This is a genomic window from Plantibacter sp. PA-3-X8 (assembly GCF_003856975.1).
GTDB lineage: Bacteria > Actinomycetota > Actinomycetes > Actinomycetales > Microbacteriaceae > Plantibacter > Plantibacter auratus.
The window spans coordinates 2,426,762-2,483,401 of the sequence record NZ_CP033107.1 but is presented as its reverse complement, the minus strand read 5'-3'; the positions used below and the strand labels follow the sequence as shown (position 1 = coordinate 2,483,401).

General features: G+C 69.1%; 52 protein-coding genes and 2 tRNA genes (1 of these 54 running past the window's edge). 16 read left to right on the top strand and 38 right to left on the bottom strand.

All coding sequences use genetic code 11. From position 1 onward, the window contains the following. Position 1: 1 nt before the first annotated feature. The gene (locus EAO79_RS11785; protein ID WP_124769090.1) at positions 2-2,170 is read right to left on the bottom strand and encodes an ATP-dependent DNA helicase RecG; all 2,169 of its coding nucleotides are present in this window, start codon (positions 2,168-2,170) and stop codon (positions 2-4) included. Positions 2,171-2,241: 71 nt separating this feature from the next. On the opposite strand from EAO79_RS11785, the gene EAO79_RS11780 reads away from it, so the two are divergent. Next, positions 2,242-2,814 (top strand): RsmD family RNA methyltransferase, encoded by a 573-nt coding sequence (locus EAO79_RS11780; RefSeq protein WP_124769089.1) that lies wholly within the window; start codon positions 2,242-2,244, stop codon positions 2,812-2,814. Positions 2,815-2,886: 72 nt separating this feature from the next. On the opposite strand, the gene thiL is transcribed toward EAO79_RS11780, so the two are convergent. Next, positions 2,887-3,903: a thiamine-phosphate kinase gene (thiL, locus tag EAO79_RS11775; RefSeq protein WP_124769088.1), complete on the bottom strand. Its 1,017-nt coding sequence runs from the start codon at positions 3,901-3,903 to the stop codon at positions 2,887-2,889. A 25-nt stretch (positions 3,904-3,928) separates the two neighbouring features. On the opposite strand from thiL, the gene EAO79_RS11770 reads away from it, so the two are divergent. After that, positions 3,929-4,420: a DUF3515 family protein gene (locus EAO79_RS11770; protein ID WP_124769087.1), complete on the top strand. Its 492-nt coding sequence runs from the start codon at positions 3,929-3,931 to the stop codon at positions 4,418-4,420. A gap of 20 nt (positions 4,421-4,440) precedes the next feature. On the opposite strand, the gene EAO79_RS11765 is transcribed toward EAO79_RS11770, so the two are convergent. From EAO79_RS11765 to EAO79_RS11715, 11 genes are all read right to left on the bottom strand, one after another. Next, the gene (locus tag EAO79_RS11765) at positions 4,441-5,532 is read right to left on the bottom strand and encodes a D-alanine--D-alanine ligase family protein (protein ID WP_124769086.1); all 1,092 of its coding nucleotides are present in this window, start codon (positions 5,530-5,532) and stop codon (positions 4,441-4,443) included. Further along, entirely contained in the window at positions 5,435-6,526 is a 1,092-nt protein-coding gene (locus EAO79_RS11760) for an NAD(P)H-dependent glycerol-3-phosphate dehydrogenase (protein WP_229938610.1), read from the bottom strand. Before EAO79_RS11760 ends, EAO79_RS11765 begins: the two co-directional genes overlap by 98 nt. A 37-nt stretch (positions 6,527-6,563) precedes the next feature. Next, a complete protein-coding gene (locus tag EAO79_RS11755; protein ID WP_124769085.1) occupies positions 6,564-7,304 on the bottom strand; it encodes a 1-acyl-sn-glycerol-3-phosphate acyltransferase in 741 nt (246 codons plus the stop codon). Positions 7,305-7,310: 6 nt separating this feature from the next. After that, a complete protein-coding gene (gene murA / locus EAO79_RS11750; RefSeq protein WP_124769084.1) occupies positions 7,311-8,681 on the bottom strand; it encodes a UDP-N-acetylglucosamine 1-carboxyvinyltransferase in 1,371 nt (456 codons plus the stop codon). Positions 8,682-8,700: 19 nt separating this feature from the next. After that, on the bottom strand, positions 8,701-9,297 hold the full coding sequence (gene leuD / locus EAO79_RS11745; RefSeq protein WP_124769083.1) for a 3-isopropylmalate dehydratase small subunit: 597 nt from the start codon (positions 9,295-9,297) through the stop codon (positions 8,701-8,703). After that, positions 9,297-10,793 (bottom strand): 3-isopropylmalate dehydratase large subunit, encoded by a 1,497-nt coding sequence (leuC, locus tag EAO79_RS11740; RefSeq protein WP_124769082.1) that lies wholly within the window; start codon positions 10,791-10,793, stop codon positions 9,297-9,299. Before leuC ends, leuD begins: the two co-directional genes overlap by 1 nt. 192 nt (positions 10,794-10,985) lie before the next feature. After that, complete coding sequence (locus tag EAO79_RS19095; RefSeq protein ID WP_164486932.1) at positions 10,986-11,285, bottom strand: DUF4333 domain-containing protein; 300 nt, start codon at positions 11,283-11,285, stop codon at positions 10,986-10,988. 818 nt (positions 11,286-12,103) lie between these two features. Next, on the bottom strand, positions 12,104-13,030 hold the full coding sequence (locus tag EAO79_RS11730; RefSeq protein WP_124769080.1) for a hypothetical protein: 927 nt from the start codon (positions 13,028-13,030) through the stop codon (positions 12,104-12,106). Beyond that, the gene (locus tag EAO79_RS11725) at positions 13,027-14,082 is read right to left on the bottom strand and encodes a serine protease (RefSeq protein ID WP_071260909.1); all 1,056 of its coding nucleotides are present in this window, start codon (positions 14,080-14,082) and stop codon (positions 13,027-13,029) included. Before EAO79_RS11725 ends, EAO79_RS11730 begins: the two co-directional genes overlap by 4 nt. Positions 14,083-14,246: 164 nt before the next feature. Next, a tRNA-Glu gene (locus EAO79_RS11720) sits at positions 14,247-14,319 on the bottom strand. A 108-nt stretch (positions 14,320-14,427) separates the two neighbouring features. Continuing rightward, positions 14,428-15,324: a diacylglycerol kinase family protein gene (locus EAO79_RS11715; protein ID WP_241161051.1), complete on the bottom strand. Its 897-nt coding sequence runs from the start codon at positions 15,322-15,324 to the stop codon at positions 14,428-14,430. An 89-nt stretch (positions 15,325-15,413) separates the two neighbouring features. Here EAO79_RS11715 and EAO79_RS11710 point away from each other — a divergent pair, with 89 nt between their 5' ends. Next, positions 15,414-16,052, top strand: a complete 639-nt coding sequence (locus EAO79_RS11710; RefSeq protein ID WP_124769078.1) for an MBL fold metallo-hydrolase — start codon at positions 15,414-15,416, stop codon at positions 16,050-16,052. Positions 16,053-16,062: 10 nt separating this feature from the next. On the opposite strand, the gene EAO79_RS11705 is transcribed toward EAO79_RS11710, so the two are convergent. Next, positions 16,063-17,157 carry an acyl-CoA desaturase gene (locus EAO79_RS11705; RefSeq protein WP_085510601.1) on the bottom strand — a complete coding sequence of 365 codons (1,095 nt, stop codon included), beginning with the start codon at positions 17,155-17,157 and terminating at the stop codon, positions 16,063-16,065. 374 nt (positions 17,158-17,531) lie between these two features. Here EAO79_RS11705 and EAO79_RS11700 point away from each other — a divergent pair, with 374 nt between their 5' ends. Next, positions 17,532-17,735, top strand: a complete 204-nt coding sequence (locus EAO79_RS11700; protein WP_056006986.1) for a cold-shock protein — start codon at positions 17,532-17,534, stop codon at positions 17,733-17,735. Positions 17,736-17,902: 167 nt separating this feature from the next. Here the strand turns inward: EAO79_RS11700 and EAO79_RS11695 are convergent, their stop codons facing one another. Continuing rightward, entirely contained in the window at positions 17,903-18,604 is a 702-nt protein-coding gene (locus EAO79_RS11695; RefSeq protein WP_124769077.1) for an SOS response-associated peptidase, read from the bottom strand. Between the two features lie 141 nt (positions 18,605-18,745). Here EAO79_RS11695 and EAO79_RS11690 point away from each other — a divergent pair, with 141 nt between their 5' ends. The 6 genes from EAO79_RS11690 (at position 18,746) to EAO79_RS11665 (ending at position 27,295) form a co-directional block, all read left to right on the top strand. Then, positions 18,746-19,483, top strand: a complete 738-nt coding sequence (locus EAO79_RS11690) for a hypothetical protein (RefSeq protein WP_193555816.1) — start codon at positions 18,746-18,748, stop codon at positions 19,481-19,483. Continuing rightward, on the top strand, positions 19,480-21,075 hold the full coding sequence (locus EAO79_RS11685; RefSeq protein ID WP_124769076.1) for a DNA polymerase Y family protein: 1,596 nt from the start codon (positions 19,480-19,482) through the stop codon (positions 21,073-21,075). The genes EAO79_RS11690 and EAO79_RS11685 overlap by 4 nt, the downstream gene beginning before the upstream one ends. A 44-nt stretch (positions 21,076-21,119) precedes the next feature. Then, positions 21,120-24,542 carry an error-prone DNA polymerase gene (locus tag EAO79_RS11680; RefSeq protein ID WP_124769075.1) on the top strand — a complete coding sequence of 1,141 codons (3,423 nt, stop codon included), beginning with the start codon at positions 21,120-21,122 and terminating at the stop codon, positions 24,540-24,542. Positions 24,543-24,696: 154 nt separating this feature from the next. Beyond that, entirely contained in the window at positions 24,697-25,173 is a 477-nt protein-coding gene (locus EAO79_RS11675; protein WP_079002213.1) for a DapH/DapD/GlmU-related protein, read from the top strand. A gap of 107 nt (positions 25,174-25,280) precedes the next feature. Then, complete coding sequence (locus tag EAO79_RS11670; RefSeq protein ID WP_124769074.1) at positions 25,281-26,687, top strand: polysaccharide biosynthesis tyrosine autokinase; 1,407 nt, start codon at positions 25,281-25,283, stop codon at positions 26,685-26,687. Beyond that, positions 26,684-27,295, top strand: a complete 612-nt coding sequence (locus tag EAO79_RS11665) for a low molecular weight phosphatase family protein (RefSeq protein ID WP_124769073.1) — start codon at positions 26,684-26,686, stop codon at positions 27,293-27,295. Before EAO79_RS11670 ends, EAO79_RS11665 begins: the two co-directional genes overlap by 4 nt. Positions 27,296-27,402: 107 nt before the next feature. Here EAO79_RS11665 and EAO79_RS11660 read toward each other — a convergent pair. The 4 genes from EAO79_RS11660 to EAO79_RS11645 form a co-directional block, all read right to left on the bottom strand. Continuing rightward, positions 27,403-27,477 (bottom strand) — tRNA-Gln (locus EAO79_RS11660). Between the two features lie 90 nt (positions 27,478-27,567). Then, entirely contained in the window at positions 27,568-28,488 is a 921-nt protein-coding gene (locus EAO79_RS11655) for an NAD(P)/FAD-dependent oxidoreductase (protein ID WP_124769072.1), read from the bottom strand. After that, positions 28,485-30,005, bottom strand: coding sequence for a glutamate--tRNA ligase (gene gltX, locus EAO79_RS11650; RefSeq protein WP_124769071.1), 1,521 nt, complete (start codon positions 30,003-30,005; stop codon positions 28,485-28,487). The genes EAO79_RS11655 and gltX overlap by 4 nt, the downstream gene beginning before the upstream one ends. Then, the gene (locus tag EAO79_RS11645; protein ID WP_241160863.1) at positions 29,998-30,960 is read right to left on the bottom strand and encodes a LysR family transcriptional regulator; all 963 of its coding nucleotides are present in this window, start codon (positions 30,958-30,960) and stop codon (positions 29,998-30,000) included. The genes gltX and EAO79_RS11645 overlap by 8 nt, the downstream gene beginning before the upstream one ends. A gap of 81 nt (positions 30,961-31,041) precedes the next feature. Here EAO79_RS11645 and EAO79_RS11640 point away from each other — a divergent pair, with 81 nt between their 5' ends. Beyond that, entirely contained in the window at positions 31,042-32,115 is a 1,074-nt protein-coding gene (locus EAO79_RS11640) for an aminotransferase class V-fold PLP-dependent enzyme (protein WP_124769069.1), read from the top strand. Positions 32,116-32,121: 6 nt separating this feature from the next. On the opposite strand, the gene EAO79_RS11635 is transcribed toward EAO79_RS11640, so the two are convergent. The 4 genes from EAO79_RS11635 to EAO79_RS11620 form a co-directional block, all read right to left on the bottom strand. Then, positions 32,122-32,886, bottom strand: a complete 765-nt coding sequence (locus EAO79_RS11635) for a fumarylacetoacetate hydrolase family protein (protein ID WP_064296260.1) — start codon at positions 32,884-32,886, stop codon at positions 32,122-32,124. 78 nt (positions 32,887-32,964) lie between these two features. Next, positions 32,965-34,080 (bottom strand): branched-chain amino acid aminotransferase, encoded by a 1,116-nt coding sequence (locus EAO79_RS11630; protein WP_085510591.1) that lies wholly within the window; start codon positions 34,078-34,080, stop codon positions 32,965-32,967. Between the two features lie 40 nt (positions 34,081-34,120). Then, positions 34,121-35,176 (bottom strand): 3-isopropylmalate dehydrogenase, encoded by a 1,056-nt coding sequence (locus tag EAO79_RS11625; protein WP_124769068.1) that lies wholly within the window; start codon positions 35,174-35,176, stop codon positions 34,121-34,123. A 100-nt stretch (positions 35,177-35,276) separates the two neighbouring features. Further along, positions 35,277-36,800: an MFS transporter gene (locus EAO79_RS11620; RefSeq protein ID WP_240773582.1), complete on the bottom strand. Its 1,524-nt coding sequence runs from the start codon at positions 36,798-36,800 to the stop codon at positions 35,277-35,279. Positions 36,801-36,914: 114 nt separating this feature from the next. Here EAO79_RS11620 and EAO79_RS19475 point away from each other — a divergent pair, with 114 nt between their 5' ends. Further along, the gene (locus EAO79_RS19475; RefSeq protein WP_079705616.1) at positions 36,915-37,472 is read left to right on the top strand and encodes a TetR/AcrR family transcriptional regulator; all 558 of its coding nucleotides are present in this window, start codon (positions 36,915-36,917) and stop codon (positions 37,470-37,472) included. 107 nt (positions 37,473-37,579) lie between these two features. Here EAO79_RS19475 and serA read toward each other — a convergent pair whose 3' ends face one another. The 3 genes from serA to EAO79_RS19090 all read right to left on the bottom strand — a co-directional run bounded on the left by serA (position 37,580) and on the right by EAO79_RS19090 (position 40,213). After that, a complete protein-coding gene (serA, locus tag EAO79_RS11610) occupies positions 37,580-39,172 on the bottom strand; it encodes a phosphoglycerate dehydrogenase (RefSeq protein WP_071260923.1) in 1,593 nt (530 codons plus the stop codon). A gap of 115 nt (positions 39,173-39,287) precedes the next feature. Further along, on the bottom strand, positions 39,288-39,659 hold the full coding sequence (locus EAO79_RS11605; RefSeq protein ID WP_124769067.1) for a bacitracin resistance protein: 372 nt from the start codon (positions 39,657-39,659) through the stop codon (positions 39,288-39,290). A gap of 5 nt (positions 39,660-39,664) precedes the next feature. Further along, the gene (locus EAO79_RS19090) at positions 39,665-40,213 is read right to left on the bottom strand and encodes a hypothetical protein (RefSeq protein ID WP_164486833.1); all 549 of its coding nucleotides are present in this window, start codon (positions 40,211-40,213) and stop codon (positions 39,665-39,667) included. 71 nt (positions 40,214-40,284) lie between these two features. Between EAO79_RS19090 and EAO79_RS11595 the strand changes: the two genes are divergently transcribed. Further along, positions 40,285-40,671, top strand: coding sequence for a DoxX family protein (locus EAO79_RS11595; RefSeq protein ID WP_236555406.1), 387 nt, complete (start codon positions 40,285-40,287; stop codon positions 40,669-40,671). Positions 40,672-40,716: 45 nt separating this feature from the next. On the opposite strand, the gene EAO79_RS11590 is transcribed toward EAO79_RS11595, so the two are convergent. From EAO79_RS11590 to EAO79_RS11565, 6 genes are all read right to left on the bottom strand, one after another. Then, on the bottom strand, positions 40,717-41,472 hold the full coding sequence (locus tag EAO79_RS11590) for a copper homeostasis protein CutC (RefSeq protein WP_124769064.1): 756 nt from the start codon (positions 41,470-41,472) through the stop codon (positions 40,717-40,719). Positions 41,473-41,525: 53 nt separating this feature from the next. Continuing rightward, positions 41,526-42,437, bottom strand: a complete 912-nt coding sequence (locus EAO79_RS11585) for a carbohydrate ABC transporter permease (protein ID WP_079705611.1) — start codon at positions 42,435-42,437, stop codon at positions 41,526-41,528. Continuing rightward, entirely contained in the window at positions 42,434-43,438 is a 1,005-nt protein-coding gene (locus EAO79_RS11580; protein WP_124769063.1) for a carbohydrate ABC transporter permease, read from the bottom strand. The genes EAO79_RS11585 and EAO79_RS11580 overlap by 4 nt, the downstream gene beginning before the upstream one ends. Next, a complete protein-coding gene (gene ngcE / locus EAO79_RS11575; RefSeq protein WP_124769062.1) occupies positions 43,435-44,841 on the bottom strand; it encodes an N-acetylglucosamine/diacetylchitobiose ABC transporter substrate-binding protein in 1,407 nt (468 codons plus the stop codon). The genes EAO79_RS11580 and ngcE overlap by 4 nt, the downstream gene beginning before the upstream one ends. Before the next feature lie 95 nt (positions 44,842-44,936). Beyond that, positions 44,937-45,716 (bottom strand): sugar isomerase domain-containing protein, encoded by a 780-nt coding sequence (locus EAO79_RS11570; RefSeq protein ID WP_124769061.1) that lies wholly within the window; start codon positions 45,714-45,716, stop codon positions 44,937-44,939. A 10-nt stretch (positions 45,717-45,726) separates the two neighbouring features. Next, complete coding sequence (locus EAO79_RS11565) at positions 45,727-46,674, bottom strand: MurR/RpiR family transcriptional regulator (protein ID WP_124769060.1); 948 nt, start codon at positions 46,672-46,674, stop codon at positions 45,727-45,729. A 93-nt stretch (positions 46,675-46,767) separates the two neighbouring features. Here EAO79_RS11565 and EAO79_RS11560 point away from each other — a divergent pair, with 93 nt between their 5' ends. The 3 genes from EAO79_RS11560 (at position 46,768) to EAO79_RS11550 (ending at position 50,246) form a co-directional block, all read left to right on the top strand. Then, on the top strand, positions 46,768-47,793 hold the full coding sequence (locus EAO79_RS11560; protein WP_164486931.1) for an N-acetylglucosamine kinase: 1,026 nt from the start codon (positions 46,768-46,770) through the stop codon (positions 47,791-47,793). 7 nt (positions 47,794-47,800) lie between these two features. Next, positions 47,801-48,799, top strand: a complete 999-nt coding sequence (locus tag EAO79_RS11555) for a Gfo/Idh/MocA family protein (protein WP_124769058.1) — start codon at positions 47,801-47,803, stop codon at positions 48,797-48,799. A 124-nt stretch (positions 48,800-48,923) separates the two neighbouring features. Then, positions 48,924-50,246 (top strand): alpha-L-fucosidase, encoded by a 1,323-nt coding sequence (locus EAO79_RS11550; protein ID WP_241160862.1) that lies wholly within the window; start codon positions 48,924-48,926, stop codon positions 50,244-50,246. 87 nt (positions 50,247-50,333) lie between these two features. Here the strand turns inward: EAO79_RS11550 and ilvC are convergent, their stop codons facing one another. The 6 genes in view from ilvC to otsA are tightly spaced (at most 48 nt apart) and all read right to left on the bottom strand, a layout consistent with a single transcriptional unit that may run on beyond the window. Then, the gene (ilvC, locus tag EAO79_RS11545) at positions 50,334-51,362 is read right to left on the bottom strand and encodes a ketol-acid reductoisomerase (protein WP_064296249.1); all 1,029 of its coding nucleotides are present in this window, start codon (positions 51,360-51,362) and stop codon (positions 50,334-50,336) included. A gap of 48 nt (positions 51,363-51,410) precedes the next feature. Continuing rightward, a complete protein-coding gene (ilvN, locus tag EAO79_RS11540) occupies positions 51,411-51,920 on the bottom strand; it encodes an acetolactate synthase small subunit (RefSeq protein ID WP_064296248.1) in 510 nt (169 codons plus the stop codon). A gap of 2 nt (positions 51,921-51,922) precedes the next feature. After that, positions 51,923-53,728: an acetolactate synthase large subunit gene (locus EAO79_RS11535; protein WP_085510581.1), complete on the bottom strand. Its 1,806-nt coding sequence runs from the start codon at positions 53,726-53,728 to the stop codon at positions 51,923-51,925. Between the two features lie 42 nt (positions 53,729-53,770). Beyond that, complete coding sequence (ilvD, locus tag EAO79_RS11530; RefSeq protein ID WP_064296246.1) at positions 53,771-55,465, bottom strand: dihydroxy-acid dehydratase; 1,695 nt, start codon at positions 55,463-55,465, stop codon at positions 53,771-53,773. A gap of 1 nt (position 55,466) precedes the next feature. Further along, positions 55,467-56,288 (bottom strand): trehalose-phosphatase, encoded by an 822-nt coding sequence (gene otsB, locus EAO79_RS11525; RefSeq protein WP_124769057.1) that lies wholly within the window; start codon positions 56,286-56,288, stop codon positions 55,467-55,469. Further along, positions 56,285-56,640 carry the 3' end of an alpha,alpha-trehalose-phosphate synthase (UDP-forming) gene (gene otsA, locus EAO79_RS11520; protein WP_079705604.1) on the bottom strand. Its footprint extends 1,228 nt past the window's final position, so only the last 356 of its 1,584 coding nucleotides appear in the window; the start codon falls outside the window, past its right edge; it ends in the stop codon at positions 56,285-56,287. The genes otsB and otsA overlap by 4 nt, the downstream gene beginning before the upstream one ends.

The window sequence follows — 56,640 nt, the reverse complement described above, 5'->3', positions numbered from 1 at the left end:
CTCAGTTCTTGGCGAGCGCGGCGCGGTCGGATTCGTCGAGGCGTCGGCGGAGCGCTTCGGCCAGCACCGGGTGATCGGCGAGGTCGGGGTCGGTGCCGAGGAGCTCGGCGGCATCCGCCCGCGCCTCGATGATGACCTCGCTGTCGTGCACGACCCGAAGCAGTTTGAGCGAGGACCGCCCGCCCGACTGCATGCTGCCGAGGACGTCACCCTCGCGCCGCAGCTCGAGGTCGACCTGCGCCAGGTCGAAGCCGTCGAGCGTCGCGGCAACCGCGTCGACGCGCTCGCGTGCGGTGCTCTCCGTCTCCGCCGCGGTGACGAGCAGACACAGCCCGGGGACGCCGCCTCGACCGACGCGTCCGCGGAGCTGGTGGAGCTGCGACACCCCGAAACGCTCCGCGTCGAGCACGACCATCGTCGAGGCGTTGGGGACGTCGACGCCCACCTCGATGACCGTCGTCGCCACGAGCACGTCGATCTCACCGGCCGCGAAGGCCCGCATCGTCCGGTCCTTCTCCTCCGCGCTCATCCGGCCGTGGAGGACGTCGATGCGTCGGGACGCCAGCAGTGGGTGGGTACGCAGCTGCTCCACCGTGGTGAGCACGGACGCGATCGGGCGCGCCGGGTCGGCGTCCTCCTCGAGTTCCTCACCGGGCTCGACCTCCTTGGCGTCGATCGCCGGGCACACCACGAACCCCTGCCGCCCCTGCGCGAGTTCCTCGGCGAGGCGCTCCCAGACGCGGGAGATCCACCGTGGGTGATCGGCCAGGGCGACCACGAAGCTCTCGATCCCCTGCCGGCCGCGTGGCAGCTCCTTGATGATGCTGACGTCGAGGTCGCCGAAGACGGTCATGGCCACGGTCCGTGGGATCGGCGTCGCGGTCAGCACGAGGACATGCGGCGGTGTGCGTCCCTTCTGACGGAGCTGGTCGCGCTGCTCCACGCCGAAGCGGTGCTGTTCGTCGACGACGACCATCCCCAGATCGGCGAAGGTCACGGCGTCACCCAGCAGCGCGTGCGTCCCGATCACGATCCGGGCCTGGCCGGCGACGATCCGCAGCAGCGCCCGTTTGCGATCGGACGTCGGCAGCTGGCCGGTGAGCAGCGTCGGCATGAGCTCGGCCGAGAGGTCGGGGCCGAGCGAACGGACGATCGACCGCAGATGCTGCGCCGCGAGGACCTCGGTGGGCGCCAGCAGCACCGACTGTCCCCCGCTGTCGGCAACGGCCGCCATGGCCCGGAGGGCGACGAGCGTCTTGCCCGAGCCGACCTCGCCCTGGACGAGCCGGTTCATCGGATTGGGCTGCGCGAGGTCGGCCGCGATCTCCGTGCCGACCGTCTGCTGGTCGCCGGTCAGCTCGAACGGGAGCGCGGCATCGAGGCGCTCGAGGTAGCCGCCGGCTTTCGGCACGCGGGGTTCGGCCGCCAGCGCACGAGTGGCCGCACGCTGCTGGAGCAGGGCCGTCTGGAGGAGGTACGCCTCCTGGTACCGCAGGCTGCGGCGACCGCGCTGCCAGTCGCGGTCGACCGTCGGGCGGTGGACGGCACGGATGGCGGCGTCGAAGGAGAGTTCACCCCTCGCCGCCCGGACCGACCGCGGGACGGGGTCCTCCTGCGGCGGCAGGGCGTCCAGAACCAGCTCGACGGATTGTCTGAGGTTCCAGCTCGTGATCGTGCTCGTCGCCGGGTAGATCGGGATGGGGGCCTCCGACCACGCCTTCGCCTGGGCGTCGGCGAGCGCCGGGGCTTCAGCGTCGTCGGGGAAGATCTGGTACTGCGGGTGGGCGAGCTGATAACTGCCGCGGTAGTCGCCGACCTTGCCTGCGAAGATGCCGCGGAGTCCCGGCCGGAGTTCGTTCGCGCGCCAGGGCTGGTTGAAGAAGGTGAGGTTGAGCCGACCCTGACCGTCGGAGATGACGACCTCGAGGATGGAACCCTTGCGTTGCTTCATCTGGCGGTCGCGGACCTCGAGGACGTCGGCGACGATCGTCACGTCCTCGCCGAGCGGCAGCAGGCCGATGACCGTCAGCTCGCCGCGCTTCGCGTAGCGACGCGGGTAGTGCTCGAGGAGGTCGCCGACGGTCTCGACGCCGAACGCCTTCTGGAGTGCCGTCGCGGTCCGTCCGCCGAGGACACCGCCGAGCTTCGTGCCCAGCTCGATCCCCGTCATGCCGTCGATTCTATTCCGGACCTCGGACACCGCGGTTCGCTCGGCTTCGCGCAGCCTGCGAGGATGGGACTATGGCCGGCATCAGGATCATCTCGGGTTTCGCCGGATCACGCACGATCCGGGTCCCGGGCAGCGGTACACGACCGACGAGCGATCGCGTCCGCGAGGCGCTCTTCTCCGCGCTGGAGGCCCGCGACGTGCTCGCCGGAGCCGAAGTGCTCGACCTGTACGCCGGGTCGGGGTCGCTGGGGCTCGAGTGCGCCAGCCGGGGTGCAGCAGTGGTCACCCTCGTCGACCGCGGGTCTGAGGCCGCGAAGCTGTGTCGGGACAACGCGAGGATCGTGACCTCGGCAGCGCCTCGCGGCGCGGCACCACGCATCACAGTGCATGCCAAATCGGTCGGCGCCTACCTGTCCGGGGCGACGGTCCCGTCCGACCTCGTCTTCATCGATCCCCCGTACGACCTCCCCGAGGCGGAGCTCACGGCCAACCTCGCCGCGCTCGTCGGTCTGGTCACCGACGACGGGCTCGTGCTCGTCGAGCGGAGCTCCCGCTCGCCCGAACCGACCCTTCCCCCAGCGCTCGAGGTCCTGCGGAAGAGCACCTACGGCGAGACCGTCGTCTGGTGGATCACGCCGGTCTGAGCCACCGCTTCACCGTCACCGCGTCACCGCGTCACCGCACGGTCCTCGCGCCATAACGGCCGGGAACACCGCTCAACCGGACGCATCGTCCCAGTCCCGGTAGGGGTCCCAGCCGGCGCGGCCGTCGTAGGCCAGACCGTCGACGAGGACTCCGGCACCGGCCCGGGCCGAGCCGATGGTCCGGAAGCCGGCGGGGATCGTGGTGGCGGCCGGGAACGTCGCCAGAAGGGAGTGGTCCTCGCCGCCGGCGAGGGCGAGCGCCACGTCGGCACCCAGGTCCTCGGCCCGGAGGTCGATCGCGACCCCACTCGCCCGCGCGAGGCGACCGGCGTCGAGCGCGAGCCCGTCCGACAGGTCGAGCATCGCCGTGGCACCGGCGACGGCGGCGACGACACCGGCGGCGATCGGTGGCCGTGGTGCGAGTTGTGCCTCCACCTCGACCCGGTGATCGCGTCGCAGGCCGGCCGCTGCCTCGGCCGAAGGCACGCCGTCGGTGTCGACCCCACGCGAGAAGAGGAGTCGCAGACCTGCCGCAGCCGAACCCAACTCCCCCGCGACCGCGACCACGTCGCCGGGTCGCGCTCCGTCACGCCGGACGGGGGCACGACCCTCCAGGTCGCCGAACGCCGTCACCGCGATCATGAAGACGTCGGACACGGCCAGATCGCCGCCGACGACACCGCAGCCGGGCGCGAGCTCGGCACAGGCGTCGCGCAAGCCGTCTGCGAACCCGTCGAGCACGGCGACCGGCAGGTGCTTGGGCATGGCGAGTGCGACGACGAGCGCCGTCGGACGCGCCCCCATCGCCGCGACGTCCGCCAGGTTGCTGGCCGCAGCCTTCCACCCCAGGTCGTGGGCGCTCGACCACGCCAGTCGGAAGTCCGGCCCGTGGATCATCGTGTCCGTCGTGACGACGAACCGACCGTCCGGCGCCAGGACGACCGCGGCATCGTCACCCGGCCCGAGGAGTTCGGCGTCGGCGTGCGGCAGGCGAGGGAAGATGCGCTCGAGCAGCTCCCCCTCGGCGAGGTCCCCGACACAGGGCCCGACCGTTCCGTGATCGTCGGACGCGCTCCCAGACTCGTTCATGGGATCAACGGTAGCCTGGTGGGCGATGTCCCCGATTCGTGTGCTCCTCGCCACCGCCCTCGCCGCAGCCGCAACCCTGGCCCTCGCCGGCTGCGCGCCCGCCGTCGCGCTCGAACCCGCCGCCGATGCGAACAACCCGCAGTGCGCTGAGGTCACGGTGCGTCTGCCCGACGTCGTCGCCGAACTGCCCGAGCGAGGGACCGACGCCCAGGCCACCGGCGCCTGGGGCGATCCCGCGACGGTCCTCCTGCACTGCGGGGTCGCGATCCCCGGCCCGACCACGCAGCAGTGCCAGTCGGTGAACGGCGTCGACTGGATCATCGACGACGCCGACGCGCCGAACTACCGGTTCACCACCTTCGGGCGCGCGCCCGCGGTCGAGATCGTGCTCGACGGCGACGCCGTCGCCAGCAGCACCGTCCTGGCTGATCTGGCTCCTGCCGTGTCCGTGCTCCCCGTCACCGGGAAGTGCACCGCCCTCGGCGACGCCGAGCTCCCGATCCCCACCGACGGCTGACCGTTCCGGCAGCGCTGCGTTCAGGAGCGGGCGCGCGCGACCTCGATCAGCTCGGTGATGAGCTCGGGGTAGCTGAGTCCCGAGGCCAACCAGCAGCTTGGGAACATCGAGATCGGGGTGAACCCCGGCATGGTGTTGACCTCGTTGACGACGAAGCCGTCCGCGGTCAGGAAGAAGTCGACCCGGGCGAGCCCCGCGCAGCCCAACGCCTCGAACGCCCGACGCGAGAGGTCCTGCATCTCCGACAACTGCTCGGGACGAAGGTCGGCGGGGCAGACGAGCTCGATACCGGGTGCGTCGAGGTATTTCGCCTCGAAATCGTAGAAGTCGCGTCCGGTCACGACGACCTCGCCGGCCACCGAGACCCGAGGTGTCTCGCCGGGGAGGGACTCGAGGACCGCGCACTCGACCTCTCGGCCCACCAGACCGGTCTCGACGAGGACGGTCGAGTCCTCGGCGAGGGCCAGTTCGATCGCTGCACGGAACGCGTCCGGCGTCGACACCTTGGACACGCCGACGCTCGACCCGGCTCGCGCCGGCTTCACGAACGCCGGTGACCCGAGCGATCCGAGCGATGCGAGCACCTCCTCGGGTGCCGTGGCCCACTCGTGGGCGGTGAACCGCACCCACGGCGCGACGGCGATCCCGGCGGCCTGGAGCACCGTCTTCGTGAAGTGCTTGTCCATGCCGAGGGAGGACGCGAGGACGCCGGAGCCGACGTACGGGAGGTCGACGAGCTCGAGCATGCCCTGCACGGTGCCGTCCTCGCCGAACCGACCGTGGAGGATCGGGAAGACGATGTCGATGGGACCGAGGGTGAACGGGACGCCGTCCTCCCCGACCACGGTCAGCTCACGGCTGCCGACGCGCTCAGGCCAGCGCATGGCCGGCCGCGAGGGGTCGACCTCCGGCAAGTGCGCGGGGTCGAGCGCGTACCGGCTCGGGTCGTCGACCTCGAGGACGTACGAGCCGTCGCGGGCGATCCCGACCGGGTAGACGTCGTACCGTTCGCGGTCAATCGCGGCGAGGACGCCGCCCGCCGTTGCGCAGCTGATCGAGTGCTCGCTTGAACGGCCTCCAAAGAGCACCACCACTCCGGTCTTGTGCGTCATCGTTGCTTCTCTCCCCCTGGGGTTCGTCGTCGTCGGTCGTGAGGTGCGGTGCGATGTCCTTCGGATCGAGCGTGCCGTCGAGCACCTGCTTGACCTGTTCGACGATGGGCATCGCGACCCCCTTCGCCTTGGCCAGCTCGAGCACCGGTGCAACGGACGCGAGCCCCTCCGCGGTCTGCTGCATCTGTTTGACGACGTCGTCGAACTGATACCCCTGGCCGAGCAGACGCCCCGCCGTGTTGTTCCGCGACAGCGGCGACTGGCACGTCGCGATGAGGTCGCCGAGCCCGGCCAGGCCTGAGAGGGTCTCCGGCTGCGCGCCGTGGGCCACGGCGAAGTCGGTCATCTCGACCAGCCCGCGGGTGATGATTGAGGCCTTCGTGTTCTCGCCGTAACCGACGCCGTCGACGATGCCGATCGCGACGGCGATGAGGTTCTTGAGCACACCGCCGAACTCGGTACCGATGACGTCGGTGTTCACGAAGCTGCGGAAGTACCGGTTCCGCGCGAGGAGCGCGACCGTCTGCGCCGTCTCGAGGCTCTCCGAGGAGATCACGGCGGCCGTCGGCTGCTCGCGGGCGATCTCGAGCGCGAGGTTGGGGCCCGAGGCGACGGCGATGCGGGACGGGTCGATGTCGAGGGTCTCGCGGATGACCTCGCTCATCCGGGATCCGCTGCGACGCTCGACACCCTTCATGAGCGAGACGACGATGGTGCCGTCCTCGAGGTGCGGGCGGAGCGCGATGAGGTTGTCGCGCAGGGACTGGCTCGGGACGGACAGGAACACGACCGAGGCACCACGCACGGCGTCGACCATGCTCGCGGTCGCCGTCATCCGCATCGGCAGATTGATGCCGGGCAGGTAGTCGCTGTTGCGCTTGGCCTCGGTGATCTCGCGCGCGAGCTCGGGCCGTCTGGCCCACATGACCACGTCGGAGCCACCGTCCGCGAGGATCTTGCCGAACGTCGTGCCCCAGCTGCCCGCTCCGAGCACGGCGACCCTCGTGGCGGCCGGTGGTTGCGGAACGTTCCTAGGACTCAAAGCGGCCTGTCTCCTTCTGCTGGTGTTTCGAGGGATCCCAACGCTCCGTGGGAGCTTGGGCACCGCGGAGTTCCTCGCAGAGGGCGGTGATGGCCTGCATGACGACTTCGGTCGCCTCGTTCAGCGTCTTCGAGTCTAGCTGCCGCCCGACGAAGGCCGAGAGGTCCACCGGCTCGCCGATGGCGACCTCGACGCGCTTCCGCAACGGGAACACCCGCAGTTTGCCATACCGCGGCATGACCTCCTGCGTGCCCCAGTGCGCGGCGGGGATGATCGGCAGGCCGTGCGTGAGCGCGATCCGGACCGCGCCGGTTCGCCCGCGCATCGGCCACAGGCCCGGGTCACGGGTGAGTGAACCCTCGGGGTATACGACGACGCCCTGACCGCGTTCGGTCAGGTGTGCTGCAGCGCTGACCGGGTCCATCCCGCGGGCTGAACCCTCGCGCTCGACGGGGATCTGTCCGGACTTCCGCAACAACCACCCGACCACCGGGACCGTGAACAGACTGCCCTTCGCCATGAAGCGGGGCTGTCGCCCGAGCCGCCAGACGGCCACGCCCATGATCAGCGGGTCGAACTCGCTGTCGTGGTTGGGCGACAGGATGAACGGCCCCTCCTGCGGCAGGCGTTCGCCGTGCCGGACGCGGAGCTTGACGAGAGCACTGAACGGCGGGATCGCGATCGACGACAGCAACCAGTAGATCGACGGCCTCGACCGTTCCACCCCCACGGCGGACTACTTCGTTTCGAGGACGAAGTCAGCACCGAGCTGCTGGAGCTTCACGATGAAGTTCTCGTACCCACGGCTGATGATGCCGACGTTGCTGACCGTCGACCTGCCCTCGGCGGTGAGCGCCGCGATGAGGTGGCTGAAGCCACCGCGGAGGTCGGGGACCTCGATGTCGGCACCGTGCAACGGCGTCGGGCCGTTGATCACGGCGGCCTGCTCGAGGTTGCGCCGCGGCACGCGACGAGGCGTACCCGACAGCCCATTGGGGTGCACGACGATGTTCGCGCCCATGGTGTTGAGCGCGTCCGTGAAGCCGAACCGGTTCTCGTAGACGGTCTCGTGGACGATCGACTCGCCCGTCGCCTGCGTCAGCGCGACGATGAGGGGCTGCTGCCAGTCCGTCATGAAGCCGGGGTGCACGTCGGTCTCGATGACCACGGGCTTCAGCTCCTCCTTGCGGTAGAACCGGATGCCGTCGTCGGTGATGTCGAACCCGCCACCGGCCTTGCGGAAGATGTTGAGGAACGTCATCATGTCCTGCTGCTTCGCGCCGCCGACGAAGACGTCGCCGTCGGTCGCGAGCGCGGCCGACGCCCAGCTCGCTGCCTCGTTGCGGTCGCCGATGGCCGTGTGGTCGTACCCCTCGAGCTTGTCCACGCCCTCGATGAGGATCACGCGGTTGGGCTCGTAGGAGATGATCGCGCCCATCTTCTGGAGGACGGCGATGAGATCCATGATCTCCGGCTCGATCGCCGCACCCTTGAGCTCCGTGGTGCCCTTGGCACGGACCGCCGTGAGCAGGACCTGCTCCGTGGCGCCGACGCTCGGGTACGGAAGGTGCACCGTCGTCCCGTGGAGACCGTTCGGGGCCGAGAGACGGATGCCCTGCGGGAGCTTCTCCACGACCGCGCCGAACTTGCGGAGCGCGTCGAGGTGGAAGTCGATGGGGCGGTCGCCGATGCGGCAGCCTCCGAGGTCGGGGATGAACGCCGCCCCGAGGCGGTGGAGCAGCGGCCCGCAGAACAGGATCGGGATCCGGGAGAAGCCGGCGTGTGCGTCGATCTCCTCCATGTGGGCGGACTCGACGTTGGTCGGGTCGAGGCGGAGCTCGTTCGGGTTCTCGCCCTCCGTCACGTCCACGCCGTGGATCTCGAGTAGGGAACGGACGACCCGGACGTCGCTGATGTTCGGCACGTTGCGCAGGACGCTGACGTTCTCGCCGAGCAGCGACGCGACCATCGCCTTGGTCACGAGGTTCTTGGCACCCTTGACCTCGATGCGGCCTCTGAGCGGGATACCGCCGTTGATCGTGATGCGGTCGACATCGAGTCCGACCGACGAGCCTGCCGCCTGTGACGCCTGGACGAGTGAATTCAAACCGGTACCTACTGCCTTGCTACTTGACGGGAATGGTGCGGGGCAGCCAGTTCGGCCGCCGGGCCTCGAACGCGGTGATCTGCTCTTCGCTACGGAGCGTCAGCCCGATGTCATCGAGTCCTTCGATGAGCCGCCACCGAGTGTAATCGTCGACCTGGAACGAAACCGTGAGATCGCCGACCGTGATGGTGCGGGCGATGAGGTCGACGACGGAATCGGACCCGGGAGCGGTCTCGATCGCAGCCCAGAGCTGCTCGAGCTCCTCCTCGCTGACCTGGGCGGCGAGGAGACCCTGCTTCCCGGAGTTCCCGCGGAAGATGTCGCCGAAGCGGGACGACACGACGACCTTGAACCCGAAGTCGCGCAAGGCCCACACGGCGTGCTCACGCGACGAGCCGGTGCCGAAGTCGTGCCCCGCGACGAGGATGCTGGCACCCTGGTAGACGGGCTGGTTCAGGACGAAATCGGGGTCCTGACGCCACCCCGCGAAGAGCGCGTCCTCGAAGCCGGTCTTCGTGACCCGCTTCAGGTAGACGGCGGGGATGATCTGGTCGGTGTCGACGTTGGAACGCCGCATCGGAGCGGCGACGCCGGTGACGGTCGTGAACTTGTCCATCAGGCGTGCACGCCTTCCTGCTCGGTGGCGGCGTGTCTGCCGGGCTCGACCTCGAGATCGGCAGGGCTGGAGAGTGTTCCGCGGATGGCGGTCGCCGCGGCGACGAGCGGCGAGACGAGGTGCGTGCGGCCGCCCTTGCCCTGGCGACCCTCGAAGTTGCGGTTCGACGTCGAGGCGCAGCGCTCGCCCGGAGCGAGCTGATCGGGGTTCATCCCGAGGCACATGGAGCATCCGGCGAACCGCCACTCCGCACCGAAGTCGGTGATGATCTTGTCGAGCCCCTCGGCCTCAGCCTCGATCCGAACCCGGGCGGAACCCGGGACGACCATGACCCGCACACCCTCGGCCTTCGCGCGGCCCTCGATGACGGATGCGAACGCCCGCAGGTCTTCGATGCGGCTGTTCGTGCAAGAGCCCATGAAGACCGCGTCCACCGGGATCTCCTTCATCGGGGTGCCGGCTTCGAGCGCCATGTACTCCAGGGCGCGCTCGGCGGCGGACCGCTCGTTCGGGTCGGCGATGGCCGCGGGGTCGGGCACGTTCTCGCTCAACGAGACGCCTTGGCCGGGGTTGGTGCCCCAGGTGACGAACGGTTCCAGCGTGTCGGCGTCGAGGAAGACCTCGGCGTCGAAGGCGGCCCCTTCATCGGTCGCGAGGGTGTCCCAGTAGGCGACGGCCTCGTCCCAGTCGGCTCCGGTCGGAGCGTGCGGGCGGCCCTGCAGGTAGTCGTAGGTGATCTGGTCCGGGGCGACCATGCCGGCCCGGGCCCCGGCCTCGATCGACATGTTGCAGATCGTCATGCGGCCCTCCATGGAGAGCGCACGGATCGCCGAGCCGCGGTATTCGAGGACGTAGCCCTGCCCGCCGCCGGTGCCGATCTTCGCGATGACGGCGAGGATGATGTCCTTGGCGGTCACGCCCGGCCGCAGCGTGCCTTCGACGGTGATCGCCATGGTCTTGAACGGCTTCAACGGCAGCGTCTGCGTGGCCATGACGTGCTCGACCTCGCTGGTGCCGATACCGAAGGCCATGGCCCCGAAGGCGCCGTGGGTCGAGGTGTGCGAGTCGCCGCAGACGACCGTGATCCCGGGCATCGTGAGGCCGAGCTGCGGACCGACGACGTGGACGATCCCCTGGTCGAGGTCGCCGAGGGAGTGGATCCGCACCCCGAACTCCGCGGCGTTGCGACGGAGGGTCTCGATCTGTGTGCGGCTTGTGAGGTCGGCGATCGGCTTGTCGATCGCGAGCGTCGGGGTGTTGTGGTCCTCGGTCGCGATCGTGAGGTCGACGCGACGCAGCGGCCGGTCGGCCAGGCGCAGACCGTCGAAGGCCTGCGGGCTCGTCACCTCGTGGACGAGGTGCAGGTCGATGTAGATGAGGTCGGGCGTGCCGTCCTCACCCTTGACGACGAGGTGGTCGTCCCAGACCTTCTCGGCGAGCGTGCGCGGGTGCTCGGGAATGCTCGGGACGGACGGATCGGCGTTCAGCTGCGACATGTCGTGGAATTCCTTCAAACGATGAGTGGTCAGGCGTCAGCGACCTCCGCGACGAGGGAGCCTGGAACTAGGCCTCGTCGCGGCTGGGAAGGAGGAGCAGCCCGGACAACATTCGCCCAGCGTACCACCCGGTCCGTGGCGAAGCCGTCGGCACCGTCGTCGCTCGCGGGGACGCCGGTGCCGACACCCCGGCTACTTCGGCGCGTCGATCCCGACGCGGTACTGCCCCTGGTCGTTGATGACCTCGACGGCCACCGGGTAGCTCTTCGCGTTATACGAGAACGTGCACTCGAACTGCGTCCCGGTCCTCGCCGGCTGGTCACTCGGGCACTCGACCTTCTCGACGTCTGCGAGGCCGAAGTCCTGCTTGAGCACCTCGGCCACACCGGTCTGCACCGAGCCGCGGTCGAGCATCGGTGTGAACAGGCGACCGACCGAGAGGAGGGTGAGCGGAACGGCGATGAGCGATGCGGCGACCGCACCGATGAGCACGCCGATCCAGAGCTTGCGCCCGAGCGGCTTGCGCGCAGGTTTCCGGCTCGGAGCAGGCTGCTGGCCCGCGACGCCGTACTCGGGGCCGGGACGGAACGGACCGGTCTGCTGTGGACCGGACTGCGATCCGTGCTGTTGCGGACCTGGCTGGAACGGGCCGGTCGGGTGCTGCGCCTGTCCCGGACCGAAGGGCTGTGGCCCGGTCGGACGTGCCTGACCGTAGGGAGGCTGACCCTGCGACCCCTGAGGCTGGTTCTGAGGCTGGCCCTGCGGCGCGCCGAGTGGACGTCCCTGTGGAGCGTGGCCGGGGGCCCGACCCTGCTGAGGACCCCCGGGCGTGTGACCGGGCTGACCAGTCGATGTCGGGGGCCGGAACCCATCCGGACCGCCTGGCCGCCCCTGCTGCTGCGGCTGCTGGTTCGGGCCTGCGTTCGAGGGCCGCTGCTGCTGCACCCACGGCTGCCCACCGGGCGCGCCGGCGAACGGCGCTCCGGGCTGGGCGGACGGTTGCGGCGCAGGACCGTTGGGCTGCTGCCCTGGGGCGCCTCCCTGCGGACGGGGCCCTCCGCCGGTCTGACCAGGTGCGGACGGCTGAGACGGGCCGTTCTGCGACGGGACGCCCTGCGGCGGTCCGTTCTGACCCTGCGGCGCACCGTTCTGGGGTGCACCGTTCTGCGGCGGCGTCTGACGCTGCGGGCTTCCCGGTCCGAACTCCAGGCGGGGTGCGTTCGGGTCGGGGAATCCCGGCGGCTGCTGGTCGGGGCGCAGGGGGCCGCCGACCGGGGGCTTTCCGAGGTCCTCGGGTTTCTGGTCGTCGGTCATTTCCTCAACTCCTCGATCCGATCCCAGAACGCAGCCTGATCGGCCGCCGGGATCACCGTCACGTCGAATCCTGATGGTGCGGTCGGCAGGTCTTCGAGCGTCGACGTGCCCGACACCTCGAAACCTGCCTGCAGCTGCAGCTTCGTCTCGCTCTCGACCGTCCCGCTCAACTCCATCTTCACGAGGCCACCCTCAGCGTTCTGGAAGATCGTCACCGGCAGGAGGGTCGCCAGGTCGTCCTCGCTGAACGACGACACGAGGTCGTCCGGGAGGTCGAAGAGCGTCCCGACGGCCAGCACGCTCTCGAGGCTCGCGCTCGTCGAGATCTGTGATGAGCCGTCGTTCCGCATCGAGACCACGACGCTGCTGAGCGCGCCGTCTCCCGAGCTACGGGTCGTTTCGACCGCGGAGTAGATGTCGCAGGCGATGGAGATGCCCGGGTAGACACAGGCGGGTCCGAGTGAGCCCTCTGCGTCCTCCTCGGCCACGTACTGCGTCTGGACGGCCACCCACTCCGTCGGCGCGAGCTCCTTGAGTTCACCTCCGAGCAGCAGGAGGTCGTAGTCGACTCCCGCCTGGTGGTAGATGTCGACGGTGTCGCCGTCGGCGGAGCCCTTGTCCTGGCTGAACGAGGCGGTCGGGTCGCCGAAGAGGACCACCGAGTCGTTCTCGTGCGACTCGAGGTCTCCCGAGACGGCGTGGACGTAGGCCGACCCGATCACGTCCGGCGCCTGGCCGATCTGGGCCGACAGCAGCTCGAACCTCGCCTCGGCGAGATCCTGCATGTAGCTCTGCTGGGCGGCGGCGTCGGGGAACGCCGATCCGGGCGTCGTGCAGGCGCTCAAGGCGAGTGCGGCGCTCCCGGCCAGAGCCAGGACACCGATCTGCCGTCGGTGTCGCGTCATGCTCGTGCGGGCGGTCATGACCCCTCCGCCAGAGCGTCGTTGTACAGGGTGAGCGCCCGCTGTCCGAGGACGGGGCCCTCGAGCCAGGAACCGTCGCCGCGCGAGGTGACCGAGGTGACGTACCCGGCGCCGGTGGCTGGATCCAATCGGGTGAGCCAGCCGCCACCCGAGCACCCCGGGGTCATGAGGCAGTCGACCCGGTAGCCGGCATAGCCCTTGGTGGCGGCCTGGCTCGCGCAGTAGCGCTGCGACTGTCCGTCGAACGGGGCGGCCGACGGGTAACCGATCACGGTGATGCCCTCTGGCGGGGTACCGAAGGAGATGCCCTGACCGCCGGTCACCTCCTGGATCTTCTGGCCTGCAGCGTTCGGAGCGAGTCGGATGAAGGCGAAGTCGTAGGCCCAGCCGTTGCCGCTCGTCGCACCACTGGCGTCCGAGGTCGCCTCACTCGTGAACTCGTCGGGGACGTAGGTGCTGACCCCGGCCCACTGCCCGTAGGGCTGGGTCTGGCCGTTGGCCGCGTCGGCCGGGATGAAGATGATGTTCTCGGCGAGCTGTTTGCCGTACGTGTCCCAGACGCAGTGGCCCGCCGTCAGGACGAGGTCCATGGTCGGGGCGTTGACGACGCTCGCGGAACAGACGTAGGTGGCGCCACCGATGGAGAAGTAGAGACGTCCCTGCGTGGCCGCCGCCAGTCCGGTCGCCGGGTACGGGTCGCCGGCTGCTGTCGGGGCGATGGCCTTGACGTCGACGTCGGGACCGACACCGGTACTCGGGTGCACGACCACGCCGGTGGCCTGGTCACCCGTGAGCGTGTCCTCCCCCGGCTTCAGGTCCGGTGCCGTCGCTCCCCCGAACTTGTCGTCGGTCCAGTAGTCGTTGACCTCCTGGGGACTCGCGTCGAAGTCCTTGCGCAGGGTGTCGTCGGTGCCGCCGGCGACGTCGACGACGGGGCCTGCACCGCCGGCTACGGGCTCCCCCGTCACCGGGATGGAGCACCCCGTCAGCAGGGCGGCGAGGATCAGGACTGCGGCTGTCGCCGGAGCGCGGCGCTTCTGCTTCACGGTCACCCGGCCAAGCTAGCACGCAGCGGCACTCGGCGAGATCGGTGCGGGCCCTGCCTTCCGCTCACCCCGGAGGGCCTGCGTGGACATCCCGGGGCACGCTCGAGCCGCTAAATGAACGAAGCCCCGCTCCCTGATGACTCAGGAAAGCGAGGCTTCGTTCGGTGTTGTGACCCCAACGGGATTTGAACCCGTGCTGCCGCCGTGAGAGGGCGGTGTCCTAGGCCGCTAAACGATGGGGCCGTAAGCAACGGATATGAGTATGCCATACGATTTCGAGCCGTACAAATCGAGGCCACCAGCGGCATCCGACGGGCGTGTCGCGCCGTGGTCACGGTCGGCCGGACAGGCTCAGGCGAGCACGCGGAGTGCACCGGGGACCACATCGATCGTGACCGGCAGCGGACCGATGCGCTCCCCGTCGGCATAGGCCGTGACGCCGTCCGCGGCGATCGAGACCGAACGGACCCGCGACAGTCGCACGATGTCGAGATCCGTGTGGGCACCCGAGAAGACCTTGGGGAACAGCCGGAGGAACCGGAACCGTGACACGGGTGCGACGACGAAGAGGTCGAATCGGCCGTCGGCAAGGTCCGCCTGTGGCGCGATGAGCATGCCGCCACCGATCGAGGTGTTGTTCGCGACGGCGAGGAGGACGGCGTCGACCGTCTCCGGCGCCCCGTCCACGGTCAGCTCGTATCGACGCGCGCGGAGGGCAAGGAGCTCACGGAGGATCGCGATCGTGTACCGACTGCGCCCGCGCGGCCGTCGCATGCGGTTCGCCCGTTCGTTGACGAGGGCGTCGAAGCCTGCGGACACCGCACCGACGAACCAGGTCGTCCGCTCGCCGTCGGTCACCGTGCCGGCGTCGATCACGCGCGGCTCGCCCTCGAGCGCACGGAGCAGGGACGCGATCGCGGCTGTGGGATCCCCCAGCGGGATCCCGAGTCCCCTGGCGATGTCGTTGCCCGTACCGGACGGGACCACGCCGAACGGCAGGCCCGAGTCACGTACCGCCTCGACGGCCAGACTCACCATGCCGTCGCCACCGACGACGACGAGCGCGTCCAACCCGGCCTCGATCGCAGTCTGCACCGCACTCCGGAGCTGTCCGACGGTCTGCTCCTGCAGGCGGACGGCGCGATGCCCGGCTTGCTCGAGGGCGTCGAGCACCATCGGGCCCACGGCGCGGGTCGAGCCGAACGACGCGGTCGGGTTGATGGCGACGCCGATGCGTCGGGGCTGCATGGTCACCTGCCGATTCTGGCAGGCCCGCAGCGGGCGGACGCCCGGACGACCGGGTTGCCCCCGGCGCTCCCACGGTATTCACTCGTCGTATGAGACTCACGAAGTTCGAACATGCAGCATTCCTCCTCGAGACGGACGGCGCCAAGCTGATCGTCGACCCGGGCGCGTTCACGTCCCCGATCGCCGATGTGGAGCACACCGCGGCGGTCCTGATCACGCACCTGCACCCCGACCACTGGACCGCGGAGCACCTCGACCGCATCCTCGCCGCGAGCCCGGAGGCCGTCCTCTACGGACCGGCCGGTGTGGCCGCCGCCGCGGACGGGTACGACATCACCGTCGTCGCCCCGGGAGACGTGGTCGAAGCGGGGCCCTTCACGCTCCGCTTCTTCGGCGGGACCCACGCGGTCATCCATTCGTCGATCCCGGTGATCGACAACGTGGGCGTCCTCATCAACGACCTCGTGTACTACCCCGGCGATTCCTTCGCCGTCCCCGAGGGCGTCGAGGTCGACGTCCTGGCCGCCCCGGCGGGTGCACCGTGGATGAAGATCTCCGAGGGCATGGACTTCGTCACCGCCGTCGCGCCGAAGCGCGCGTTCGGTACGCACGAGATGGTGCTCTCGGGGCCGGGACAGAGCATGTCGCACGACCGCCTGCAGTGGGCGACCGAACAGGGCGGCGGGACCTACTACCCGCTCGCCCCGCTCGACACGCTCGAGGTCTGAGACCGGTCGACTACCGGCGGCGGAAGTTCGCCGCCGCCGGGCAGTCGAACGGGTCGCGGGCCGAGAGGCCGACCCGGTTGAGGTACTCGATGACGATGGCGTAGGACTGCAGCAGGGTCGTCTCGGTGTACGGCACCTGCTGGGTCTCGCAGTGCTCCCGCACGATGACGCGAGCACGAGCCAGAGCCGGGCGAGGCATGCTCGGGAACAGGTGGTGCTCGATCTGGTAGTTCAGGCCACCCATGAAGGTGGCCATGCCGAAGCCGCGGACGTTGCGCGAGGTCAGCACCTGCTTGCGGAGGAAGTCGAGCTTCATGTCGGCCGGGATGATCGGCATGCCCTTGTGGTTCGGCGCGAAGGACGCACCCATGTAGACGCCGAAGACCGCGAGCTGGACGCCGAGGAACGCGAACGCCATGCCGACGGGCAGGAAGAGGAAGATCGCGGCCAGGTACAGACCGACGCGGGCGACGATCATGCTGATCTCGGCGGCGCGGCCGTCGACCTTGCCCGGACCGAAGAGGGTCTTGAAGGACAGCGCGTGGAGGTTGATGCCCTCCAACATGAGGAGGGGGAAGAAGAGGTAGCCCTGCTTGCGGGTGATGAGGGCCTGCAGGCCCTTGGCCTTGGCAGCGTCCTCCTCGATGAAGGAGATCGTGTCGATCTCGATGTCGGGGTCCTTCGTGACCTGGTTCGGGTTCGCGTGGTGGCGCGTGTGCTTCGTCATCCACCACGAGTAGCTGATGCCGACGATGCCCGCCGCGAGGAACCGGCCGGCGCGGTCGTTCGCGCGGCCCGACTCGAAGACCTGGCGGTGCGAGGCCTCGTGGGCGAGGAAGGCGAACTGGGTGAGGATGATGCCGAGCGCGCCGGCGATGAGCAGCTGGAACCAGGACTCGCGGAGCAGGACGAACCCGGTGACGCAGCCGAGGAGCGCGATGACGAGGAACGAGAACGTGAGGATGTAGAACGTGCGGTGGCGGCGGAGGAGTCCCGCTTCGCGGACCGTCTTCAACAGCGACGAGTAGGAGCTGGTGACGTTCGCAGCGCCGGGCTTGCGGGGGCTCGTGGCACGAACCGGGCCGAGGATGGCTTCAGTTGACATGGGCACTCCGGAGGAATCGTGTCGACTTCCCAGCCGGGGCGATGAGCGGATGCTCGGACGAGCGCGAGCTCTGCAGATGGCCACAGCCTACGGTCGGTGTCTGAAGAATCACCCCACATCACGACATCCGACCCCAGATCAGGCCACTCACCCGCCAGTTGTCGAGAAAAGACGCAGAATTGGCCAATCCGTTACGTGTTCGGCTGCCGTTTCGAGCCGAGATGGGCTAACGTGGATCGAAGTTGTTGTGTTGCGCAGGTATTTCAAGCCGCGTTTCCACCGATGGATACGCTGCTTTTCTGAGGAGCGAGCAAAGAACACCGCGACGAACGGGCCCGAAAGTCGGGAACGGTCACTCATGAAAGAGGAAATACATGTCAACTGGAACTGTGAAGTGGTTCAACGCCGAAAAGGGCTTCGGATTCATCACTCCTGACGACGGCAGCGCCGACGTCTTCGCACACTTCTCCGCCATCGCGACGAGCGGCTACCGCTCGCTCGAGGAGAACCAGAAGGTCGAGTTCGAGACCAACCAGGGCCCCAAGGGCCTGCAGGCCGAGAACATCCGCCCCCTCTGATTCTCTGATCAGTCGGAGCTGACGATCCGAGCGGCCGGTCATTCCAGCCCTCGCGTCTGAGACACCGAGAACCGCCCCTGACGTTCGCGTCAGGGGCGGTTCTGTGTGTCCGGGGTGGGTTTCGTGTCTCCGGGGCGGTTCCGCGCCTCCGGGCGACTCTCCTGCGGCTACTCCTGGACGGGGAGGAGGAGCTCAGGACCATCGCCCTGCAACGGCGCCACCCGGTGGAAGACGAGCTGCTCCGCGACGTCGGTCGCTGCGGACACCATCTCGTCGACCTCGTCCTGGTCGGCCTCGTGGTGCGGATCGAGCCAGGCGTCCCAGCATTCCGGAGGCAGCGTCACGGGCGTCCGTGGGTGCAGCTCCTGCAAGGGACCGACCGCCGGCCTCGTGAGGATGGTCGCACTCAGCACCCAACGCCGTGGGTCGTCGTCCGGTAGCGAGCGATCGCGCCACCACGAGTAGAGGGCCGCGAAGACGATCGGTTCACCACCAGCGGTCTGCACGTAGTACGGGGTCTTCGTCGCACCCTCGGTGTGCCACTCGTAGTACCCGGCGGCAGGGACCAACGCGCGCTTCTGCTTGACCGATGGCGCGAACGTGGGCTTGGTGGTGACCTCCTCCGCGCGAGCGTTGAAGGTCGGGTACTGACTCTTCAACTCGGTGGCGAACGACGGCACGAGTGACCACCGCGCCGATTCGAGCCGGCGGACCACCGGCCCCGTCTTCACCGAGTCGAGGATGATCGGGATCTGCTCGGTCGGGCGCACGTTGTACGAGGGCCCGGGCAGCTCGGCAGCCGCGTGGTCGATGTCGAAGAGCTCGATGAGTTCCTCGGTGGATTCGGTCACGACGAAACGTCCGCACATGGGCCCAGCGTACCGGGCGCTGCTGACACCGCGGACCGCGTGTCGGTGGGATGCAGGACCATGGTCGAGTCGTCCGTCAGTCGTCGTCGAGACCGGATCGAGCCGGTTGACTTGTTCGAAGATATGTTCGAATATTGAGCCATGGCCCTCCGCGCACTCGTCGACTCCCCCGTCAGGGCGGACACCGCGACCGAGCTGCACGAACTCCAGGGGCGCATCAAGCGGATGCAGGGGACGCGCCTCGACACCCGATCCCTGCCGACCGCTCCTGAGCTCTCCCGGCTCCTGCCCGGTGGCGCCCTCCAGGCCGGAGGCAGCTACTCCGTGCTCGGCTCCACGGCACTCGCCATGTCGCTCATGGCCGGACCGTCCGCAGCCGGGACCTGGTGCGCCGTCATCGGTCTCCCGTCGTTCGGCGTGGAGGCGGCGGCCTCCATGGGCATCGACCTCGAACGACTCGTCCTCGTCCCCCAGCCCGGTCCGGACTGGCTCACGGTCACCGCGGCCATGGCCGACGTCGCCGGCGTGCTCATCACAGCGCCTCCCGGACGGATCGCCCCGAGCGACGCCGCCAGACTCGCGGCTCGCCTCCGGCAGCGCGAGGCCGCACTGATCGTCCTCGGTTCCTGGCCGCAGAGCGATGCGACATTGCGCGTGACCGAGAGCTCCTGGAGCGGCCTCGGGGCGGGGCACGGACATCTCCGGCATCGGCGGCTCACCGTCAGCTCGATGCTCGGCCAGGGGGCTGCGGGCCGGCCCAGGACCGCACACCTGACGCTGCCCCTGGGATCGACCGAGGGTCGCACCGCGCCGCTCGCCGGCTCCGGCCTCCTCGACGACGACACGGTCGTCCGACTCCCGATGGTCGTGAACCGATGACGACCGAACCGCCTGCGGGACCGGTCGAGCGCACCATGGTCCTCTGGTGCCCCGACTGGCCGATCGTGGCGGCACGACTCTCCGGGACACTGTCCGAGGACACGACCGACGCTCCGCTGGCCCTGGTCGAGCATGGTGAGGTCCTGGCCTGCGACGCCACCGCACGTGCAGCGGGAGTGCGGCGAGGACTCCGTGTCCGCGAGGCTGAGGCCCGCTGTCCGGAACTGGCGACCGCCGACTACGACCCGGTCGTCGACACCCGCGCCTTCGAGCCGATCCTCCTCGGCATCGAGGAGCTCATGCCGGGCGTCCAGCCCTTCCGGGCCGGGCTCTGCGCCATCCGATCCCGAGGACCGAGCAGATACTACGGCGGCGAGTCGGCTGCGGCGGAGGTCCTCCTGGCCCGCCTCGACGAGCTCGGTGTCCCCGATGCACGGATCGGCATCGCCGACGGCCCCTTCGCCGCGGAGCAGGCCGCGAGGTCCACCGCGTTCCAGCAGGACGGTTCCCGGATCATCGTCATCCCCTCCGGAGCCTCTCCCGCCTTCCTGGCCCCACTCCCCCTGTCCACACTCGGGCGCCCCGAACTCAGCTCACTGCTGCACCGGCTCGGGATCAGCACCCTGGGGGCGTTCGGCGCACTGCCCGCGACCGAGGTCCGCGACCGCTTCGGCCCCGACGGCGCCCGAGCGCACCGCCTCGCAGCCGGCGCGGACGCCCGAAGCGTCGTCCCTCGCGTGCCGCCGACGGAGCTGGCCGTGTCGATCGCCTTCGAGCCCCCGCTCGACCGCATCGACCAGCTGACCTTCGGGTTCCGGCAGTCCGCGGAACGGTTCATCACCGGCCTGGCCGAGGCCGGCCTCGTGACCACCGCGATCACGATCAGCATGCGGAGCGAGCGCGGGGAGCGCTCCACCCGCACCTGGCTCCACCCACGCTGGTTCACCGCCGGCGACGTCCTCGATCGCGTGCGCTGGCAGTTGCAGGGCGCGTCCAACATCGATCACGGACTCGCCTCCCCCGTCGAACTCGTCGAGGTCGTCCCGGAGACCCTCGACGACGCCGCGGAACACGAGGAAGGGCTCTGGGGCAGCGGACCGGATGAACGCATCCACAGCGGACTCGCCCGCGTCCAGAGCATGCTCGGTCACGACGGCGTCGTGACCGCGGTGCCGTCCGGCGGACGCCTCCTCCTCGACCGCCGCATCCTGGTTCCCTGGGGCAGTGTTCCACCGGGTGGTGAGGCGGCCGTGGCCGAACGCAGGAACCGGCCCTGGCCCGGGACCATCCCGGGAGCGGCTCCGTCGACCGTCTTCGACACCGCCGTGCCGGTCGAGGTCGTCGACGCGACGGGACTGGCCGTGGCGGTCGACGAGCGCAGCACCGTGAGTGCAGCGCCCGCACGGTTCTTCGCCCTCTCGGACTGGCACGTCATCGACGGCTGGGCCGGCCCCTGGAGCATCGACGAACGCTGGTGGGACGACGACGGCCACCATCGCGTCCACCGTCTCCAGGTCCTCGACGACTCGGGTGAGGCCTGGCTCCTCCTGCTGGAGGAGCAGCGCTGGAGGGCCGAGGCCCGCTACGACTGAACCGCATCACGTCCGCACCGCACCGCATGACGAAGGAGCCCAGCATGGGATGGAACAACCCCCCGGTCTCATGGTCGGAGTTCGAGCGCCGTCTGTCCGACGCGAGCCGACCGGCCACCCTGCCGCTGGGAGCCGACGGCGGGGACAGCCCGGCCTGGTCGCGGAAGCGTCAACCGTACGTCCCCGAACCACCGGAGCAGCGCCCGACGACGACGCGGGTCCCCTATGCGGAACTCCACGCGCACTCGAGCTTCAGCTTCCTCGACGGCGCGAGCCCGCCGGAGCGGCTCGTCGAAGAGGCTGCGGCACTCGGCCTGCACGCGCTCGCGCTCACCGACCACGACGGTTTCTACGGCGTCGTACGGATGGCCGAGGCGGCGGAACGGTTCCCCGATCTCCGGACGGTCTACGGTGCCGAACTGTCCATCGGCTTGGACCGGCCGCAGAACGGCGTCCCCGACCCCGTCGGGCATCATCTACTCCTGCTCGCCCGTCGAGCAGAGGGGTATCACCGCCTGGCCGGCGCGATCACGGACGCACAACTCGCCGACGGAGCCGAGAAGGGCCACCCGATCTACGACCTCGAGCGGCTCGCCGCCTCCGTCGCCGGCCACGTGACCGTGCTCACCGGGTGCCGCAAGGGGTTCGTCCGCACCGCGCTCCGTGAGCACGGTCTGGAGGCCGCCGCCGCCGCGGTCGACCGACTCGTCGCCCTGTTCGGTCCGGAGCACGTCGTCGTCGAGTTGAGCGACCACGGCCACCCGGAGGACTCGGCGGAGAACGATGCACTCGCCGAGATCGCGGCGTTGCTCGACCTCACCGTCGTCGCCACGGGCAACGTCCATTACGCCACGCCCGAGCAGCATCGACTCCAGACCGCGCTGGCGGCCGTCCGAGCACGACGCAGCCTCGACGAGCTCGACGGATGGCTTCCCGCGGCCGGAACCGCGCACCTGCGGAGCGGAGCCGAGATGGCGGACCGGTTCGCCAGATATCCCGGAGCGGTGGCACGGAGCGTCGAGCTGGCCGACGAACTCGCCTTCAGCCTGCGGGCGGTCCGCCCGAAGCTCCCGCGACAGCGCGTCCCGGAGGGGCATACGCCCATGAGCTGGCTTCGGCACCTCGTGCTCGAAGCCGTCCCCGTCAAGTACCCCGACGCCACTCCCGAACACCTCCGACGCATCGAACGGGAGCTCGAGGTCATCGAGCAGAAGGACTTCCCCGGGTACTTCCTGATCGTGCACGACATCGTCAGTTTCGCCCGCGGCCGGGGCATCCTCTGCCAGGGACGCGGTTCCGCCGCGAACTCGGCCGTCTGCTACCTGCTCGGGATCACCGCCGTCGACTCGATCTTCTACGAGCTGCCGTTCGAACGGTTCCTCTCCAGCATGCGGGAGGAGGAGCCCGACATCGACGTCGACTTCGACTCCGACCGGCGCGAGGAGGCCATCCAGTACGTCTACGAGACCTACGGGCGCCGCAACGCCGCTCAGGTCGCGAACATCATCAGCTATCGGCCGAAGTTCGCCGTCCGCGACACCGCCAAGGCGCTCGGGTACAGCCCCGGTCAGCAGGACGCCTGGTCGAAACAGGTCGAGCGTTGGGGCGGGGTCATGTCGAGCGCCGACCACGACATCCCCGAGCGCGTCGTCGGTCTTGCGCAGCAGATGCTCACCCTGCCCCGGCACCTGGGCATCCACTCGGGTGGCATGGTGCTGACCGATCGGCCGGTCGGCGAGGTCTGCCCGATCGAGCACGGGCGCATGGACGGTCGCACGGTCCTCCAGTGGGACAAGGACGACTGCGCCTGGATGGGTCTCGTCAAGTTCGACCTCCTGGGTCTCGGCATGCTCTCGGCCATCCAGTACTGCTTCGACCTCGTGGCCGAGCACACCGGGGAACGCTGGACCCTGGAGACCATCCCGAAGGACGAAGCAGGGGTCTACGACCAGCTCTGCCGGGCCGACACCATCGGGGTCTTCCAGGTGGAGAGCCGCGCGCAGATGGGCATGCTGCCGCGCTTGCTCCCCCGCCGGTTCTACGATCTCGTCATCGAGGTCGCCATGATCCGCCCTGGGCCCATCCAGGGCGGCGCGGTGCACCCCTACCTGCGCCGGAAGACCGGCCAGGAGCCCATCACCTACCTCCACCCGAGCCTCGAACCGGTCCTCGAACGCACGCTCGGCGTGCCGTTGTTCCAGGAGCAGCTCATGCAGATGGCGATGGCCGTCGGTGGGTGCTCGGCCGAGGACGCTGACCTCCTGCGCCGGGCTATGGGATCGAAGCGCGGCGAGGAGAAGATCGAGAGCCTCAAGGACACGCTGTACCTCGGCATGGCCGGTAACGGCATCGTCGGTGCGGACGCCGATGCCGTGTACGCCAAGATCCAGGCCTTCGCCAACTTCGGCTTCGCCGAGAGCCACTCCCTGAGCTTCGCCCTCCTCGTCTACGTGAGCGCCTGGCTGCGCCTGCACTACCCGGGGGCCTTCCTCGCGGCCCTGCTCCGCGCGCAGCCCATGGGGTTCTACTCGCCGATGACCCTCGTCGCCGACGCCCGCCGACACGGCGTCTCCGTCCTGCGTCCCGATCTGCATCGCTCCGGCGCACAGGCCGGCCTCGAAGCGCTCGACCCGGAGGCCACCCCCGGCGCCCCGGTCGCTCCCGGCGGGCGCACGCGCTGCCTCGAACACGAACAGGGGCCGACCGGGCTCTTCGATCCGCTCCTTCCCGACGATTCGGCAGGACACCGGCGCGACGGCGCACTCGCCGTCCGGCTGGGACTCTCCTCCGTCCAGGGGATCGGTGAGGAGCTCGCGAAGCGGATCGTCGCCGAACGGGAGTCCGGAGGGCTGTTCACCAGCCAGGCCGACTTGGCCAGGCGCATCGGCCTGAGCTCCTCGCAGTTGGAGTCGCTGTCGGCGGCAGGCGCCTTCGACGGATTCGGCCTCACCCGTCGTGAGGCGATGTGGGGCGCAGCGCAGGCCAGTCGGCATCGTCCCGACCAGCTCGAGGGGACGTTCACGACCGTGCAGCCGCCGTTGCTCCCGGTTCCGACGGCCGCCGAACAACTCATCTCCGACATCTGGTCGACCGGGATGTCGACCGACGACCACCCCATCCGCCACGTCCGAGCCGAGCTCATGCGACGAGGGGCGCTGCGGTCCGACGAACTCCTGACGGCGCAGACGGACCGTCGCGTGGAGGTCGGGGGCGTCGTGACGCATCGGCAACGGCCGGCGACGGCGAGCGGCATCACCTTCATGAACCTCGAGGACGAAGCGGGACTCGTCAACGTGATCTGCAGTGTCGGCGTCTGGAACCGGTATCGCCGCGTGGCCAGGGAAGCCCCGGCAATGGTGGTCCGCGGCATGCTGGAGCGATCACCGGAAGGCATCGTCAATCTGGTGGCGGATCGGTTGGAAGCGCTCCGGATCGGGGCGAACACCCGTTCGCGCGACTTCCAATGACCCGTCACGACCAAACCGCGGCGGGCTCCTCCTCCGAACACCCTCTACAGCACAGCACGAGACTCATGGGATTCCCAGGCAGGCCCCGGGAAGGAATGACCGGGAGCCACCCGGCGTTGTCCCCAGTGTTGAGTAGACCAGAAGGGGGTCACCCATGGCGAGAGTGTACGAAGAGATCGAAGGCCGGACCGGCGAGGTGGAACGGTACCGTCACCACCCGAACGGCAAGGGCATGGTCGCAGCTCGTGCACTGATCGATCCGTCGGCGTTCATCGAACGCACTACCTTCGTGGAGGCTGACGCGGACATCCGTGCCAACGCCTGGATCGGTGCCGGAACCTGGATCGACCGGTCCGCGGTGATCGGCGAAGGCGCCTTCATCGGCGCGAACGTCCACATCGGGGAGCGCTGTGTCATCGGACGCGGAGCGCGGGTCGGAAGCGACGCCCGTCTCGGCGCCGACGTCCAGGTCGCCCACGGCGCGAGCGTGGATCGGGATGCCAGGGTCGCAGACCGCACCGTGGTCGGCAGTGAACGACCGGTCATGACCGAACCGACGGTCCGTCAGACGAACCGCGCCCCGCGCCGACCTCGTGCGAACGGCACCGACCGGTTCGGGAAGGCCGCCTGACCGGCAGACCGCTCCACCACCGTCACGCAGGGCCCGGACTCGTGAGTCCGGGCCCTGCGTCGTCTCCGCCGGACACGACGCACATGTCAGACGACTAACATATCAGGATGGACCTGAAGGACTACCTGCGCATCCTCCGCCATCGCTGGCTGCTCATCGTCGCGATCACCATGGGAGCAGCGGCGCTCGCCCACGGGTACACCCTCATCACCCAACCCGTGTACCAGTCGACGGGCCAGCTGTTCGTCGCCGTCACCGGCGGCGACTCCGTCGGCGACCTCAATCAGGGCAACGCCTTCGCCCAGAGCCGCGTCGCCTCGTACGTGATCCTCGCCACCGGTTCGACCGTCCGGTCCACGGTGGCCGACCGCCTCGACCTCGACCCCGCGTCGCTCATCGGGACGATCTCAGCGTCCAATCCCGCCCAGTCGGTCCTGATCGACATCTCCGCCGTCGACAGCGATCCGGTTGCGGCAGCCCGCATCGCGAACACCGCAGCCCAGGTGCTCGTCGACCTCGTCGACGACGTCGAGAGCGCCAACGAGGTGGACGCCGCCGGTGCGCTGGGCGATCCGACCCCGGTCGGGCTGACGATCGTGGAAGAGGCGTCTCCACCCCGGTCCCCCGTCGCGCCGAACGTGCTGCAGAACCTCGCGGTGGGCATCCTCGCCGGCCTCGCCCTGGGCGTCGGGATCACGCTGCTGATCGAGGTCCTCGACACCCGACTCCGCGGTCGCGCGGCGATCGAGAAGCTCACGGACACGAGCATCCTCGGCGCCTTCCACACGGAACCCACCGACGCGGCCCAACTCATCCTCGGATCGACGGAGAGCTACAGCCGGCGCGCCGAGAGCTTCCGGCAGCTTCGGACACACCTCCAGTTCGCCTCCATCGACGGCGGACTCCGCAGTGTGATGGTCACGTCCTCGGTTCCGGGCGAGGGGAAGAGCACCACCGCGGCGAACCTCGCGCTCGTCCTCGCGGAAGCGGGGAACTCCGTCCTCCTCGTCGATGCGGACCTGCGCCGACCCCGACAGCACGAGATGTTCGGCCTCGAGGGTGCGGTCGGGCTCACGACCGTGCTCACCGGCAGGATCAGCCTCGGCGATGCCTCGCAAGCGGTCGACGGGGCGGGGCGTCTCGCCGTCCTCACCTCCGGCGAGCTGCCGCCGAATCCGAGCGAACTGCTCGGATCAGCGGCGATGGAGCGCGCACTCTCAGAGATGGAACGCGCGTACGACGTGGTGGTCATCGACACACCCCCGCTCATCAACGTCTCGGACCCGACAGCACTGTCGACGCTTGCGAGCGGCGTCCTGCTCGTGGCGTCGGCCGACGGCCGACTGCACCGCGACCAGCTCCGGCAGTCCCTCGAGAACCTCAGCTTCGTCCAGGCGAAGCTCCTCGGGGTCGTTCTCAACCGCATCGAGGTGGCTCGAGGAGAGCAGTCGTCGTCCTACGCGTACTACCACCGGACCGCCCCGACGCGTCGACCACGGCGGACCACGGCATGAACACCCCGCTCGATCCGCCTCCGACCCGCATCCTGATCGTCTGCACCGGCAACATCTGTCGATCCCCGTATGCCCATTTTCTTCTCGGCGGCGGGCTGGCGGAGGTCGACGCGTCCGGCTTCGAGGTGCGGAGCGCCGGGACGGGCGCGCTGCGCGGCCACCCGATCGACGCCTCGAGCGCGGCGTTGCTCGGTCCACTCGCCGCGACGGCAGCCGGCTTCACCGCGACGCAGCTCACCGCGGGCCTCGTCACTCGACAGGACGTCGTCCTGACCATGACGCGGGAGCATCGCAGCGCCGTCCTCAGGCTGTGCCCGGAGGCGCTGCGTCGGACCTTCTCCCTGCGTGAGTTCGCCCGGCTCCTCGACACCGTCGACTCGGGACGACTTCCCCGCCCTCGAGCAGGGCGCTGGACGCGTCTTGCCCCCGAGCTGGCGGCCAACCGGACGAGCGCACGACTCCCGGATCCGGCCCAGGACGACGTCGTCGACCCGTTCGGTCAGGGCCCGGAGGTCTTCCGTCGGATGGCGTCGCAGATCGCCCCGGCGGTCGAGCGCATCATCGCGTTCGAGCGCACTGCCGTCGAGGAGGATTCGGGGCCTCGTTGAGGACGTCGGTGTGCCACTGCACCCTCCGTCCCGCCGACGGGCCGAGCACGCCACAAACGACGAAGGCCCGCGAGGTGATCGCGGGCCTTCGTCGTGATGTTGCTGTCTGGCTGGGGTACCTGGACTCGAACCAAGAACAACTGAACCAGAATCAGTCGTGTTGCCAATTACACCATACCCCACTGTCAGAACCGAAGCCCCGACCGAAGAACAACACTAGCCTACGGAGGCGGCCGTCTCAAATCGAAGCGTCCCGGGCGCGTCGCGAGCGCTCAGCTGGGGACGCCCGCGAGGTCCCGGTTGAGTGCTCTGGACACCCGAGCGCCGTTCCCGGCCGCCACGATGAGCTGCTGCGGGCCGGGAGGCGTGATGTCGCCGGCGGCGTACACGCCCGGCACGGACGTGCGACCCCAGGCGTCGACCACGACGTACCCGTCGGTGTCGCGATCGAGTGAGAGCTGTTCCAGATATCCGAGGGGCGCGGCCCACTGCGGCCGCACGAAGCCCCCGGAGCGCGGGATGAGCGTACCGTCGGCGAGGCGGACACCGGTGAAGCCGTCGCGACCGCCGTCGAGCTCCGCGATCGCTCCGCGCTCGACCCGGATGCCCGCGGAAGCGAGCGCGGCCTCCTCGGGGCCGGTGACGGTGTCGGTGCCGTTCGTGAAGACGATGAGGTCCGACGACCACTGTGCGATGAGGATCGCCCATTCCGCCAGGTCCGTCGTCTCGCCGATGAGCGCGAGCGGCGCATCGGCCTTCTCGTACCCGTCGCACTCGACGCAGCTGTGCAGATCAGTTCCGTAGAAAGCCCGCAGGTTCGCGACCTTCGGCAGCGTCTCCGTGAGACCGCTCGCGACGACGACCGTCCTGGTCACGACGTCGCGATCCGGCTCGCCGCGGACCCCCTGGGCGACGACGTGGAAGCCGTCAGCAGTCGCCTCGATCGACTGCACGGACGCGAACTGGACCTCCGCGTTCGCGTACGCCGCGACCTCCTCGCGCCCCATTCGCCGGAGATCCAGCGGAGCGATGCCGTCGCGGGTGAGGAAGCCGTGCGAGCGCAGCGTCGCAGCGTGCCGTGGGCGATTGCCGTCGAGCACGAGGATGCGCCGACGCGCGCGCGCCAGGTTCAGCGCGGCCGAGAGTCCCGCGGGTCCCGCACCGACGACGACGACGTCGTACGAGTCGCTCATGACGCGAGGTGCGCGGAGAGCCGATCGAGTCGCGTGATCGATTCCGTCTTCCCGAGGATCTCGAGCGACTCGAACAGCGGCGGGGAGATCCGACGCCCGGACGCCGCGACGCGCAGCGGGCCGTAGGCGATACGGGGCTTCAGTCCGAGGCCCTCGATGAGCGCACCGGCGAGCGCGTCCTGGATCGATCCGGCCGTCCACTCCGACTCGGGGACGAGCTCGAGGGCGCCGATGGACGCGGCGAGCACCTCGCCGGCGTTCGCCGGAAGACCCTTGAGCGCGTCGTCCTGGTACTCGAGCTCCGCGGCACCGCGGAACAGGAAGCCGAGGAGCGCGGGGACCTCGCCGAGCAGCGCGATGCGCTCCTGGACGAGCGGGGCGGCCTGCTCGAGCACGGCCTGCTGCGCCTCGGTGACGGGCTCGCTCACCACACCGGCCTCGACGAGGTACGGCGTGATGCGGCCGAGGAAGTCGGCCGGCTCCAGCAGTCGGATGTGGTCGCCGTTGATGGACTCCGCCTTCTTGAGGTCGAAGCGCGCCGGGTTCGGGTTGACGTCGACGACGTCGAACGCGGCGATCATCTCGTCGATCGAGAAGACGTCGCGGTCGCCGCTCAGCGACCATCCGAGCAGTGCGAGGTAGTTGATGAGCCCCTCCGGCACGAAGCCACGGTCGCGGTGGTGGAAGAGGTTCGCCTCCGGGTCGCGCTTGGAGAGCTTCTTGTTGCCTTCGCCCATGACGTACGGCAGGTGACCGAACCGTGGGACGAAGGTCGTGAGGCCGATGTCGATGAGCGCGTGGTACAGGGCGATCTGCCGCGGCGTCGACGGCAGCAGGTCCTCGCCGCGGAGGACGTGGGTGATCTGCATGATGGCGTCGTCGACGGGGTTCACGAGCGTGTAGAGCGGCTTGCCGTTCGGGCGCACGAGGACGAAGTCCGTGAACGACCCGGCCGGGAAGGTGATCTCACCGCGCACGAGGTCGTCGAAGCTGAGGTCGTCGTCCGGGACCCGCAGACGGAGCGCCGGCTCGCGGCCCTCGGCTCGGAACGCGGCGCGCTGCTCGTCGGTGAGGTCGCGGTCGAAGTTGTCGTACCCGAACTGCTTCGGCCGGCCGGCCGCCTCGTTGCGCGCGTCGATCTCGTCGGCGTTCGAGAAGCTCTCGTAGAGGTGCCCGGCAGCCGTCAGCCGCGCGATCACGTCGGCATAGATGTCGCTCCGCTCGGACTGCCGGTACGGCGCGTGGGGTCCGCCGACGCCGACGCCCTCGTCCCAGTCGAGCCGCAGCCACGTGAGCGCGTCGACGAGCTGCTCGTAGCTCTCCTCGCTGTCGCGAGCGGCATCGGTGTCCTCGATCCGGAAGACGAGCTTGCCCCCCGTGTGCCGGGCGTACGCCCAGTTGAACAGCGCCGTGCGGACGAGACCGACGTGCGGTGTGCCGGTCGGCGACGGGCAGAACCGGACGCGGACGTCGGTGCCGGAAGCCGTGGAGAAGGGGTGCGTAATCGTGTCAGACATCGCCTGTCATCTTAGTCGCGCCGCCCAGGGACGCGGCGATCCGCAGGAGTGCAGCGACGGCGGGGATACGGTCCGCGTGCTCGGCGCTGACGAGGTGGAGCGCCCGGTCGTCGTCGTTGCGCGTCGGCAGCACGACCACCTCGGTCGGCAGCTGCGCGGCCGCGAGTGCGAGGGTGGGCAGCAGGGCGACGCCGAGCCCGGCCGCCACCAGGGCGGTGACCGCGATCGCATTGTCGGTCTCGTGCGCGATGACGGGCTCGAAGCCGCTCGACCGGCAGAGACCGAGGAGATGACCTCGGCAACGCGGACAACCCGCGATCCAACGCTCACCGGCGAGGGCCGCGAGGTCGACCTGTCGATCACCGGCTCGAGCGTGGCCGACCGGGAGCACGAGACGCATCGGGTCGGTTCCGAACCGGCGCACGCGGAGTCCGGCCGCGCTCTCCCGATGCGGGTCGTCCGGATCGTCCGGGTAGCTGAAGGTGATCGCGACGTCGGCTTCACCGGCACGGACCGCGGCGACGGCCTCCGGCGGTTCGGCCTCGACGAAGGAGACCCCGATTCCCGGATGCTCGTCGGCCAGGCGAGCGAGGAGCTGCGGCACGAGCATCGACGACGCCGAAGGGAAGGCGACGAGGCGCACCCGCCCACTCCGCAATCCCGCGAGTGCCGCGACCTCCTCGGACGCCGCGCGCACCGCTCGGTCCACCGCAACCGCGTGTCCGGCGAGGATCGCACCGGCCTCGGTGAGGCGGACGCCCCGACCGACGCGCTCGACGACCGGCATGCCGAGCCGACGCTCGAGCCTGCGGAGATGCTGGCTCACCGCCGGTTGACTCGAGCCGAGCGCGTGCGCGGCGGCCGTGATCGATCCGGTCGAGGCGATGGCGCCGACGACGAGGAGGGAACCGGCGTCGAGGGCCGATGACGAGGGCTGCGGTGAAAGGGTGGACACCCTCGAAGCATAATCTCTCGTTATGGTTCTCATCGAGAGTCGGTCCTTGTCGTATGGATACCCGGCGAAGAGACTGGATGCATGAGCACCCTCAGCCTCCAGGAAGCCAGCGGATCCTTCCCATCCGCACCCGGCTACCTGGCCGCCTGCACGCTGGGACTGCCGACGATCGGCACGACGGACGCGATCACGGCCGATCTCTCCGCATGGCAGGCGGCTCGAACCGATGCGGCCGCCTACGGCGCCGTCGTCGAGCGGGTGCGCGGCTCCTTCGCCGAGCTGGTACACGTGCCGGTCCGCTCGGTCGCGATCGGATCCCAGACATCCGCCATGGTCGCCATGGTCGCGGCGTCGGTGCCGGACGGCGCCGAGGTCCTCTGCGTCGAGGGCGACTTCAGCTCACTCGTCGCTCCGTTCCTCATGCAGGCGCACCGCGGCGTGCGTGTCCGCCACGCACCGCTCACCGAACTCGCTGCCCACATCGACGCCTCGACCTGGCTCGTCGCCTACTCCGCGGTGCAGTCGGCAACCGGCGCGGTCGCCGACGTGGTCGCGATCCGTGAGGCGGCGGCCGTCCACGGCACGCTGACGCTCAACGACCTCACGCAGGCGGCCGGGTGGCTCCCCGTCGACGCCTCGGCCGACGACATCACCGTGTGCCACGCCTACAAGTGGCTCTGCGCGCCACGAGGCGTGGCGTTCATGACGGTGCGCGACGAGGTGGTGGACCGCCTCCGGCCGAGCCAGGCCGGTTGGTACTCGGGTGACGACGTCTGGTCGTCCTGTTACGGCCCGTCGTTGCATCTCGCCGAGAGCGCACGACGGTTCGACGTCTCCCCCGCCTGGCAGGCCTGGGTCGGCGCCGAGCCCGCCATCGCCCTCTTCGCGGCGGTCGACGCCGTCGCCGTGTACGAGCACGACACCCGGCTCGCAGCAGCGCTCAGGGCGGGCATCGGCGAGAGCCGGTCGCTCCTCACCGGGACGGCCTCGGCCATCGTCACGTGGACGGATCCCGATGGACACGACCTCCGGGCGCTGCAGTCGGCCGGGATCACGGCATCGGGTCGCGCCGGCCGGGCAAGGGTCGCGTTCCACCTCTGGAACACCGACGACGACGTCGCAGCTGCGCTGACCGCTCTCGGTCAGCGCAGCTGACGCGGGTCAGGGTCGGCGGCCGGTGTTCCGGAGGATGCCGATGCCCGAGACCTCGACCTCGACGACCTGGCCGTCGGTGAATGGTCCGACGCCGGCCGGCGTCCCGGTCAGGATGACGTCGCCCGGGAGGAGCGTCCAGACGGCGGACGCGTACTCGACGATCGCGCCGATGGAGTGCACCATGTCGGAGAGTGGGGCGTGCTGGCGGACCTCACCGTCGACCCGGGTCTCGATCGTCGCGCCGTCGAAGGAGAACTCCGTCTCGATGTAGGGGCCGAGCGGGCAGAACGTGTCGAAGCCCTTCGCGCGGGCCCACTGGCCGTCGGACTCCTGGAGGTCGCGAGCCGTGACGTCGTTGGCGATCGTGTAGCCGAAGATGACCTCGTCGGCACGCTCCGCGCTGACGTTCTTGGCGACGCCACCGATCACGATGGCGAGTTCGCCCTCGAAGTCGATGCGCTCGGACTGCTTCGGGAAGACGACGGCGTCCCCCGGCCCGACCACGGAGGTGTTGGGCTTCAGGAAGAGCAGCGGCTCGGTGGGGGCCTCCCCACCCATCTCGGCGGCGTGGTCGTGGTAGTTCTTGCCGACGGCGACGACCTTGGAGCGAGGGATGACCGGCGCGAGCAGGACCGCATCCGCGAGCGGGACGCGCTCCCCCGTCGGTTCGAAGCCCGAGTAGAGCGGATCGCCGTCGAGGACGACGAGATCCGCATCGTCGATGATGCCGTAGCGGATGGCCTGATCGTGACTGAAGCGAGCGATTTTCACCAGGCCAGCCTATCCCGAGGTGCCCCGGCGACACGGAAGCCCCGCACGAGGTGCGGGGCTTCCCAGGCTGCTCGGAGGCTACTCGGCGTCGAGACGCGTCATCCACCCGTGGCGGTCGGGCAGGCGGCCGTACTGGATGTCGGTCAGTTCCTGGCGCAGCGACATCGTGAGTTCGCCCGCCGGAGCGTCGGCGTCGCCCACGGTGAAGTCCTTGGCCTTCAGCTGCGCGATCGGCGTGACGACCGCAGCCGTCCCGCAGGCGAACACCTCGACGATGTCGCCGCTCTCGACGCCTTCGCGCCACTCGTCGATCGTGACCCGGCGGCGCTCCACCCGGTGTCCGCGGTCCTCCGCGAGCTGCAGGATGCTGTCGCGGGTGATGCCTTCGAGGATCGAGTCCGACTCCGGCGTGACGAGCGTGCCGTCGCGTTTGACGAGGACGACGTTCATCCCGCCGAGCTCCTCGATGTAGGTCGCCTCCTGTGCGTCCAGGAAGAGCACCTGGGCGCACCCGTGCTCGTACGCCTCGGCCTGCGGGAGCAGGGAGGACGCGTAGTTGCCGCCGGTCTTCGCCGCCCCGGTGCCGCCCTTGCCCGCACGGCTGTAGTCGGTGGACAGCCAGATGGACACGGGGGTGACGCCGCCGGTGAAGTAGGCGCCGGCCGGGCTGGCGATGACGTAGTAGTTGACCTTCTTCGCCGGGCGGACGCCCAGGAAGGCCTCCTTGGCGAACATGAACGGCCGCAGGTACAGGCTGGTTTCCGGCGCCGACGGCACCCAGGAGCCGTCGACGGCGATGAGCTGCTTGATCGACTCGACGAAGTACTCGACCGGGAGCTCCGGCAGCGCGAGCCGCTTGGCCGAGCGCTGCAGGCGGCGGCCGTTCGCGTCGGGGCGGAACGACCAGATGGAGCCGTCGGCGTGACGGTACGCCTTCAGGCCCTCGAAGATCTCCTGGGCGTAGTGGAGGACGGCGGCGGCCGGGTCGAGCGAGATCGGACCGTAAGCCTGGACCCGTGGGCGGTGCCATCCACCGCGCTCGGACCAGCAGATGTCGACCATGTGGTCGGTGAAGTGCTGCCCGAAGCCCGGGTCGGCGAGGATCGCGTCGCGCTCTGCGGCGGGGACGGGCTGCTCGTTGGGGGTCACGGTGAAGGCGAGTTCGCGCTGCGCCATGGGGAGGTTGATCGTCATGATGGTGTCTTCCGTCGTGATCTGCGTGTCTGGTGGGCGTCTACCGGTTCGCCGCGAGGGCCGCGATCGCATCGCCGACCTCGGTCGTCGTGCGTGCTGCGCCGGTGCGGGCGGCGATGTCGGCGGTGACGGCAGTGGCGACTCGCGCCGCCTCCGTCTCGAGGCCGAGATGCGACAGCATCAGGGAGACGGAGAGGATGGCGGCGGTCGGGTCGGCCAGCTGCTTCCCGGCGATGTCGGGCGCCGATCCGTGGACGGGCTCGAACATGCTCGGGTACGTGCCGTCCGGGTTGATGTTTCCCGAGGCCGCGAGTCCGATGCCGCCGCTGATCGCGCCGGCCAGATCGGTGAGGATGTCGCCGAAGAGGTTGTCCGTGACGATGACGTCAAATCTAGCAGGATCCGTGACGAGGAAGATGGTGGCCGCGTCGACGTGCAGGTAGTCGACCACGACGTCGGGGAACTCCGCGGACACCGCGTCGACGACGCGCTTCCAGAGCGACCCGGCGAAGACGAGGACGTTGGTCTTGTGGACGAGGGTGAGCTTCCCCCGACGTGCGGCGGCAGCGGCGAACGCGTAGCGCACCACCCGTTCCACCCCGTAGGCGGTGTTGACCGACACCTCGTTCGCGATCTCGTGCGGCGTGCCCTGACGGATCGCTCCGCCGTTGCCGACGTACGGCCCCTCCGTGCCCTCACGGACGACGACGAAGTCCACGTCGCCGGGCTCGCTCAGCGGGCTCGGGACACCCGGGTACACCACGGTCGGGCGCAGATTGACGTAGTGGTCGAGGCTGAACCGGAGCTTGAGGAGCAGTCCACGCTCGATGTTCGCGTTCGCGAGCCGGGGGTCGCCGGGCACGCCGCCGACCGCTCCGAGGAGGATGGCGTCGTGCGAGGCGATCGCAGCGAGGTCCGCTTCGGTCAGCACGTCACCGGTCTCGAGGAACCGCGCGGCGCCGAGCGAGAAGGGCGTCTGCTCGAACCGGACGTCGCCACCCTGCACCGCCGCATCGAGGACCTTGAGCGCCTCGCCGACGACCTCGGGACCGATCCCGTCGCCGGGGATGACTGCGAGCTTGACGGTGCGGGACATGCGACTCCTGAGGATGCGACGACGGTGTGCGCCCAGCTTAACGCCTCCGACCTCGGGCGGATCGTGCCACCCGTCTCCGGGTGGCACGATCGACGGAGCCCTACCGGACCCGCCGAAGACCGATCGCCGCGACGAGCATGGCGGCCACGATGAGGCCGACGCCGATCCACGCTGCGACACCGACACCGCTGTCGAAGGCGTGCCGCGCGGAGTCCATGAGCGCACCCGCGAGGTCGCCGGGCAGCTGCTCGGCGACGTTCGCCGCACCACCCAGGGTCTCCCCCGCCGCCTGCTGCTGGGCGGCGGTCAGTCCGTCCGGCAGGACGACCGAGGAACGGTAGGACGCGGTGAGCACGGTGCCGAGTGTCGCCGTGCCGAGCACCGCGCCCAGCTCATAGGCGGTCTCGGAGACACCGGACGCCGCACCGGCCTTCTCCGGCGGCGCACTCGCGATCACGAGCTCGTTCGACACCGTCTCGGCGGAGCCGATGCCGAGCCCGAGGGCGACGAACGCGAGGCCGATCCCGAGGGCCGAAACGTCTCCCCCGGTGATCGCGATGGAGGCGTATCCGACGGCCGAGACGACGAGTGCGATCGGGACCACGATGCCCGGACGGACCCGCTTGGAGATGGGCACGATCACGAGGCCGGCGATGATCATCACGATGAGGCCGGGGAGCAGGACGAGCCCGGCGTCGAGCGGCTGCAGGCCCAGCACCAGCTGCAGATGCTGCGACACGAAGAACAGCCCACCGACGAGCGCCGTCACGCTCAGCAGGTTGATGACCACGGCGCCGCTGAACGAGGCCCGCCGGAACAGGCTCAGGTCGAGCAGCGGATGCTCGAGGCGGAGCTGACGGCGGATGAACAGGACGCCACTGACCACGCCGACGACCATCGAGACGACCGTGAGCAGGTCGAAGCCGGCTTCCGCCAGGTGCTTGATGCTGAACACGAGCGGCGTCATCGTCAGGAGGATGAGCAGGATGCTCGGCACGTCGATGCGTCCGGGGTTGGGGTCCTTCGACTCCGGGATGAGGAAGGGCGCGAGGACGACGAGCGGCAGGAGCACCGGGACGGCGAGCAGGAACACCGCGCCCCAGGCGAAGTGCTCGAGGATGATCCCACCGACGATCGGCCCGAGCGCGCTGCCGGCGGCGAACCCGCTGGCCCAGACGGCGATGGCGAACCGTCGCTGGTCGCGGTCGAGGAAGATGTTCCGCAGCAGCGAGAGCGTCGACGGCATGAGCATCGCTCCGAAGAACCCGAGCGCCGCCCGAGCCGCGATCAGGAGCTCGGCGCTGGGCGCGAAGGCCGCGGCGACGGAGACGACACCGAATCCGATGGAGCCGATGAGCAGGAGACGACGACGACCGATGCGGTCGCCGAGGCTGCCCATCGACACGAGCAGGCCGGCGAGCACCAGCGGGTAGATGTCGACGATCCAGAGCAGCTGCGTGCCGGTCGGGGTGAGCGCGCTCGAGATCGCGGGCAACGCGAAGTTGAGGACCGTGTTGTCGACCGACACCAGCAGGACGGGGAGCATGAGGACGGCGAGCGCGAACCAGGCTCGCCGACCGGCACGGGGAGCGGCGACGGCGGTGGGTTCGGTGGCGGTGGACACGGTGACCTCTTTCAAAGCGTGGAGAACGGCGCCGGTCGGGCGCCGCCCGCTCGACTATACCGTCCAGCCGGTATAGTATCAATCCGAATCCGACGAGCCGAATACGATGGAGCCATGGCGAAGCAGACCGCAGCCCGAGAACGCGTCCTCGACGCCTTCGCCGAACTCCTCATCGAGCAGGGCGAACGCGCCGCCACCCTCGACGCCGTCGCCGCGGCGGCCGGTGTCTCCAAGGGCGGACTGCTCTACCACTTCGGCAGCAAGGAGGCCCTCGTCGACGGCCTCATCGAGCGGCTCTCGGACATGAGCGAGGCCGACACGGCGCGGATGCTCGCGGCCCCGGAGGGCGTCGTCGAGTACTTCGTGCGCACCTCGGTCGACTGCGGCACCCCGTTCGACCGGACGATCATCGCCGTCGCGCGGCTGGCGCAGGGACAGCACGCCCAGGCGAGCGACGCGATGGCGGACATCCGCCGGAGCTGGTTGCGCACGGTGGAGGACGCCGTCGGCGACCCCGACACCGCTCGTGCCATCGTGTTGATGTCCGACGGCCTCTACGCCAACACGGCGCAGCTCGGCATGGGTGTCAGCGACCCCGACGAGGGCAGCGACGAGTCGATCGAGCGGCTCCTGGCCGTCATCGCGCGACTGCTCCCCGCCGGCGGGCGCTGAGCCGCGACGCCCGCCGGGCGCACCGGAACGGCGTCGGCGCCTCGGCCTGCGGACGACGATGCCCCGCACCGGACGGCGCGGGGCATCGGGTCGGAGCAGCGGTCGGGCTACTGCTCGGTGATGTCGATCTCGCGGAGTAGTGTCGCGTCGATCGTCTCGCGGATGACCTCGAGGACGTCGTCGGCGACCGGTGAGTCGACCGTCAGGACGCTGAGCGCCGGGCCACCGGCCTCGTGACGGGCGATCTGCATGCCCGCGATGTTGATGCCCGCCTCGCCGAACCGCTGGCCGTAGACGGCAACGATGCCGGGTCGGTCGGTGTAGACCATCACGATGTGGTGCTTCGCGAACGGCACCTCGACGTCGTAGCCGTTGATCTCGACGATCTTCTCGGTCTGCTTCGTGCCCGTCAGCGTGCCCGACACCGAGATCTGCGATCCGTCGCTGAGGGCTCCGCGCAGCGTGATGACGTTGCGGTACTCCTCGCTCACCTCGTCGGTGAGCAGGCGCGTGACGACACCGCGCTGCTCGGCGAGCAGCGGGGCGTTCACGTACGAGACCGTCTCGCTGACGATGTTCGTGAAGATCCCCTTGAGCGCGGCCAGCTTCAAGACGCTGACGTCGTACCCGCTCAGCTCGCCGTGGACCTCGACGTCGACGCTCGTGAGCGACGAGGTCGACAGCGCGGCGAACACCTGCCCGAGCTTCTCGACGAGCGGGATGCCGGGACGGACGTAGGGGTCGATCACGCCGCCGGCGACGTTGACCGCGTCCGGGACGAGTTCGCCGCCGAGCGCGAGGCGCACGGACTTGGCGACCGAGACGCCGGCCTTCTCCTGTGCCTCATCCGTGGACGCACCGAGGTGCGGCGTCACGATGACGTTCTCGAGCCCGAGCAGCTTCGTGTCGGTGGGCGGCTCGCTGACGAAGACGTCGAGGCCGGCACCGGCGATGACGTTGTTGGACAGCGCCTCGTACAGCGCGTCCTCGTCGATCAGGCCGCCGCGGGCGACGTTGACGACGTAGGCCGTCGGCTTCATGAGCGCGAACTGCGGGCCGGCGATCATGCCCGTCGTCTCCGGCGTCTTCGGCATGTGGATGGTGATGAAGTCGGACTGCGCCAGCAGCTCGTCGAGCGTGACCAGCTGCACCCCGAGCTGCTGCGCACGAGCGGACGTGATGTAGGGGTCGTACGCGATGACGTTCGTGCCGAACGCCTGCAGACGGGCCGTGATGAGGGCACCGATACGGCCGAGGCCGATGATGCCGATGGTCTTCTCATAGAGCTCGGTACCGGTGTACTTGGACCGCTTCCACTGCCCCTGGGCGAGCGCGGCGTGCGCGGCCGGGATGTGGCGGGCGAGGCTCAGGATGTGGCCGACGGTGAGCTCGGCCGCGGAGATGATGTTCGACGTGGGTGCGTTGACGACCATGACCCCGGCCGTCGTGGCGGCCTTGATGTCGACGTTGTCGAGACCGACACCCGCGCGCGCGACGACCTTCAACCGGGTGGCCGCCTGGATGGCCTCCTCGTCGACCTTGGTCGCGGATCGGACCAGGATGGCGTCGGCGTCGGCGATCGCCGCGAGCAGAGCCGGGCGGTCCGTCCCGTCGACGGAGCGCACGTCGAAGTCGGGCCCGAGGGCGTCGACGGTTGCTGGTGAGAGTTCTTCGGCGATCAGTACGACCGGTTTCGACACGGAACGGTTCCTTCGCAGTAGCAGTGGGGTGGGCAGCGCGTCGGTGTCCGGCGGCCATCGCAAGCCTATCGGAGGCGCACCGGGCGGTTCGTCGTGTGACGATGCGGCGGCCGGGTCAGACGGAGAGGTCGATCAGCTGCTGCGCGCCGAACATCGCGAGGACCGACAGCGAGATCGCCGCGACGACGCACAGGGCGACGAGGTAGCGCACGGTCTGCTCGCCGAGCGACCGCTCGCGACCGGTCCAGAAGGCGATCGCGAAGGCCACGACCGGCAGGAGCAGGCCGCCGATGAGGACGACCCAGCCGAGCGGCAGGACCGGAACGGCGAGGCCGTTCGCCGTCCCGACGATGCCGACGAGGTTGCCGACGGCTTCGAAGACGTCATAGGCGAAGAACAGGCCGAACAGGACGGCGATGGACCAGCTGAGCCAGCCGGGTCGCTCGGCGGCGGGTTTCGACACGGGGTCCGCGGTGGTGGAGGGCATCAGGGTCACACTCCTCGGAGGAACGGCCAGGGCAGGATGAGCACGACACCGAGCAGGAGCATCGCGATCCTGACGACGGGTCTGCCGCCACGCGTCAACCAGAGCGTCGCGGCCATCCACACGGGTCCCGCGGCGACCGCGAGTCCCTGTCCGAGATCGAACATGAACCGGCCGACCGCATCGCTCGGGACGGCCGCGTCAGGACGGAACGCCGAGATCAGCCAACCGACGCTGTACAGCAGGAAGACCCCACCGAAGATGCCGAGGGTGACCAGCATGACCGAGCTCATCTGCTCGCGCTCTCCGGCGGCAGCCTCATCCGTGACCGGGTCGGTCGGCTTCGCGACGTCGACCTCGACAGGAGGGGCTACCGGTTCTTCGACCTGACCGGCCGACTCCGCGGCCGACGGGACCGCCGCGGTCGCCCGACCACGCGTGATCGGCTCCTGCGATGCGGGCTCGAGCGTGGTCCGGTCGCCGGAAGCCGAGGCATCGAGCGTCGGATCGTCGTCGCCCGCCCAGCTCAGCGCATCTTCGTCCCGCGGCTCAGTCATACCGCCAGCCTATCGCCGCCGGGCCGATCACCGAGTGCGGCGATCCGGACGCGACGGAGCAGAATTGCCTGGTGAACCCGTTCCCGCTCCTGCAGTCCGCCCTGACCGTCGTCCTCGCGATCATGTTCATCGGCATGGGAGTCCTCCACTTCCTCCCGGGACCGGCGAGGACCATGGCCGCGATGATCCCGGGACCCCTGCGGGGCAGCACCATCACACCGCGGATGCTCGTCGCCATCACCGGCGTGTGCGAGATCGCGGGCGGCGTCGGCCTGCTCGTCCCACCCACCAGGCTCGCCGCAGTGGTCTGCCTGATCGTGTTCCTCGTCGCGGTGTTCCCGGCAAACGCCGCGGCCGCGCGGCAGCCCGAGCGGTTCGGCCGCCTCGCCGTGCCGTTCGTCCCACGGCTCATCGGTCAGCTCGTGCTGATCCTCGCCCTCGTCATCGTGGCGATCTGATCGCTCGACGGGACCTGTCGACGATCCCGTCGGTCCCGACGGATCTCAGACGGCGACGGCGGCGCGCCTGGCCGCGGCCACCGCGCGAGCGACGGTCGTCGCGTCCGTGATGTCGTAGCTCGGCGACCCTCCGCCGGGGCCGGTCTCCGTGACCCGGCCGGCACGGCGACGGGCGGAGAGGTGCACCGCGTCGACACCTGCCCGGGCGAGGACGGGGATCGCATCGATCGTGACGCCGCCACCGGCCATGATCTGCATCGAGCTGTCGCCCCTCGAGGCCATCTGCGCGAGCTTCTCCGCACCGTCGATGCTCGCCCGCGCGCCGCCGGAGGTCAACAGACGGTCCACACCGGCATCGCGCAGCTGGTCGGCGGACCGGACGGGGTCGGTCGTCGCGTCGACGGCCCGATGGAACGTCACCGCGAGCGAGCCCGCAGCCTGACGCAGCTGCGCCAGCGCCTCCAGGTCGATCGTGCGATCGGACCGGAGAGCGCCGACCACGATGCCCGCAGCACCCGCGGCCTCGAGCGCGAGGATGTCGCCGGACATGACGTCGATCTCCGCGGGCGAGTAGACGAAACCGCCCTCTCGCGGACGCACGAGCACGTGCACGAAGTCGCTGAGCCCGGCTTCGTCCGCAGCGCGGACCGCCGCCATCACCAGTCCGATGGAGGGGGTGAGCCCACCGGTGCCGAGGGCCTGGCACAGCTCGACCCGCTGGGCTCCCTCGCGGATGGCGATGCGGACCCCCTCCACGTCCTGGACGGCGATCTCGACGGCGATTGGCGACTGGAGGCTCATTGGACCCATTGTTCCAGTGATCCGCTCGAGCCGAGGACGCGCACGCCGCTGCGCTACTTGTCCGTGCCCTGCGACACCGAACCCTGCAGCTGGCGCTGGAAGATCAGGTACACGATGAGCACGGGGACCACGGTGATCACGGACGCCGCGAAGAGCGCACCGAAGTCCACCGAGTACCCGGCCTGGGCGGCGAAGGACGCCATCCCCTGCGTCAGCACGTAGTTCTGCGGGTTCGAGTTGAGCGCCACCGGCAGGAGGAACTGGTTCCACAGCCCCACGAAGTTGAGGATCGCGACGGTCGCGAGCCCCGGCCTCGCCATGGGCAGCATCACCTGGAAGAAGGTCCGCCACTCCCCCGCTCCGTCGATCGCGGCCGCCTCCGCGATGGAGACCGGCAGCGACTTGAAGAACGAGAACAGGAAGAACACCGTGAACGGGAAGGCGAACGCCGCGTACGTGAGGATGAGTCCCGGGAGCGAGTTGAGCAACCCGAGGCTCTGCAGCACGAAGAACAACGGCACGATCGCGAGGAACACGGGGAACGTGAGGCCGGCGAGCATCAGGTAGTAGATGGCCCGGCTCCCGAAGAAGCGGAACCGCGCCAGCACATACGCACACATCGAGCCGAACAGCATGGTCACGATCAGGGCGCCGAACACCACCACGATCGAGTTCAGGAAGAAGCTGCCGATACCGGCCGTCGTCCACGCATTCACGTAGTTGTCGAAGTTCCACTTCGAAGGCAGCGAGAACGGCGAGGCGAAGATCTCGGAGCTTGTCTTGAACGACGACATGACCGTCCAGAGCAGCGGGACGACGACCACGATCGACCAGATGATGAGCACCGTGTGCGATGCCGTCCCGACGACGCGGTCGCCCGTGGTCGGCTTGCGGCTGGCCGGTGTGCGCGTGCCGGTTCCGACGACCGCCGGGTTCGCGGTCGTCGCCGTGGTCTGGACGGTCATTCCGCCACCCCTTCATCGTTGCCGCCGGTGAGTCGGCTGACCAGGAAGACGACGCCCGCGAACATCAGGGTGACGAGCGCGAGCACGACCCCCATCGCGCAGGCGTAGCCGAACTGGCCCTTGGTGAACGCCGTCGTGAACAGTTGCTGCGACATCACGAGCGTCGTGTTGGACGGGCCGCCGCCGGGATTCAACGCGGCCATGTACACGAACGCGTCGAGGGCGAGGATGCCCATGTAGATGTACGCCGTCTGGATGTTGTCGCGGATCAGCGGGATCGTGATCGTGATCGCGGTCCGCAGGCGGCCCGCGCCGTCGATCCGTGCCGCCTCGTACACTTCGGCCGGCACGCCCTTGATCGCCGCGATGAAGAGCACCGTGTAGAACCCGATGAGTCCCCAGACGATGACGAACATGGTCGCGATCATCGCCGTGTCCGGCGAACCGAGCCAGGCGAAGGAGGTGAACTGGTCGAGCCCGATGCCGGTCAGGAAGCCGTTCAGCAGCCCGGACGACGGGTCGTAGATCTGCTTCCAGACGAGGCCGATGACGATGGCCGGCACGACGTACGGGAAGAAGGTGATCACCCGGTACACGCTCGAGTTGCGGAGGCCGCGGATCGGACCGTTGCTCGGCCCGCCGATCGTGATGAGGGAGGCGAAGAGGAATGCGATCCCGAGGGTCACGAGCGGCAGGACGATCGCGAGCGCGACGCTGTTGCCCATGGACTGGAGGAAGGTCTGGTCCTGGAAGAGCTTCGTGTAGTTCGAGAACCCGACGAAGTCCATGCCCGGGGAGAACCCGGACCAGTTCGTCAACGAGTAGTACGCCGCTTGTGCGAACGGTGAGACCACGAAGACGACGTACCCCACCACCGGCACGATCAGGAAGACCAGGAAGAACGAGACCCGGTCGAACGTGAAGTCCCGGCGGCGCAACCGCCGGGCGGCGGGAGGGGTAGCCCCTCCCACCTTCCCGATCGGCGTGCCGACCGCCGTCATTTGACGGTGACCTTGTCCACGGAGTCGTCGCTGCGGACCTTGTCGGAGATGTCCTGCATGCCCTTGGTGAGCGTGGCGACGTCGGAACCACCCTGCAGGAACGTGTTCCAGAGGACGAGGAGGTCCGTGTTGAGTCCGTACAGGTCGATGAAGCTCCACGAGAACACATCCGTGCCCGCGTCGTTCAACATCTTCACCTGGGACACGAGCGCCGTCGAGCCGAAGCCGTCCTCGGGGATCGTGTCCTTGACGATCGTCGACGAGAAGGTCGTCTTGGCGAAGTTCACCGCGGCGTCGTTCGACAGCATGGCCCGCAGGAACTCCTTGCCACCGCCGACGTTCTTGCCCTGCGACGGGACGATGAACCCTTCACCGGCGGTGCTGTGCAGCGCCGAGTACGGCAGGGCTGAGTCGGCGGAGACCGTCGGCTCGGGCGCGCCGGTCATCTTGAATCCGTCCTTCGTCTGGGTCTTCATCTCGTTCTCGATCCAGCCACCCGAGGGGTAGAGGATGAAGTCCTCCGAGTTGCTCCACTGCGCCTGCGCAGCGGTGAACTGCGTTCCGGCGCCACCGGGCTTGACGTAGCCGGCGTCGATGATCGCCTTGAGACCCTTGAGCACGTCCTGGACGGCCGGCTTCGACCAGCAGTCCGCCTCGAGGTTCTCGAGCGCCAGACGGACCTCGTCGCCGCCCTCCTTGATCGCGGACGCGATCGCCATCGTCAGGTAGTAGGTGGCCGCCTCGGTGCCCCAACCGAACAGGTACTTGCCCTGCGCCTTGGCCTTCGCACCGAGATCGAGTGCCTCAGCCCAGGTCTTCGGGGGCGTCCAGCCGTTCGCCTCGAAGAGCGCTGCCGAGTACCAGACCGCGTAGACCGTCAGCACGTAGTTCAACTGCACGAACTTGCCGTCGAAGGTGCCCGGCTCGACGACACCCGGGTAGAGGGTGTCCTTGATGACCTTGCCCTCGTAGTTCTTCGCCTCGATGACGTCCGTCAGGTCGGCGAGCTGCTCGCGGATCGTGTTGATGCCGATGAGGCCGGCGCCGCTGTTGTCGATGACGTCCGGCGGGTTGCCGGCGACGAACCGCGGCTGGAGGGTCTGCGCGATGTTCGTCGCGGCCGTGACCTTGACGGTCGAGCCTGCCTGCTGCTTCTCGACGAGCTTCCCGGCGAACTCGGTGTACTCGATACCGTACCCGCCCTTGAAGATGACGGCGTCGACCGTCGAGTTGGCGGCCATGCCGAACGGGTTGTCGGCCGAGACCGGTCCGCCGGTGGTGGTCGCCCCGCCTCCGCCGCCGACACAGGACGCGAGCGTCCCGCCCAGCGGGAGGAGGATCGCGGTCGCGAGTGCTCCTCGCAGGAAATCGCGGCGTTGGAGCGTTGCTGGCTGCTTGTCCATCGGTCTACCTTCCAGTGATTCGAATGTTGCCCGGGTGTGGTGCTGTCGGGGTGGTGTTGTCGGGTGTGTGGTGCTGGTGTTGCGACGCCTCGGGTTCAGGCGTCACGTCTGATCCGGCCCCGGTAGCGGTCCTCGAGCACACTGTTGTGCTCGTCGCCGCCCGGGATGTTGGCCGAGATGTAGAGCGGCGGGGTCTCGCCGGTCGCCGCGATCCTCGCCGCGACGCCGATGGTGAGGAGCTGCGCGAGGTAGGCCGCCGTGATCGAGGACACCGCGCCGACCGGGACGCCGTCCTGGACCTCGATGGTCGCGTCGCCGAACGGAGCGCGGTTGTCGAGCACCACGTCGGCCACCTCGGAGAGCCGCAGCCCGCTCGGGTGCTTCGGCTCGACGCGCGAGGTGTGCTCCAGCGAGGTCACGGCGATGACGGGGTGGCCGTGCTCCTTGGCGATCAGGGCGAGTCCCACGATCGACCCGTTGACGCCGGAGTTCGACGCGATGATGAACACGTCGCCCTCCCCCACCGGTGAGATCGCGAAGAGCTCCGCCGCGACGTCGCCGCTGCGCTCCAGCGCGGCACCACCGAGGTCGTCGACGGACCGTTCGCCGCGGAGGACGACGTCCCGCAGGGCGATCTTGTTCGTCGGGATCAGTCCACCGGCGCGGCCGGCGATCTCCATCGCGAACGCCTCCGAGTGGCCGGTGCCGAACGCCTGGATGACCGCTCCGCGTTCGAGGGCCGCGACCAGCAGGTCGATCGCGGGGTCGAGTTCGCCGGACCGGGCCGCCTGGGTGATGTCCGCGAGGCGCGAGGTGACCTCGTCGGTGTAGCGATCGACGTGATCGGTCCAGGTGGTGGTGGATGTGGTGCTCATTCGGTTCCTCTCAGACGCCCGCGGGCGAGGCGGTCTCGGACAGGGCTCCGGCCTTGGTGGGTCGGCGGTGCGGGGCGACCGCAAGGGCGGAGGCCGCGAGGCGCTTGGTCGTGCGCTCGAAGTTCTGCTGCGCGACGAACAGGTACAACAGATCCAGGACGAACAGCTGACCGTGCTTGGCGGAGAGGTCGTCGGGCTGCAGGAACCGTTCGTGGGCCGAGGTGATGATAGCCAGCGTCGACGCGGCGACGAGCGGGGAGTCCGGGTTGTTGCTGATCGCCACGGTGAGCGCGCCCGCGCGACCCGCCTGGCGGAGCATCTGGATGGTCTCCTCGGTGCGCCCGGTGTTGCTGATGCCCAAGGCGACCGAGTCCGGGCCCTGGATCGCCGCGCTCGTGAGGCCCGCGTGGACCTCCGACCAGGCGTGCGTGCTGATGCCGATCCGGTACAGCCTGGCCTGCATCTCGTCGGCGAGCATCGCGCTGCCGCCGACACCGTAGATGTCGACGTTCCGGGCGCGCGCGATGGCTGCGGCGATCTCGAGCATGACCTCGAGGTCGATCACGTCGGCGGTCTCCCGCAGCGTCCGGGTGTGCGCGTTGAGCAGCGTGCTCAGGACGTCCGGAGCCGAGTCGTCGGGGCCGAACGCCCGGCCGATGTCGGTCTGCCAGGAGTCGCGTGCGGTGCTGCGACCGAAGTCCTTGGCGAGGTCGACCCGGAACGGCGCGTAGCCGGTGTACCCGATGATCCGGCAGAAGCGGGTGATGGTCGCCGCTGAGACGCCCGAATCGGCTGCGAGCTCACCGATCGTGAGGGTGAGGGGCGCGTCTGGGTTCTCCAACAGGTAGTCGGCGATACGCAGCATGACCCCGGACATCTCCGGCATCCGCGACCGAATCCGGTTGGTCACGCCGGTGGCGTGCTCGACCGGTGGGTCGGTGCGGATGGAAACAGTCATGGAAATTCCTTTTCTCCTCCGTTGGAGTGACGCGAAACTGATTCTTACAGTACGTTGTGGCCCACGGCAACATGTTTCGAGATGATGACGATGATGAAAACAACTCTGGCGGTCGACGCCGGCGGCACCTCGTCCCGCGCGGTGCTCGTGGACGCCTCAGGACGTCGCCTCGGTTCCGGGCGCGCGGGCGGCGGGAATCCGACGTCGTCCGGTGTGGACAGCGCTGCCACGCAGATCGCGCTCGCGGCTCGTGCCGCACTCGACCAGGCCAGGACGACGTCGTCCATACCGCCCCTCCCGTCCGGGTCGCTCGTGGTGATCACGCAGGCGGGGCAGGTGTCCGACGCCTACCGCCGCGCCTTGGACGCACACCTCGTACCGCTCGGACTCGGACCGGTCGTGATCGAACCGGATCTGCTCGGCATGTACGGCTCCGGCTCGGCGTCGCCGGACGGCGTCGTGCTCGTCGCGGGGACCGGGAGCGTCGGGGGACGGATCAAGGACCGTCTCGTCGTCCGGGAGGTCGGCGGTGCCGGCTGGCTCCTCGGCGATGGCGGCTCCGGATTCTGGATCGCCCGGCGCGTGATCCGCGCGGTCGCCGCCGACCTCGACGGCATCGGCCCCCGCACGGGCCTCACCCCGCTGCTCTCCCAGGCGGTCGGGTTCACTCCGGACCCGTCCTCATCCGGTGACGCGGACCACCGCCGGTCCCCGGTACTCGACACACTCATCCGCTCGGTGAACGACGGTCCCCCCATCGCCATCGCCCGCCTGGCGCCGCTCGCCTTCCAAGCCGCGGACGACGACGTCGCGCGGTCCATCCTCGACGCTGCCGTCGACCGCCTGGCGGTCCTCGTGGAACGGGTGCTGGCTCCGGATTCGGACCACAGGGAGAGCACGCTCGTCGTCGGCGGCAGCGTGCTCGTCGACGGACTCCTCCCGTCCGTCCCCTCGGCCGCGGACCGCCTGTCATCGGCTGCCGCCGGGGCCCGACTCGTCCCGGTCGCCGACGGCCTGGTCGGAGCCGCCGCCCTGGGCATCAGGATGCTGGGCGGGGACGTCGACGACGCGACCCTCAGCCGCCTGCGCGAGGACCTGGCTGCTGGAGAGAAGCGGTGACGCGGTGATGGCGGACCGGATCGCCGTCATCGGCACCGGTGCCATGGGACTGGCGCACGTCCGCGCGCTCGCCGGACTCGGTGCAGCCGACCGGATCACTTACCTGTGCTCGGCTCGGTCGCCGAGAGCCATGCCGGAGGCACCGGCCGCACGACTCACCACCTCGGTCGACGAGGTGCTCCTGGATGCCTCCGTGGGGATCGTCGTCATCTGCACGCCGACCGACACCCATCGGGGTCTCGCCGTCAGGGCGCTCCGTGCCGGCAAGCACGTCCTGCTGGAGAAACCGATCGCCCTGACGCTCGCCGACGCCAACGCGATCCTGCAGGCCGCCGACGAGTCCGGCCGGACGTTCATGGTCGCGCACGTCGTCAGGTTCTTCGGCGGGTACGAGGCGATCGACGACGCGGTGCGGGCCGGGGCTGTCGGCACACCCCTCGCCGTCACGGCCGAACGGCTGAGCTCCCCCGCCGCCCCGTCACCGTGGTGGCAGGACGAGCGACGCTCCGGCGGCCCCCTCGTCGACTTCGCGATCCACGACTTCGACCAGCTGAACCAGCTCCTCGGTCAGCCGCGATCCGTGTCAGCACGACGCACCGGCACCGGTCGCCCGATCGAGACGACGGTCGACTACGCCGACGGCGGGATCGGGCGCGTCCTCACCTCCATGGAGCTCCCGCCGGCCTTCGGATTCAGCTCGGCCATCGAGGTGCTCGGCAGCACCGGGCTCATCGCCCACCGATTCGTCGGTGCGTCCCCGACCCACGCACCGCCGCTCTCGGTCGACGCGCTGGGATCGGCCGCCGCGCACGGCTCCTACGACCTCGACGAGACCGATCCCTACCGACGACAGATGGCCTCCTTCCTCGACTGCGTGAAGCGAGACGTCCAACCGTTCCGAGTGACCGGCCGGAGTGCCCTCGCGGCCCTGACGGTCGCGTTGGCGGCGAAGGCATCGCTGGACACCGGCGTGCCCGTGCAGGTCTTCGAACCCCACGACGCCTGAACCGTCGACGCGCAGGAGGTCCGCCGTCCTGACCACGCCGGCCCACCGGACAGCAGACATCCGACCTTTCGTGTTAGCCTGCCCCCGCACCGCCGTGAACCCACTCGACGATCGAAGGGCCGCCGTGACCGAGACCACCATCCCCCGACCCGACACCGCCTGGTTCGACGAGGCGAGATTCGGATTGTTCCTGCACTGGGGCCTCTACGCCCTCCCGGCACGCCATGAGTGGGTGCAGACGCGGGAACACCTCTCGGCCGAACACTACGAGCGCTACCGCGAGCACTTCGACCCCGACCGGTTCGACCCCCGCGCCTGGGCCAGGCAGGCCAAGGCGGCCGGCTTCCGGTACGCGGTGCTCACGACGAAGCACCACGACGGCTTCTGCCTGTGGGATTCGGCACTCACCGACTTCACGTCCATGCACACGCCCGCCGGCCGTGACCTCGTGGCGGAGTTCGTGGAGGCCTTCCGCGCCGAGGGGCTCCGGATCGGCTTCTACCACTCGCTCATCGACTGGCATCACCCCGACTTCACGGTCGACGGCATCCACCCGCGACGCGACGACCCCGAGGCGCTCGCAGCGAACGCCGACCGTGACTGGTCCCGCTACCGGGACTACCTGCACGGCCAGGTGCGCGAGCTGCTCACCGGCTACGGCCCGATCGACTACCTCTTCTTCGACTTCAGCTACTCGCAGGGCATCGAAGGTCTGCCGGGGAAGGGCGCCGCCGACTGGGGCTCCGAGGAACTCGTCGAGATGATCCGCGGGCTGCAGCCGGAGATCCTCATCAACGACCGCCTCGAGCTCCCGGGCGACGTCACCACCCCCGAGCAGTACCAGCCCGTGGTGACGCCGGTCGGTCCCGACGGCGACCCCCTCCGGTGGGAGGCCTGCCAGACCCTGAACGGCAGCTGGGGGTACGACCGCGACAACCTCGACTACAAGTCGCCGGAGCTGCTCCTGCGGATGCTCATCGATTCGGTCTCGAAGAACGGCAACATGCTGCTGAACATCGGACCGACCGCGCGCGGGACGATCGATCCTCGCGCGATCGAACGACTCGACGTCCTCGCCGACTGGTTCGCACTCCACGAGCGGGCGATCCGAGGATGCGGCCCGTCGGAGTTCAGCAGTCCGACCGACGTCCGATACACGCAACGCGGCGACCGGCTGTACGTACACGTCTTCGCCTGGCCGTTCGTGCACCTGCACCTGCCCGGTCTCGGCGGCCGGGTGCGCTACGCGCAGCTGTTGTCGGACGGCTCCGAGGTGCCGTTCCAGGTGCATCGCCCGGAGCACGATCTGCCGAACCAGCACACCCAACCGAAGGGACTCGGTCCCGACACGGTGACCCTGCACCTGCCGATCGGTGAACCCGACACCCCGATCCCGGTCATCGAGATCTTTTTCGAGCCGGGCACGACCGGAGCAGCGACGGCCTGAGGCTCCCGCAGACGACGGAACGCCCGCCCCGGCGGATCGGGGCGGGCGTTCTGGCTCGGTGCCGCTGAGCGGCTGGACGAGCGGAGACTAGCGGGCGACGCTGCCGTCGACGTAGTCGTCGTCGTTCGAGGCGTTCCACGCGAAGAGCTTGCGCAGCTCGCGACCGGTGGCCTCGATCGGGTGGTCCTCGCCCTTCTTGCGCAGCTCGAGGAACTCGGGCGCGCCGGCGTCCTGGTCGTCGATGAAGCGCTTGGCGAAGGTGCCGTCCTGGATGTCCTTGAGGACCGCCTGCATGTTGGTCTTGACGCTCGGGTCGATGACGCGCGGGCCGGAGACGTAGTCGCCGTACTCAGCCGTGTCGGAGACGCTCCAACGCTGCTTGGCGATGCCACCCTCCCAGATGAGGTCGACGATGAGCTTCAGCTCGTGGAGCACCTCGAAGTAGGCGATCTGCGGCTGGTACCCGGCCTCGGTCAGGGTCTCGAAGCCGTACTGGATCAGCTGCGAGACGCCACCGCACAGGACGGCCTGCTCGCCGAAGAGGTCGGTCTCGGTCTCCTCGGTGAAGGTGGTCTTGATGCCACCGGCACGGAGGCCACCGATCGCCTTGGCGTAGGACCAGGCGAGCGCCCACGCGCCACCGGTCTCGTCCTTCTCGACGGCGACGATGACGGGGACGCCGCGGCCGGCCTCGTACTCGCGACGAACGGTGTGGCCCGGGCCCTTCGGGGCGACCATGAAGATGTCGACGCCCTCAGGAGCCTCGATGTAGCCGAAGCGGATGTTGAAGCCGTGGCCGAAGACGAGCGCCTTGCCCGGAGCGAGCTGGTCCTTGATGGACTCGGCGAAGATCGTGCGCTGGTGCTGGTCCGGAGCGAGGATGACGATGACGTCGGCCCATGCGGAGGCGTCGGCGACGTTCTTGACGGTGAAGCCCTGCTCCTCGGCCTTGGCGATCGACTTCGAGCCGTCCTTCAGGCCGACGACGACCTCGACACCGGAGTCGCGGAGGTTGAGCGCGTGTGCGTGGCCCTGCGAGCCGTAGCCGATAACGGCAACCTTCTTGCCCTGGATGAGCGACAGGTCTGCGTCCTGGTCGTAGAAAATCTCAGTCACTGGTGGTTCTCTCCTTGGTTGTGGTTTCGCAATATGCCGCAGATGCGACTAGTTCTTGAAGACGCGTTCGGTGATGGACTTCGAGCCGCGCCCGATGGCGAGGAGACCCGATTGGGCGATCTCCTTGATGCCGTAGGGCTCGAGCACCTTGAGGAGCGCGGTCGTCTTCCCGGAGTCGCCCGTGACCTCGATCACGAGGGCGTCCGTCGCCACGTCGACGACGCGGGCCCGGAACAGGTTGACGGCTTCCAGCACCTGGGAACGGGTGGAGTTGTCGACGCGGACCTTGATGAGCAGGTGCTCACGCTGGACGGACTGCGCCGGATCCAGCTCGACGATCTTGATGACGTTGATGAGCTTGTTCAGCTGCTTCGTCACCTGCTCGAGCGGAAGCTCCTCGACGTCGACGACGACCGTGATCCGGGACAGACCCTCGATCTCGCTGTGGCCGACCGCGAGACTCTCGATGTTGAAGCCCCGGCGGGCGAACAACCCGGCGACGCGGGTCAGCAGACCGGGCTTGTCCTCGACGAGGAGGCTCAGGACGTGGCTGCTCATGCTCAGGCCTCCTCATCGAACGACGGACTGTGGTCCTTGGCGTACTGGACGTAGCTGTTGCTGACGCCCTGCGGCACCATCGGCCACACCATCGCGTCGGCACTCACGACGAAGTCGATGACGACCGGACGGTCGTTCGTCTCCAGGGCGAGCTTGATGGCGGCGTCGACCTCCTCCTCCTTCGTCACGCGGATCGCGAGGCAACCGTAGGCCTCGGCCAGCTTGACGAAGTCCGGGATCCGGATGGTGTCGTGCCCGGTGTTCAGGTCGGTGTTCGAGTACCGACCGTCGTAGAAGAGCGTCTGCCACTGGCGGACCATGCCCAGTGAGGAGTTGTTGATGATCGCGACCTTGATCGGGATGTTGTTGATCGTGCAGGTCGCGAGTTCCTGGTTGGTCATCTGGAAGCAGCCGTCGCCGTCGATCGCCCACACGTGGCGATCGGGCTGGGCCACCTTGGCGCCCATGGCCGCAGGGACTGAGTAGCCCATGGTCCCGGCACCGCCGGAGTTCAGCCAGGAGTTCGGACGCTCGTACTTGATGAACTGCGCCGCCCACATCTGGTGCTGGCCGACGCCCGACGCGAAGACGCCCTCCGGACCGGTGATCTCGCCGATGCGGGAGATCACGTGCTGTGGCGAGAGCAGACCGTCGGTCGGCTCGGCGTAGCCCAGCGGGAACTCCTCGCGGAGACCGTCGAGGTAGGACCACCACTCGGCGATGTCGGGGGTGACCTCGCGGGCGGCTGCCTCGAACGCCGACTGGAGGTCGACGATGACGTCCTTCGCGTCGCCCACGATGGGGACGTCCGCGATGCGGATCTTCGAGATCTCGGCCGGGTCGACGTCCACGTGGACGACCTTCGCGTTCGGCGCGAAGAGCGAGGCCTTGCCGGTCACGCGGTCGTCGAATCGGGCACCGAGCGACACGAGCAGGTCGGCTTCCTGCAGCGCGAGCACTGCCGGGACGGTGCCGTGCATGCCGGGCATGCCGAGGTGCTGCGTGTGCGAGTCGGGGAACGCCCCGCGAGCCATGAGCGTCGTCACGACCGGAGCCCCGGTCGCCTCGGCCAGCGCGAGCAGTTCCTCGGAGGCCTTGGAGCGGATCACGCCGCCGCCGACGTACAGCACCGGCTTCTTGGCGTTGACGAGCAGCTGCGCAGCGGCCTGGATCTGCTTGCCGTGCGCCTTCGTCACCGGACGGTAGCCGGGCAGGTCGACCTTCGGCGGCCAGATGAACGGCGCTTCAGCCTGCTGGGCGTCCTTCGTGATGTCGACCAGCACCGGTCCGGGACGGCCGGTACCCGCGATCTCGTAGGCCGCGGCGATGGCCGCCGGGACCTCCTCCGGGGTCTTGACGAGGAAGGAGTGCTTCGTGATCGGCATGGTGATGCCGACGATGTCCGCCTCCTGGAACGCGTCCGTGCCCATGAGGGTCGAGAACACCTGACCGGTGATCGCGACCATCGGCACCGAGTCCATGTAGGCGTCGGCGATCGCGGTGACGAGGTTCGTCGCGCCGGGGCCGGACGTCGCGATGCACACGCCGATCCCGCCACCGGCGGCGGCGTATCCTTCGGCCGCGTGGCCGGCACCCTGCTCGTGTCGGACCAGGATGTGACGGAGCTTCGTCGAGTCCATCAGCGGGTCGTAGGTCGGCAGGATCGCTCCGCCGGGCAGACCGAAGATGTCGGTGACCCCGAGGAGCTCGAGCGATCGGACGATCGCCTGGGCTCCCGTCAGGATCTCCGGTGCGGCCGGGGCCGCAGGTGTTCTGGGATGAGGCACGGGTTGGGATTCCGTGGGCATGATGATTCCTTCAGCGATGAGATGCACGAACGAGATGCTCGGTTATCCCGTGATCGCGCCCTCCGCTGCGGAGTGCACGAGACGAGAGTACTTTGCGAGAACGCCACGGGTATAGCGCGGGGGCAGAGGCGCCCAGCCGTCGCGGCGGGCTTCCAGCTCTGCTTCGTCGACGAGTAGGTCGAGCGAGCGGCCAGCGATATCGACCCGTATCAGATCACCATCGCGCACGAAGGCGATTGGACCTGCGTCCACCGCTTCGGGTGCTATGTGGCCGATGCACAGTCCGGTTGTGCCGCCTGAGAATCGACCGTCCGTCAACAGTAGTACATCCTTGCCGAGTCCGGCGCCCTTGATGGCGGCCGTGATCGCGAGCATCTCGCGCATCCCCGGCCCACCCTTCGGGCCCTCGTAGCGGATGATGACGACGTCGCCCTTGTTGATCTTGCCCTCGGTGAGCGCGTCCATGGCTCCGCGTTCACGTTCGAAGACCCGCGCGGGTCCTTCGAAGACCTCGGCGTCGAATCCGGCCGTCTTCACGACGGCGCCCTCGGGCGCGAACGACCCCTTGAGGATCGTGATGCCGCCGGTCGCGTGGATCGGGTTGTCGAGCGTGCGGATGACCGTGCCGTCGATCGGGTCGGGGTTGATGTCGGCGAGGTTCTCGGCGACCGTCTTGCCGGTGACCGTGAGGCAGTCGCCGTGCAGCAGACCGGCGTCGAGCAGCGCCTTCATGACGACGGGGACGCCGCCGTGACGGTCGACGTCGTTCATGACGTACTGGCCGAACGGCTTCAGGTCGCCGATGTGCGGCACCTTGTCGCCGATGCGGTTGAAGTCGTCGAGCGTGAGGTCGACCTCGGCCTCGCGGGCGATCGCGAGCAGGTGCAGGACCACGTTCGTCGATCCGCCGAATGCCATCGCGACGGCGATGGCGTTCTCGAACGCCTCCTTCGTCAGGATGTCGCGCGCGGTGATGCCGAGTCGGAGCATGTTGACCACGGCCTCGCCCGAGCGGTGCGCGAAGTAGTCGCGACGGCGGTCGGCCGAGGGGGGCGATGCCGAGCCCGGGAGGCTCATGCCGAGCGCCTCGGCGACCGACGCCATCGTGTTGGCCGTGTACATCCCGCCGCAGGCGCCCTCGCCCGGGGCGATGGCGCACTCGATGCGCTTCAGGTCCTCTTCACTCATGTTGCCGGCTTTGCAGGCCCCGACCGCCTCGAAAGAGTCGATGATCGTGACCTCCTTCTCGGTGCCGTCGGAGAGCTTGACCCAACCCGGCGCGATCGATCCGGCGTAGAGGAAGACCGAGGAGAGGTCGAGCCGCGCGGCGGCCATGAGCATGCCCGGCAGCGACTTGTCGCAGCCGGCGAGCAGGACCGTGCCGTCGAGGCGTTCGGCCATGACCACGGTCTCGACGCTGTCGGCGATGACCTCGCGCGAGACGAGCGAGAAGTGCATGCCCTCGTGGCCCATGGAGATGCCGTCGGAGACGGAGATGGTGCCGAACTGCAGCGGGTATCCCCCGCCGGAGTGCACGCCCTCCTTGGCCCCCTGTGCGAGGCGGTCGAGCGAGAGGTTGCAGGGCGTGATCTCGTTCCACGAGCTCGCGATGCCGATCTGGGGCTTGTCCCAGTCCTCGTCGCCCATGCCGACGGCGCGGAGCATGCCGCGCGAGGTGGTCGCCTCGATCCCGTCGGTGACGGCACGACTGCGTGGTTTGATGTCGATCTCTGGCATTTTAAGAGTCTACGGCTTCCTTGTTGCTTCGATATTCCGCGAGCATGCCGAGGACGCGCGCGATCTCGGAGGGTCCTTCGACCCTGAAGTCGGCGGCGGTCACGCCGGTGCCGCTCTTCACCCCGAGGTCGCCGGGGCCGAGTGCGCCGAACGCGTCCTCGTCCGTGACGTCGTCGCCCGCGTAGAACACGGCATCTGCTTTGGTGTACCGCCGGAGGTGTTCGACGGCTTCGCCCTTGGTCGCGCTCCTGAGCGAGAACTCGAGGACGTTCTTGCCCTCTCGAACCGTCAGGGCGCCGAACTCGTCCTTGGTGTGGGCGAGTGCTTCGAGGTGGGCGATCCTGGAGTCTTCTTCACTGGCGAGCCTCGTGTGCAGGGCGAACCCTGCCGGCTTCCGCTCGATCCAGACATTATCGTAACCCTCCGCGACGTCCTGGAGGATCCGTTGGAGGGTCTCCCGCTGTTCGCGCTCCTCATCGTCGAGGGCGAGGGCGTCGTCGGGGTTGTCGAGACGGATCTCGACGCCGTGCGAGCCGGCGAACAGGGCGTGGTCTGGCAGCTCGGCCACCGCCACGAGACTGTCGATCGCACGCCCGGACACGAGTGCGACGCGCGTCCCTGCCAGGTCCATCAGCGCCAACACGGCCTTGCGGGCCGCGGGCAGCGCCCGCGCCTGGTCCGGGTCGTCGACCTCGGGGGCCAGCGTGCCGTCGAAGTCCAGGGCCACCAGGAGCTTCGGGACGTCGGCCAGGCGGCGGAGTTCCGCACGCAGTCCGAGGGGAAGCCCCCCGAGGGTGTCGGTGGGCTCGTCGGTGGTGCTCATGACTGGGTGGTGCTCCCCTGCTCGATGGTCGGTGACTGGTCACGCACACGCTGCAACTCGTCGAGGAAGGACGCCGACCACCGCGCGACGTCGTACTCCATGACGCGCTTGCGCAGCGCCCGCATGCGACGACCACGCTCGGCCTTCGTCATGTGCACGGCCTGGAGGATCGCCGACTTCATCCCCTCGATGTCGTGCGGGTTGATCTTGAGGGCCTGCTTCAGCTCGTCGGACGCGCCGGCGAACTCGCTCAGCACGAGGACGCCGTCGTTGTCGTAGCGAGCGGCGACGTACTCCTTCGCGACGAGGTTCATGCCGTCGCGCAGGGCTGTGACGAGCATGACGTCGGCGG

Coding starts and splice junctions, on each gene's coding strand:
- EAO79_RS11700 (WP_056006986.1), top strand. CDS start 17,532: ATGTCAACTGGAACTGTGAAGTGGTTCAACGCCGAAAAGGGCTTCGGA.
- EAO79_RS11570 (WP_124769061.1), bottom strand. CDS start 45,716: ATGAGCACCACATCCACCACCACCTGGACCGATCACGTCGATCGCTAC.
- EAO79_RS11605 (WP_124769067.1), bottom strand. CDS start 39,659: ATGCCCTCCACCACCGCGGACCCCGTGTCGAAACCCGCCGCCGAGCGA.
- ilvN (WP_064296248.1), bottom strand. CDS start 51,920: ATGAGCAGCCACGTCCTGAGCCTCCTCGTCGAGGACAAGCCCGGTCTG.
- EAO79_RS11685 (WP_124769076.1), top strand. CDS start 19,480: ATGACGACCGAACCGCCTGCGGGACCGGTCGAGCGCACCATGGTCCTC.
- EAO79_RS11555 (WP_124769058.1), top strand. CDS start 47,801: ATGGCGGACCGGATCGCCGTCATCGGCACCGGTGCCATGGGACTGGCG.
- leuC (WP_124769082.1), bottom strand. CDS start 10,793: ATGTCGCAGCTGAACGCCGATCCGTCCGTCCCGAGCATTCCCGAGCAC.
- EAO79_RS11785 (WP_124769090.1), bottom strand. CDS start 2,170: ATGACGGGGATCGAGCTGGGCACGAAGCTCGGCGGTGTCCTCGGCGGA.
- thiL (WP_124769088.1), bottom strand. CDS start 3,903: ATGAACGAGTCTGGGAGCGCGTCCGACGATCACGGAACGGTCGGGCCC.
- EAO79_RS11690 (WP_193555816.1), top strand. CDS start 18,746: ATGGCCCTCCGCGCACTCGTCGACTCCCCCGTCAGGGCGGACACCGCG.
- EAO79_RS11590 (WP_124769064.1), bottom strand. CDS start 41,472: ATGAGCCTCCAGTCGCCAATCGCCGTCGAGATCGCCGTCCAGGACGTG.
- EAO79_RS19090 (WP_164486833.1), bottom strand. CDS start 40,213: ATGACTGAGCCGCGGGACGAAGATGCGCTGAGCTGGGCGGGCGACGAC.
- EAO79_RS11730 (WP_124769080.1), bottom strand. CDS start 13,030: ATGACCGCCCGCACGAGCATGACGCGACACCGACGGCAGATCGGTGTC.
- ngcE (WP_124769062.1), bottom strand. CDS start 44,841: ATGGACAAGCAGCCAGCAACGCTCCAACGCCGCGATTTCCTGCGAGGA.
- EAO79_RS11655 (WP_124769072.1), bottom strand. CDS start 28,488: ATGAGCGACTCGTACGACGTCGTCGTCGTCGGTGCGGGACCCGCGGGA.
- EAO79_RS11680 (WP_124769075.1), top strand. CDS start 21,120: ATGGGATGGAACAACCCCCCGGTCTCATGGTCGGAGTTCGAGCGCCGT.
- EAO79_RS11695 (WP_124769077.1), bottom strand. CDS start 18,604: ATGTGCGGACGTTTCGTCGTGACCGAATCCACCGAGGAACTCATCGAG.
- EAO79_RS11770 (WP_124769087.1), top strand. CDS start 3,929: ATGTCCCCGATTCGTGTGCTCCTCGCCACCGCCCTCGCCGCAGCCGCA.
- gltX (WP_124769071.1), bottom strand. CDS start 30,005: ATGTCTGACACGATTACGCACCCCTTCTCCACGGCTTCCGGCACCGAC.
- EAO79_RS11560 (WP_164486931.1), top strand. CDS start 46,768: ATGAAAACAACTCTGGCGGTCGACGCCGGCGGCACCTCGTCCCGCGCG.
- EAO79_RS11640 (WP_124769069.1), top strand. CDS start 31,042: ATGAGCACCCTCAGCCTCCAGGAAGCCAGCGGATCCTTCCCATCCGCA.
- EAO79_RS11765 (WP_124769086.1), bottom strand. CDS start 5,532: ATGACGCACAAGACCGGAGTGGTGGTGCTCTTTGGAGGCCGTTCAAGC.
- otsB (WP_124769057.1), bottom strand. CDS start 56,288: ATGAGCACCACCGACGAGCCCACCGACACCCTCGGGGGGCTTCCCCTC.
- EAO79_RS11580 (WP_124769063.1), bottom strand. CDS start 43,438: ATGACGGCGGTCGGCACGCCGATCGGGAAGGTGGGAGGGGCTACCCCT.
- EAO79_RS11710 (WP_124769078.1), top strand. CDS start 15,414: ATGAGACTCACGAAGTTCGAACATGCAGCATTCCTCCTCGAGACGGAC.
- EAO79_RS11565 (WP_124769060.1), bottom strand. CDS start 46,674: ATGACTGTTTCCATCCGCACCGACCCACCGGTCGAGCACGCCACCGGC.
- EAO79_RS11675 (WP_079002213.1), top strand. CDS start 24,697: ATGGCGAGAGTGTACGAAGAGATCGAAGGCCGGACCGGCGAGGTGGAA.
- EAO79_RS11625 (WP_124769068.1), bottom strand. CDS start 35,176: ATGTCCCGCACCGTCAAGCTCGCAGTCATCCCCGGCGACGGGATCGGT.
- EAO79_RS11665 (WP_124769073.1), top strand. CDS start 26,684: ATGAACACCCCGCTCGATCCGCCTCCGACCCGCATCCTGATCGTCTGC.
- EAO79_RS11630 (WP_085510591.1), bottom strand. CDS start 34,080: ATGACGATCAACCTCCCCATGGCGCAGCGCGAACTCGCCTTCACCGTG.
- EAO79_RS11585 (WP_079705611.1), bottom strand. CDS start 42,437: ATGACCGTCCAGACCACGGCGACGACCGCGAACCCGGCGGTCGTCGGA.
- ilvD (WP_064296246.1), bottom strand. CDS start 55,465: ATGCCAGAGATCGACATCAAACCACGCAGTCGTGCCGTCACCGACGGG.
- EAO79_RS19475 (WP_079705616.1), top strand. CDS start 36,915: ATGGCGAAGCAGACCGCAGCCCGAGAACGCGTCCTCGACGCCTTCGCC.
- leuD (WP_124769083.1), bottom strand. CDS start 9,297: ATGGACAAGTTCACGACCGTCACCGGCGTCGCCGCTCCGATGCGGCGT.
- EAO79_RS11535 (WP_085510581.1), bottom strand. CDS start 53,728: ATGCCCACGGAATCCCAACCCGTGCCTCATCCCAGAACACCTGCGGCC.
- EAO79_RS11715 (WP_241161051.1), bottom strand. CDS start 15,324: ATGCAGCCCCGACGCATCGGCGTCGCCATCAACCCGACCGCGTCGTTC.
- EAO79_RS11670 (WP_124769074.1), top strand. CDS start 25,281: ATGGACCTGAAGGACTACCTGCGCATCCTCCGCCATCGCTGGCTGCTC.
- EAO79_RS11705 (WP_085510601.1), bottom strand. CDS start 17,157: ATGTCAACTGAAGCCATCCTCGGCCCGGTTCGTGCCACGAGCCCCCGC.
- EAO79_RS11780 (WP_124769089.1), top strand. CDS start 2,242: ATGGCCGGCATCAGGATCATCTCGGGTTTCGCCGGATCACGCACGATC.